At 61.8% G+C, this 55,787-nt stretch carries 52 protein-coding genes and 1 riboswitch (2 of these 53 running past the window's edge); of the genes, 36 read left to right on the forward strand and 16 right to left on the reverse strand.

Annotated features, from left to right (window positions below; all coding sequences use genetic code 11):
- The 3 genes from recO to acpS all read left to right on the forward strand — a co-directional run.
- Positions 1 to 384 carry the 3' portion of a DNA repair protein RecO gene (gene recO / locus C1N62_RS03790; RefSeq protein WP_137762372.1) on the forward strand. Its footprint begins 366 nt before the window's first position, so only the last 384 of its 750 coding nucleotides appear in the window; its start codon lies off the left edge, out of view; its stop codon occupies positions 382 to 384.
- 70 nt (positions 385 to 454) lie between these two features.
- On the forward strand, positions 455 to 1,186 hold the full coding sequence (pdxJ, locus tag C1N62_RS03795; protein WP_137762373.1) for a pyridoxine 5'-phosphate synthase: 732 nt from the start codon (positions 455 to 457) through the stop codon (positions 1,184 to 1,186).
- Positions 1,186 to 1,566, forward strand: a complete 381-nt coding sequence (gene acpS / locus C1N62_RS03800) for a holo-ACP synthase (protein ID WP_137762374.1) — start codon at positions 1,186 to 1,188, stop codon at positions 1,564 to 1,566. Before pdxJ ends, acpS begins: the two co-directional genes overlap by 1 nt.
- Positions 1,567 to 1,578: 12 nt before the next feature.
- On the opposite strand, the gene C1N62_RS03805 is transcribed toward acpS, so the two are convergent.
- Both C1N62_RS03805 and C1N62_RS03810 read right to left on the reverse strand, forming a co-directional pair.
- Positions 1,579 to 1,833 (reverse strand): YfhL family 4Fe-4S dicluster ferredoxin, encoded by a 255-nt coding sequence (locus C1N62_RS03805; protein ID WP_137762375.1) that lies wholly within the window; start codon positions 1,831 to 1,833, stop codon positions 1,579 to 1,581.
- An 84-nt stretch (positions 1,834 to 1,917) separates the two neighbouring features.
- Positions 1,918 to 2,763 carry a MurR/RpiR family transcriptional regulator gene (locus C1N62_RS03810; protein WP_137762376.1) on the reverse strand — a complete coding sequence of 282 codons (846 nt, stop codon included), beginning with the start codon at positions 2,761 to 2,763 and terminating at the stop codon, positions 1,918 to 1,920.
- 162 nt (positions 2,764 to 2,925) lie between these two features.
- Between C1N62_RS03810 and murQ the strand changes: the two genes are divergently transcribed.
- From murQ to yfhb, 3 genes are read left to right on the forward strand one after another with little or no spacing between them, the layout of a single operon-like run.
- The gene (murQ, locus tag C1N62_RS03815) at positions 2,926 to 3,819 is read left to right on the forward strand and encodes an N-acetylmuramic acid 6-phosphate etherase (protein WP_137762377.1); all 894 of its coding nucleotides are present in this window, start codon (positions 2,926 to 2,928) and stop codon (positions 3,817 to 3,819) included.
- A 14-nt stretch (positions 3,820 to 3,833) separates the two neighbouring features.
- Complete coding sequence (locus C1N62_RS03820) at positions 3,834 to 5,189, forward strand: PTS transporter subunit EIIC (protein ID WP_137762378.1); 1,356 nt, start codon at positions 3,834 to 3,836, stop codon at positions 5,187 to 5,189.
- Positions 5,190 to 5,192: 3 nt separating this feature from the next.
- The gene (yfhb, locus tag C1N62_RS03825; RefSeq protein WP_137762379.1) at positions 5,193 to 5,831 is read left to right on the forward strand and encodes a phosphatidylglycerophosphatase C; all 639 of its coding nucleotides are present in this window, start codon (positions 5,193 to 5,195) and stop codon (positions 5,829 to 5,831) included.
- A 47-nt stretch (positions 5,832 to 5,878) separates the two neighbouring features.
- Here yfhb and yiaY read toward each other — a convergent pair whose 3' ends face one another.
- Positions 5,879 to 7,030: an L-threonine dehydrogenase gene (gene yiaY, locus C1N62_RS03830; RefSeq protein ID WP_137762380.1), complete on the reverse strand. Its 1,152-nt coding sequence runs from the start codon at positions 7,028 to 7,030 to the stop codon at positions 5,879 to 5,881.
- Between the two features lie 276 nt (positions 7,031 to 7,306).
- Between yiaY and tadA the strand changes: the two genes are divergently transcribed.
- Positions 7,307 to 7,780, forward strand: coding sequence for a tRNA adenosine(34) deaminase TadA (gene tadA, locus C1N62_RS03835; RefSeq protein ID WP_137764891.1), 474 nt, complete (start codon positions 7,307 to 7,309; stop codon positions 7,778 to 7,780).
- Between the two features lie 4 nt (positions 7,781 to 7,784).
- Here tadA and mltF read toward each other — a convergent pair whose 3' ends face one another.
- Positions 7,785 to 9,242 carry a membrane-bound lytic murein transglycosylase MltF gene (mltF, locus tag C1N62_RS03840; protein WP_137762381.1) on the reverse strand — a complete coding sequence of 486 codons (1,458 nt, stop codon included), beginning with the start codon at positions 9,240 to 9,242 and terminating at the stop codon, positions 7,785 to 7,787.
- A gap of 275 nt (positions 9,243 to 9,517) precedes the next feature.
- On the opposite strand from mltF, the gene purL reads away from it, so the two are divergent.
- The 5 genes from purL (at position 9,518) to glnB (ending at position 18,339) form a co-directional block, all read left to right on the forward strand.
- Positions 9,518 to 13,408 (forward strand): phosphoribosylformylglycinamidine synthase, encoded by a 3,891-nt coding sequence (gene purL, locus C1N62_RS03845; RefSeq protein WP_137764892.1) that lies wholly within the window; start codon positions 9,518 to 9,520, stop codon positions 13,406 to 13,408.
- Positions 13,409 to 14,195: 787 nt separating this feature from the next.
- On the forward strand, positions 14,196 to 15,671 hold the full coding sequence (locus C1N62_RS03850) for a HAMP domain-containing sensor histidine kinase (RefSeq protein WP_137762382.1): 1,476 nt from the start codon (positions 14,196 to 14,198) through the stop codon (positions 15,669 to 15,671).
- Positions 15,668 to 16,420, forward strand: coding sequence for a two-component system QseEF-associated lipoprotein QseG (gene qseG / locus C1N62_RS03855; RefSeq protein ID WP_137762383.1), 753 nt, complete (start codon positions 15,668 to 15,670; stop codon positions 16,418 to 16,420). Before C1N62_RS03850 ends, qseG begins: the two co-directional genes overlap by 4 nt.
- 11 nt (positions 16,421 to 16,431) lie before the next feature.
- A complete protein-coding gene (gene glrR, locus C1N62_RS03860; protein WP_137762384.1) occupies positions 16,432 to 17,772 on the forward strand; it encodes a two-component system response regulator GlrR in 1,341 nt (446 codons plus the stop codon).
- 228 nt (positions 17,773 to 18,000) lie between these two features.
- Entirely contained in the window at positions 18,001 to 18,339 is a 339-nt protein-coding gene (gene glnB, locus C1N62_RS03865; RefSeq protein ID WP_137762385.1) for a nitrogen regulatory protein P-II, read from the forward strand.
- 53 nt (positions 18,340 to 18,392) lie between these two features.
- Here the strand turns inward: glnB and hmpA are convergent, their stop codons facing one another.
- Positions 18,393 to 19,586, reverse strand: coding sequence for an NO-inducible flavohemoprotein (gene hmpA / locus C1N62_RS03870; protein ID WP_137762386.1), 1,194 nt, complete (start codon positions 19,584 to 19,586; stop codon positions 18,393 to 18,395).
- Positions 19,587 to 19,927: 341 nt separating this feature from the next.
- Here hmpA and glyA point away from each other — a divergent pair, with 341 nt between their 5' ends.
- Together glyA and C1N62_RS03880 are read left to right on the forward strand one after the other, a co-directional pair.
- Positions 19,928 to 21,181: a serine hydroxymethyltransferase gene (glyA, locus tag C1N62_RS03875; RefSeq protein WP_137762387.1), complete on the forward strand. Its 1,254-nt coding sequence runs from the start codon at positions 19,928 to 19,930 to the stop codon at positions 21,179 to 21,181.
- Between the two features lie 121 nt (positions 21,182 to 21,302).
- Positions 21,303 to 22,445, forward strand: coding sequence for a 3-phenylpropionate MFS transporter (locus C1N62_RS03880; RefSeq protein WP_137762388.1), 1,143 nt, complete (start codon positions 21,303 to 21,305; stop codon positions 22,443 to 22,445).
- A 1-nt stretch (position 22,446) separates the two neighbouring features.
- Here the strand turns inward: C1N62_RS03880 and csiE are convergent, their stop codons facing one another.
- A complete protein-coding gene (gene csiE / locus C1N62_RS03885; RefSeq protein WP_137762389.1) occupies positions 22,447 to 23,724 on the reverse strand; it encodes a stationary phase inducible protein CsiE in 1,278 nt (425 codons plus the stop codon).
- 190 nt (positions 23,725 to 23,914) lie between these two features.
- On the reverse strand, positions 23,915 to 24,718 hold the full coding sequence (suhB, locus tag C1N62_RS03890) for an inositol-1-monophosphatase (RefSeq protein ID WP_137762390.1): 804 nt from the start codon (positions 24,716 to 24,718) through the stop codon (positions 23,915 to 23,917).
- A 119-nt stretch (positions 24,719 to 24,837) separates the two neighbouring features.
- Here suhB and trmJ point away from each other — a divergent pair, with 119 nt between their 5' ends.
- The 5 genes from trmJ (at position 24,838) to sseB (ending at position 29,896) form a co-directional block, all read left to right on the forward strand.
- Entirely contained in the window at positions 24,838 to 25,560 is a 723-nt protein-coding gene (gene trmJ, locus C1N62_RS03895) for a tRNA (cytosine(32)/uridine(32)-2'-O)-methyltransferase TrmJ (protein WP_137762391.1), read from the forward strand.
- 166 nt (positions 25,561 to 25,726) lie between these two features.
- Complete coding sequence (gene iscR / locus C1N62_RS03900) at positions 25,727 to 26,224, forward strand: Fe-S cluster assembly transcriptional regulator IscR (protein WP_137762392.1); 498 nt, start codon at positions 25,727 to 25,729, stop codon at positions 26,222 to 26,224.
- A gap of 49 nt (positions 26,225 to 26,273) precedes the next feature.
- Entirely contained in the window at positions 26,274 to 27,488 is a 1,215-nt protein-coding gene (locus tag C1N62_RS03905) for an IscS subfamily cysteine desulfurase (RefSeq protein WP_137762393.1), read from the forward strand.
- A gap of 195 nt (positions 27,489 to 27,683) precedes the next feature.
- Positions 27,684 to 28,979 (forward strand): aminopeptidase PepB, encoded by a 1,296-nt coding sequence (gene pepB / locus C1N62_RS03910; protein WP_137762394.1) that lies wholly within the window; start codon positions 27,684 to 27,686, stop codon positions 28,977 to 28,979.
- Positions 28,980 to 29,071: 92 nt separating this feature from the next.
- On the forward strand, positions 29,072 to 29,896 hold the full coding sequence (gene sseB / locus C1N62_RS03915; RefSeq protein ID WP_137762395.1) for an enhanced serine sensitivity protein SseB: 825 nt from the start codon (positions 29,072 to 29,074) through the stop codon (positions 29,894 to 29,896).
- Here sseB and C1N62_RS03920 read toward each other — a convergent pair.
- The 3 genes from C1N62_RS03920 to C1N62_RS03930 all read right to left on the reverse strand — a co-directional run bounded on the left by C1N62_RS03920 (position 29,882) and on the right by C1N62_RS03930 (position 33,792).
- Positions 29,882 to 30,691: a MurR/RpiR family transcriptional regulator gene (locus C1N62_RS03920; protein ID WP_137762396.1), complete on the reverse strand. Its 810-nt coding sequence runs from the start codon at positions 30,689 to 30,691 to the stop codon at positions 29,882 to 29,884. The genes sseB and C1N62_RS03920 overlap by 15 nt on opposite strands.
- A 107-nt stretch (positions 30,692 to 30,798) precedes the next feature.
- Positions 30,799 to 32,184 carry a 6-phospho-alpha-glucosidase gene (locus C1N62_RS03925; protein WP_137762397.1) on the reverse strand — a complete coding sequence of 462 codons (1,386 nt, stop codon included), beginning with the start codon at positions 32,182 to 32,184 and terminating at the stop codon, positions 30,799 to 30,801.
- Between the two features lie 21 nt (positions 32,185 to 32,205).
- A complete protein-coding gene (locus C1N62_RS03930) occupies positions 32,206 to 33,792 on the reverse strand; it encodes a PTS transporter subunit EIIC (RefSeq protein WP_137762398.1) in 1,587 nt (528 codons plus the stop codon).
- Positions 33,793 to 34,185: 393 nt separating this feature from the next.
- Here C1N62_RS03930 and ndk point away from each other — a divergent pair, with 393 nt between their 5' ends.
- The 10 genes from ndk to C1N62_RS03980 all read left to right on the forward strand — a co-directional run bounded on the left by ndk (position 34,186) and on the right by C1N62_RS03980 (position 44,862).
- Positions 34,186 to 34,617 carry a nucleoside-diphosphate kinase gene (gene ndk / locus C1N62_RS03935; RefSeq protein WP_072930234.1) on the forward strand — a complete coding sequence of 144 codons (432 nt, stop codon included), beginning with the start codon at positions 34,186 to 34,188 and terminating at the stop codon, positions 34,615 to 34,617.
- Positions 34,618 to 34,951: 334 nt separating this feature from the next.
- Positions 34,952 to 36,025, forward strand: a complete 1,074-nt coding sequence (locus C1N62_RS03940; protein ID WP_240775759.1) for a bifunctional tRNA (adenosine(37)-C2)-methyltransferase TrmG/ribosomal RNA large subunit methyltransferase RlmN — start codon at positions 34,952 to 34,954, stop codon at positions 36,023 to 36,025.
- A gap of 93 nt (positions 36,026 to 36,118) precedes the next feature.
- Positions 36,119 to 36,892, forward strand: coding sequence for a type IV pilus biogenesis/stability protein PilW (gene pilW / locus C1N62_RS03945; RefSeq protein ID WP_137762400.1), 774 nt, complete (start codon positions 36,119 to 36,121; stop codon positions 36,890 to 36,892).
- A complete protein-coding gene (gene rodZ / locus C1N62_RS03950; RefSeq protein WP_137762401.1) occupies positions 36,882 to 37,826 on the forward strand; it encodes a cytoskeleton protein RodZ in 945 nt (314 codons plus the stop codon). The genes pilW and rodZ overlap by 11 nt, the downstream gene beginning before the upstream one ends.
- 43 nt (positions 37,827 to 37,869) lie before the next feature.
- Positions 37,870 to 38,988 carry a flavodoxin-dependent (E)-4-hydroxy-3-methylbut-2-enyl-diphosphate synthase gene (ispG, locus tag C1N62_RS03955; RefSeq protein ID WP_137762402.1) on the forward strand — a complete coding sequence of 373 codons (1,119 nt, stop codon included), beginning with the start codon at positions 37,870 to 37,872 and terminating at the stop codon, positions 38,986 to 38,988.
- A gap of 127 nt (positions 38,989 to 39,115) precedes the next feature.
- Positions 39,116 to 40,390 (forward strand): histidine--tRNA ligase, encoded by a 1,275-nt coding sequence (gene hisS, locus C1N62_RS03960; protein ID WP_137762403.1) that lies wholly within the window; start codon positions 39,116 to 39,118, stop codon positions 40,388 to 40,390.
- A 13-nt stretch (positions 40,391 to 40,403) separates the two neighbouring features.
- On the forward strand, positions 40,404 to 41,024 hold the full coding sequence (locus C1N62_RS03965; protein ID WP_137762404.1) for a YfgM family protein: 621 nt from the start codon (positions 40,404 to 40,406) through the stop codon (positions 41,022 to 41,024).
- Between the two features lie 10 nt (positions 41,025 to 41,034).
- Positions 41,035 to 42,216: an outer membrane protein assembly factor BamB gene (bamB, locus tag C1N62_RS03970; protein WP_137762405.1), complete on the forward strand. Its 1,182-nt coding sequence runs from the start codon at positions 41,035 to 41,037 to the stop codon at positions 42,214 to 42,216.
- 144 nt (positions 42,217 to 42,360) lie between these two features.
- The gene (gene der, locus C1N62_RS03975) at positions 42,361 to 43,851 is read left to right on the forward strand and encodes a ribosome biogenesis GTPase Der (protein ID WP_137762406.1); all 1,491 of its coding nucleotides are present in this window, start codon (positions 42,361 to 42,363) and stop codon (positions 43,849 to 43,851) included.
- A 54-nt stretch (positions 43,852 to 43,905) separates the two neighbouring features.
- Positions 43,906 to 44,862, forward strand: coding sequence for an AEC family transporter (locus tag C1N62_RS03980; RefSeq protein ID WP_137762407.1), 957 nt, complete (start codon positions 43,906 to 43,908; stop codon positions 44,860 to 44,862).
- A gap of 2 nt (positions 44,863 to 44,864) precedes the next feature.
- Here C1N62_RS03980 and C1N62_RS03985 read toward each other — a convergent pair whose 3' ends face one another.
- Positions 44,865 to 45,698, reverse strand: coding sequence for an MBL fold metallo-hydrolase (locus C1N62_RS03985; protein ID WP_137762408.1), 834 nt, complete (start codon positions 45,696 to 45,698; stop codon positions 44,865 to 44,867).
- A gap of 126 nt (positions 45,699 to 45,824) precedes the next feature.
- On the opposite strand from C1N62_RS03985, the gene C1N62_RS03990 reads away from it, so the two are divergent.
- A complete protein-coding gene (locus C1N62_RS03990) occupies positions 45,825 to 46,052 on the forward strand; it encodes a zinc ribbon domain-containing protein (RefSeq protein WP_137764893.1) in 228 nt (75 codons plus the stop codon).
- On the opposite strand, the gene C1N62_RS03995 is transcribed toward C1N62_RS03990, so the two are convergent.
- The 3 genes from C1N62_RS03995 to xseA all read right to left on the reverse strand — a co-directional run bounded on the left by C1N62_RS03995 (position 46,049) and on the right by xseA (position 48,946).
- Entirely contained in the window at positions 46,049 to 46,408 is a 360-nt protein-coding gene (locus C1N62_RS03995; RefSeq protein ID WP_137762409.1) for a protealysin inhibitor emfourin, read from the reverse strand. The two genes, C1N62_RS03990 and C1N62_RS03995, sit on opposite strands and share 4 nt — an antisense overlap.
- The gene (locus C1N62_RS04000; RefSeq protein ID WP_137762410.1) at positions 46,408 to 47,442 is read right to left on the reverse strand and encodes a M4 family metallopeptidase; all 1,035 of its coding nucleotides are present in this window, start codon (positions 47,440 to 47,442) and stop codon (positions 46,408 to 46,410) included. Before C1N62_RS04000 ends, C1N62_RS03995 begins: the two co-directional genes overlap by 1 nt.
- Positions 47,443 to 47,569: 127 nt before the next feature.
- A complete protein-coding gene (gene xseA / locus C1N62_RS04005) occupies positions 47,570 to 48,946 on the reverse strand; it encodes an exodeoxyribonuclease VII large subunit (protein ID WP_137762411.1) in 1,377 nt (458 codons plus the stop codon).
- A 170-nt stretch (positions 48,947 to 49,116) separates the two neighbouring features.
- Between xseA and guaB the strand changes: the two genes are divergently transcribed.
- The 4 genes from guaB (at position 49,117) to C1N62_RS04030 (ending at position 53,069) form a co-directional block, all read left to right on the forward strand.
- Entirely contained in the window at positions 49,117 to 50,580 is a 1,464-nt protein-coding gene (gene guaB / locus C1N62_RS04015) for an IMP dehydrogenase (protein WP_137762413.1), read from the forward strand.
- Between the two features lie 66 nt (positions 50,581 to 50,646).
- Positions 50,647 to 52,224 (forward strand): glutamine-hydrolyzing GMP synthase, encoded by a 1,578-nt coding sequence (gene guaA, locus C1N62_RS04020; RefSeq protein ID WP_137762414.1) that lies wholly within the window; start codon positions 50,647 to 50,649, stop codon positions 52,222 to 52,224.
- A 195-nt stretch (positions 52,225 to 52,419) separates the two neighbouring features.
- Entirely contained in the window at positions 52,420 to 52,701 is a 282-nt protein-coding gene (gene iraP / locus C1N62_RS04025) for an anti-adapter protein IraP (protein ID WP_137762415.1), read from the forward strand.
- A 137-nt stretch (positions 52,702 to 52,838) separates the two neighbouring features.
- Positions 52,839 to 53,069, forward strand: a complete 231-nt coding sequence (locus C1N62_RS04030; RefSeq protein WP_137762416.1) for a hypothetical protein — start codon at positions 52,839 to 52,841, stop codon at positions 53,067 to 53,069.
- Between the two features lie 257 nt (positions 53,070 to 53,326).
- Here C1N62_RS04030 and C1N62_RS04035 read toward each other — a convergent pair whose 3' ends face one another.
- Positions 53,327 to 53,755: a GNAT family N-acetyltransferase gene (locus tag C1N62_RS04035; protein WP_137762417.1), complete on the reverse strand. Its 429-nt coding sequence runs from the start codon at positions 53,753 to 53,755 to the stop codon at positions 53,327 to 53,329.
- A gap of 219 nt (positions 53,756 to 53,974) precedes the next feature.
- Between C1N62_RS04035 and C1N62_RS23125 the strand changes: the two genes are divergently transcribed.
- Positions 53,975 to 54,115, forward strand: a complete 141-nt coding sequence (locus tag C1N62_RS23125; RefSeq protein WP_168195802.1) for a hypothetical protein — start codon at positions 53,975 to 53,977, stop codon at positions 54,113 to 54,115.
- An 81-nt stretch (positions 54,116 to 54,196) separates the two neighbouring features.
- Here the strand turns inward: C1N62_RS23125 and C1N62_RS04040 are convergent, their stop codons facing one another.
- Complete coding sequence (locus C1N62_RS04040; RefSeq protein ID WP_137762418.1) at positions 54,197 to 55,123, reverse strand: hypothetical protein; 927 nt, start codon at positions 55,121 to 55,123, stop codon at positions 54,197 to 54,199.
- Positions 55,124 to 55,246: 123 nt separating this feature from the next.
- Positions 55,247 to 55,343: riboswitch (TPP riboswitch) on the forward strand.
- Positions 55,344 to 55,380: 37 nt separating this feature from the next.
- Between C1N62_RS04040 and thiM the strand changes: the two genes are divergently transcribed.
- On the forward strand, positions 55,381 to 55,787 hold the 5' portion of the coding sequence (gene thiM, locus C1N62_RS04045; RefSeq protein WP_137762419.1) for a hydroxyethylthiazole kinase. 400 nt of this gene lie beyond the right edge of the window; 407 of the gene's 807 nt are visible here — the first part of the coding sequence; its start codon is at positions 55,381 to 55,383; the stop codon falls past the right edge of the window.

A 55,787-nucleotide genomic window follows, 5' to 3' on the forward strand; every position in this document is an offset into this window, starting at 1 on the left:
GGGCAAGGCTCGCCCGAACTGGCTCTGCGCCGTTTCGAGCTGGCATTGTTGGCGCACCTTGGCTATGGCGTCGATTTCCTGCACTGCGCCGGCAGCGGTGAGCCAGTCAGTGATGAGATGACCTACCGCTACCGCGAAGAGAAGGGCTTTATCGCCAGTCTGGTGGTGGACAACCGCAGCTTTACCGGCCGCCAGTTGCGCGCGCTGGCTGAGCGCGACTTCCCCGATGCCGACACCCTGCGCGCCGCTAAACGCTTTACCCGCATGGCGCTGAAACCCTATCTGGGCGGCAAACCGCTCAAGAGCCGTGAGCTGTTCCGCCAGTTCAGCGTGAAAGCCGCGCCTGATGCGCCCACCAACGCGCCAGACGAACCGGCCAGCTAGTCCTCCGATTCCTTCCATCCCCGCTCTCGGTGTACACTGCCGTCACTTCCCCCTATTTCGAGGATTTGTCATGGCTGACCTACTGCTTGGTGTGAATATCGACCACGTCGCCACGGTGCGTAACGCCCGCGGCACCCAGTACCCCGATCCCGTCCAGGCGGCGTTTGTCTCCGAACAGGCCGGTGCGGATGGCATCACCGTCCACCTGCGTGAGGATCGCCGCCACATCACCGACCGCGATGTGCGCATCCTGCGCCAGACCATCCAGACGCGCATGAATCTGGAGATGGCGGTGACCGACGAGATGCTGGATATCGCCTGCGAGCTGAAGCCGCACTTCTGCTGTCTGGTGCCGGAGAAGCGTGAGGAGGTGACCACCGAGGGCGGGCTGGACGTGGCTGGCCAACTGGACAAAATGACGGTGGCGGTAGAGCGCCTGACGCAGGCTGGCATTCTGGTGTCGCTGTTCATTGACGCCGATCCGCGCCAGATTGACGCAGCGGTGGCGGTGGGTGCGCCCTACATTGAGATCCACACCGGTGCCTATGCCGATGCGCCGTCGCCACTGGCCCAGCAGGCCGAGCTGGCGCGCATCCAAACCGCTGCGGCCTACGCCGCTGGCAAGGGGCTGAAGGTCAACGCTGGCCACGGCCTGACCTACCACAATGTGCTGCCCATCGCCGCCATTGCCGAGATGCATGAGCTGAACATTGGCCATGCGATCATTGGCCGTGCGGTGATGAGCGGGCTGGCGGACGCGGTGCGCGAAATGAAAACCCTGATGCAGGAAGCGCGCCGCTAATGGCTATTCTGGGACTGGGCACCGACATCGTCGAGATCACGCGCATTGAGGCGGTGGTGGCCCGCAGCGGCGACCGGCTGGCGGAACGTATCCTGAGCGCCAATGAGTGGGCGCTCTACCAGCGGCACCAGCAGCCGATCCGCTTTTTGGCGAAGCGTTTCGCCGTCAAGGAGGCGGCCGCCAAGGCGCTGGGCACCGGCATCCGCAATGGGCTGGCGTTTGAGCAGTTCGAAGTGGTGAACAATGCGCTCGGGCGGCCGGGTCTGGTTCTGCATGGGCGGGCGGCGGAGATGGCGGCTGAGCTTGGGGTGACTTCCACCCACGTCACCCTGGCGGATGAGCGGCGTTACGCCTGCGCTACGGTAATTTTTGAGGGCTGACGGCGGGGCGGTTCACTCCACCAGATAGAGTTCGACATACTTGTCCCAGAGCTGCTCGCGGCTTTCGGTGTGCTGCGGATCGATGATGATGGTTTTATCGATCGGGCACACCTGCTGGCAGGTCGGGGCGTCATAGTGGCCGACGCACTCGGTGCAGCGCGTGGCATCAATCTCATAGATCTCACTGCCCATGGCGATCGCCTGATTGGGGCACTCCGGTTCGCACATGTCGCAGTTGATGCATTTCTTGGTGATCAGCAGGGCCATGATGGTCTCTATCGAATACGGGGGGCGGAGTATAGCAGAACGCGCGGCCCCTGCCGCGGTTAAGGCTGGCTCGCCTGATCCCGGTCAAACCAGTTTCTTCATCAGCGCCTCGCTGTGGCGGATGCGATCCGGCGCGTGCTGGGCGTCATGCTGGATCAGCGCCATAAACAGCAGATCCGTCAGCGCATACTGCGCAGTGCTGGCGGAGATGGCCGCGCCGCGCGTCGCCGGGCGCTCCGCCACCGTATAGAGGCTGTGGTCGGCACGCTGTTGCAGCGGGTTGGGCGAAAAACAGGTGATGGCCAGCACCCGCGCGCCAGATTGCTGCGCCACCTCCGCCGCCAGATTGACCTCCTTGCGCTCGCCACTGAAGGAGATCGCCAGCAGCAGATCCTCCGCCGTCAGCGCCTGCGCGGTGGCAAGCTGGACGTGGGTATCCGCCTCCGCGCTCGCCATCACGCCGATTTTCAGCAGCTTATAGGCCAGATCCTTCGCCGCCAGCCCGGAGGTGCCGATGCCCACCAGCAGCACCCGCCGCGCGCTGGCCAGCATCTCCAGCGCCAGCCGCAGCCGCTCCTCGCTGTTGATGTCGAGGGTAGCACGCAGCGCGGCCTGCTTCTCGGCCAGTAATTTCTCGCCCACGATCTTCAGGCTGTCGGTGCTTAGGATCTGGTTATGCACCGTCACCACCGGCTGATCGCTGCCAGCCAGGCTCTCACTCAACGCCAGCTTCAGGGCGGGAAACCCCTTGTACCCCAGTTTCTGGGCGAACTTCACCACGCTGGACTGGCTGACGCCCGCGCGTGCCGCCACCTGCTGCGAGCTGAGGTGGCGGGCATCCTCGCTATGCGACAGTAAAAAGTCGGCCAGCTTGCGATCATTTTGCGCCAGCGAGTGATAAATCTGGCGAATACGTAAAAGACTGCTCATACCTTCATTCCTGAACTGACGATGTGTCACGCGCAATGCGTGCGCGTTACCGATCACGGTTTCGCGACCCTGCTAAATAAAATAGCAAATTTTGCTCGTCTAAAAGAATAAACTATTCAATCATCATTTTTTTATTGGAATTAAAAATTCAAAGGTAACGCCATGAATCTAGGAGCACTGGTTTCAGAAACCCGCAACCCAAACACGTTGACGCTGGATGAGATGTCCACGCTGGAGATGGTCACCGCCTTCAATCAGGAGGATCGCAAGGTGCCGGAAGCGATCGCCGCCGTGCTGCCGCAGGTGGCGCAAGCGGTCGATCTGGCCGCGGCGGCGCTGGCGGCAGGCGGGCGCATCATCTATCTCGGGGCCGGTACCAGCGGCCGGCTGGGGGTGCTGGACGCCTCCGAGTGCCCGCCGACCTTCGGCGTGGATCACGGTGTGGTGGTCGGGCTGATTGCCGGTGGGCCGGGCGCGCTGCTGAAAGCGGTGGAGGGCGCGGAGGATAACCCGGCGCTCGGCGCGGCGGATCTGGCGGCCATCAACCTGGAGGCGCGCGATCTGGTGATCGGGCTGGCAGCGTCGGGGCGCACCCCCTATGTCATTGGCGCGCTGCGCCATGCGCGCCAGCTGGGCTGCGCCACGGTGGCCATCTCCTGCAACCCGGACTCGCCGATCGCTCAGGAGGCGCAGGTCGCCATCAGCCCGGTGGTGGGGCCAGAGGCGCTGACCGGCTCCACCCGCCTGAAATCGGGCACCGCGCAGAAGCTGGTGCTGAACATGATCTCCACCGGCGCGATGGTGAAGAGCGGCAAGGTCTACCAGAACCTGATGGTGGATGTGAAAGCCACCAATGAGAAGCTGGTGGATCGCGCCTGCCGCATCGTGGTGGAGGCCACCGGCGCGCCGCGTGCTGAGGCGGAGCAGGCGTTGCAACAGACCGGTTTTGAGGTGAAACCGGCCATCTTGATGATTCTGGCGCAGGTGGGGGCGGACGAGGCGCGGCAGCGTCTGGCGGATCACCGGGGCTATCTGCGGGCAGCGATTCAGGGCTGACAGGGAGGTGCGGCATGGACAAGACCACAACACTGGCGGCCAGCCTGTTACAGGGCATCGGCGGGGAAGCCAACATTCAGAAGCTGGAGAATTGCATGACGCGGGTGCGCGTCGAGGTGCGGGATGAGCAGCAACTGGCGCTGGCGGCACTGCGCCAGCTGGAGGGGGTGAAGGGGTACGTCAAGCAGGGCAACCAGCACCAGTTTATCGTCGGGCCGGGCGCGGCCGCCAAGGTGACGGACGCCATGCGCGGCCTGCTGTCAGCACCGCCAGCGGATCAGGAGATCGCCCGCAACAAGGCGCAGGCCAAAGAGAAGTATGCCGCGCCGATGAGCGAGGCGCTGCGTAAGCTGGCGAATGTCTTTATCCCGCTGATCCCGGCGTTTATCGCCTCCGGCCTGATCACCGGCATCGTGAACATCCTGAAACGCCCGGACATCGCTGACGATTTCGCCATCCACTACCCCAATGTGCTGGCGCTGCTGGGGCTGTTCGGCAGTGCGGTGTTTGCCATCATGAACATTTTGGTCGGGGTGAATGCCGCCAGGGTGTTTGGTGGCTCACTGGCGCTCGGCGGGGTGATGGCCGGTATTTTGAGCAGCCCGGTGCTGGCGCAGATCACCCTGTTCGGCGAGGCGTTGCAGCCGGGGCGGGGTGGGGTGATCGCCGTGCTGCTGGTGGTGGCGCTGATGTGCATGGTGGAGCGGCAACTACGCCGCTGGCTGCCGGAATCGCTCGAGCTGATCGTCAATCCGCTGCTGACCACCGTAGTTACCGCCAGCTTGGCTATTATTATAGTGCAGCCGCTGGGTGGGGCGATCTCTGACGCCATCATCCACGGGGTAAACCTGGCGCTGGAAGCTGGCGGTATGCTGGTGGGCGCGCTGATGGCGGGCTTCTTCCTGCCGCTGGTGCTCTCCGGGTTACATCAGGGGCTGGTACCGATCCATGTGGAGCTGGTGCAGGCGCACGGCGCCAACCCGCTGCTGCCGATTCTGGCGATGGCCGGTGTCGGGCAGATTGGGGCGGCGGTGGCGGTGCTGCTGAAGACCCGCAACCCGCGGCTGAAAAAAGTGATCAAGGGCGCGCTGCCGGTCGGCCTGTTGGGCATCGGCGAGCCATTGATCTTCGGCGTGACCCTGCCACTCGGCAAGCCGTTCATCGGTGCCTGTCTCGGCGGGGCAGTAGGCGGCGCCTTGATAAGTGTCTGGAAAGTGGCTACGGTCATTACTTTTGGTATTTCCGGTTTACCGCTGGCGCTGACCATGGTGCCGGGCAAGGTAGTGCTCTACCTGGCTGGCTATCTGGCCGCTGTAGTGGCAGGGTTTATATTTACCTGGATATTGGGTTTCCACGATCCTGAGGAGTAGAGATTGAGTGAGGCACAGGCCCGACGGGTAGTGTTTTTTGACCTGGATGGCACACTGCACCAGCAGGACATGTTCGGCAGCTTTTTGCGCTTCATGCTCTGGCGGATGCCGCAAAACCTGATTCTGGTGGTGCCGCTGTTGCCGGTCATCGGGCTGGGGCTGCTGGTGGGGGGCCGCGCGGCGCGCTGGCCGATGAGCCTGCTGCTATGGGCCATCACGTTTGGCCATAGCGAGGCGCGGCTCAAGGATCTGGAGCTGCGTTTCGTCACCTGGTTCCGTAGCGTGGTAACCGCCTTCCCGGTGGTGCAGATGCGCCTGAATGAGTACCTCGACAAGCATAACGCCGAGGTGTGGCTGATTACCGGCTCGCCGCAGCGGCTGGTGGAGCAGGTCTACCACGGCTCCGATTTCCTGCACCGGGTGAAGCTGGTTGGCAGCCGCATGGCGCGGCGTAACGGCGGCTGGGTGTTGCCGCTGCGCTGCCTCGGCATCCAGAAGGTGGTGCAGCTGGAGCAGCGCCTTGGCACACCGCTGAAACTCTACAGCGGCTACAGCGACAGCAAGCAGGATAACCCGCTGCTGTTCTTCTGTGAGCACCGTTTTCGGGTGAGCAAAGAGGGCGAGTTGCAACAGCTGGAGTGAAACAGGGCAGGGTGAAAAAAAGGGCGGATTTCCGCCCTTTTTGCTGGCTACATGGCAGCGGCGAAGATCGCCATAATCTCTGCGTGGCTGGCCTGTACCGGGTTGGTGAAGCCGCAGGCATCTTTCAGCGCGTTGGTCGCCAGCGTCGGGAAGTCCTCCTCGCGCACCTGCAACGCACGCAGCCCCTCCGGGATGCCGACCGCCTTCGCCAGCGCGCGGATCGCCGCGATGCACGCCTCTGCCCCTTGTGTGTCATCCATCCCCTCGACCGCTATCCCCATGGCCGCTGCCACCTCTTTCAGCCGTCCGGCCGCTGCCTGGGCGTTGAATGCCTGCACATGGGGCAGCAGCACCGCGTTGCAGACGCCGTGCGGCAGGTTGTAGAAGCCGCCAAGCTGGTGCGCCATCGCATGGACATAGCCGAGCGAGGCATTGTTGAAGGCCATCCCGGCGAGGAACTGGGCATAGGCCATCGCCTCACGCGCCTGCGGGTTCGCGCCATCCTCCACCGCGGTACGCAGGTTGTCGGCGATCATGGTGATGGCCTTCAGCGCGCAGGCGTCGGTGATCGGGTCAGCGGCGGTGGAGACATAGGCTTCCACCGCGTGGGTCAGGGCATCCATGCCGGTGGCGGCGGTCAGCCCCTTCGGCATCCCGGCCATCAGCTGCGGATCGTTGACCGACAGCAGCGGCGTCACGTTCTTATCGACAATCGCCATTTTGATGTGGCGCGCCTCATCGGTGATGATGCAGAAACGCGTCATCTCCGAGGCGGTGCCAGCGGTGGTGTTGATGGCAATCAGCGGCAATTGCGGTTTGGCGGAGCGGTCAACGCCCTCGTAATCCTTGATCTCGCCGCCGTTGGCCGCCACCAGCGCAATGCCCTTGGCGCAGTCATGCGGGGAGCCGCCGCCCAGCGACACCACGCAGTCGCACGCCCTGGCGCGCAGGATCGCCAGCCCATCCGCCACGTTCTGGCAGGTGGGATTGGGGTGGGTGCCGTCAAATACGCTGCTCTCGATGCCTCCCGCCGCCAGCAGCGCCTGCACCTGCGCAACCACGCCCAGCTGGCTGAGCACGCTGTCGGTGACAATCAGCGCGTGGCGGAAGTGGTGATCCTGCATCACGCTGACCGCCTGCGTCAGGCAGCCCGCGCCAATGACATTGATGGAGGGAATATAAAAGGTGGAAATGGCCATGGTAACTCTCCTGTCCGGGTAGGGTAGGCCCTCACCATAGTCCTGTTATTGATGCGGCAAATTGATTTCCCGCAAAGAGACGGCACTTTCCAGTGCAGCATGAAAAAATTAACTCCCTGATTTGTTAGGTGATTCACTTAGCGTTTTGCCGCGTGGCGGCCGGCGGCGGCGGGTTGGGCGGCGAGAGGCTAGAATGGGGGGAGCAGCCGTGTATAATGCGCGCGGCAAATAGATGATGAGGTCAATGTGACGCAGGAAAATAACCACGAATTCTGGATGCGGCACGCATTGACGCTGGCGCAACGCGCGCAGGATGAGGGCGAGGTGCCGGTCGGCGCGGTGCTGGTGCTGGACAACCAGCCGATTGGCGAAGGGTGGAACCGGCCGATTGGCCGCCACGACCCAACCGCCCACGCCGAGATCATGGCGCTGCGGCAGGGCGGCCAGGTGCTGCAAAACTACCGGCTGCTGAACGCCACCCTCTACGTGACCCTGGAGCCGTGCGTGATGTGCGCCGGGGCGATGGTGCACAGCCGCATTGGGCGGCTGGTGTATGGCGCGGAGGATCTGAAGACCGGCGCGGTCGGCTCGCTGCTCGACGTGCTGCGTCACCCCGGCATGAACCACCAGATTGAGGTGGAGTCGGGCGTGCTGGCGGAGGCGTGCTCCACCCAGCTGAGCGACTTCTTCCGCCTGCGCCGCGCCCAGCAGAAGGCGCTGAAACAGGCGGCGCGCGCCGCCGGCCAGTAAGGCGCTACAGCCCGGCCGCCTCGGCGGAGACCGCCGGGTAACCGCGCGCATACTGCGCATCGAGGGCCGCCTGCTGGGCGGCCTTCTTCTCCCGCTCCTCCAGATAGCCCACCAGACTCGCCTGATAGCGGCGGATATTCTCCACGTAGTTATACGCCTCCTGCCCGCGCGCATAGCCGTAGGTGGTCTGGCTGTAGTAACGGCGCTGGCTGAGCATCGGCAGCCGCTGCTTCACGTCCACCCAGCTGTCCGGGTTGCCCTGCTGCGCTTTGGTCAGCTTGCGCGCGTCCAGCATGTGGCCGTAGCCCATGTTATAGGCCGCCAGCGCAAACCAGATGCGCTCATCCACCGGCACGCTCTGCGGCACCTTCTCCATCAGCCGCTCCAGATAGAGCGTACCGCCCTGGATGCTCTGCTCCGAGTCCAGCCGGTCATCGATGCCGAGGCCAGCGGCGGTGGCGCGCGTCAGCATCATCAGACCGCGCACGCCGGTGGGGGAGGTGGCGGTCGGGTCCCAATGCGACTCCTGATAGGAGATGGCCGCCAGCAATTTCCAGTCAAACTGGCGCGCATACTTCTCAAACAGCGGTTGCAGCGCTGGCAGGATATTGTCGATCGCCGCCAGGAAGGTGCGGGTGTCCACGTAGTCAAAGCTGCCGACGTGGCCCAGATACTTCTCCTCCAGCCGCGCCAGGGTGCCGTCCTCCATCATCTGGCTGAAGAAGTCGAGCAGCGCCGCGTGCAGGCTGTCATTGCCGCTGCGCGGGAAGAACCAGGTGACCGGCTCCTCATCAGTGATGTCAAAGGCCACCGCCAGCTGCGGATGGATGCGCTGCAACAGCCCGATGGTCACGGAGTCGCCGATGCTGTACTCCAGCTTGCCGTCCGCCACCTGCTCCAGCAGCTCGCGCGTCGAGAGATCGCCCACCGACTCCCAGCTCAGGTCGGGGTGCTTGCCCGCTTTCAGTTGCTTCAGGGTGCTGACGTAGGCCGAGCCAGAGGCGACCGCCAGCCGGCCCTTCAGGGCGTCGAGGTTTTTGGGCCGGGCGTTGCCCTGCCGATAGACCAGCTGTTGCGACACGGAGTAGTAGGCGGGGCTGGCGCGGAAACGGGCCAGCCGGTCAGTGTTGTAGATCAGCCCGGCGGCGGCCAGATCGGCGCGCTGGTCATCCAAATCATCAAACAGGTCATCAATGCTGCGCTGCGGCCGCACCACCAGCTTGACCCCCAGATACTCGGCAAAGTGTTGGGCCAGCTCATAATCCAGCCCGCCCGCGCCCTCCTGGCTGGTGTAGTAGGTCAGCGGGGAGTTAAGGGTGCTGATGCGCAGCTCGCCGCGTGACAGGATACGCTCAAGCTGGTCGCCCTGGTTGCTGTGCCAGGGAATGGCGGGCCAAAGGGCCAGCGCCAGGAGCAGCGTTACCGCCCCGACAAAAAGGTAATTTAATTGTATGCGCTTCAAATAGTTATCTCACTGCGGCGCGATGTCATTGCGTGTATTAGGTCATGCTAACGCATGTGTAAAATCCCAGTGCCGACGCATTTTGCTCAACAAAAAGCCAACACGCAACTTTATTGGCACCGGTTGCCAAAAGGCGGCAAAAGCGGACTAATCGTAATTATCCCTGCGCAAACGGTTTCGTCTGGCAGTGGGATTCTCTATAATGGCCCGCGTTTTCCCCCTGTTGCGCCCAATGAAGCCCTGCCTGCGGCTTCGAAGACGAGAGAACTGAAATGATGGAAATACTGCGTGGTTCGCCCGCTTTGTCGGCTTTTCGTATTAACAAACTGCTGTCCCGTTGCCAGGAAGCCCGCCTGCCGGTCGACGCTGTCTACGCCGAATATGTACACTTTGCCGACGTCAGTGCGCCACTGAGCGCCGACGAACAGACCAAATTGCAGCGTTTGCTGAAATATGGCCCCTCTCTCGCCGAACACGCCCCGCAAGGCCGCCTGCTGCTGGTGACGCCACGCCCCGGCACCATCTCCCCGTGGTCTTCCAAGGCAACGGACATCGCCCATAACTGTGGCCTGACGCAGGTCACGCGCCTCGAGCGCGGCCTGGCCTTCTATATTGAGGCGCCGACCCTGACGGACGCGCAGTGGCAGGCATTGGCCGCCCTGCTGCATGACCGCATGATGGAGTGCGTCTTTAGCGAGCTGGAGCAGGCACAGCAGCTCTTTGCGCACCACCAGCCGGCCCCGGTCGGGCATGTGGATGTGCTGGGCGAAGGGCGCGGCGCGCTGGAGCAGGCGAACGTCAAGCTGGGCCTGGCACTGGCGCAGGATGAGATTGACTACCTGCAACAGGCCTTCACCACGCTGGGGCGCAACCCGACCGACATCGAGCTGTATATGTTCGCGCAGGCGAACTCCGAGCACTGCCGCCACAAGATCTTCAACGCCGATTGGGTGATCGATGGCGAGGCGCAGCCGAAGTCGCTGTTCAAAATGATCAAGAACACCTTTGAGAAGACCCCCGACCACGTGCTCTCCGCTTACAAGGACAACGCCGCGGTAATGGAAGGCTCGACGGTGGGCCGCTTCTTCGCCGACGCGAAAGAGGGGCGCTATGACTACCATCAGGAAGAGGCGCATATCCTGATGAAGGTAGAGACCCACAACCACCCGACCGCCATCTCCCCGTGGCCGGGCGCGGCCACCGGCTCCGGCGGCGAGATCCGCGATGAGGGCGCAACCGGGCGTGGCGCGAAACCGAAAGCAGGGCTGGTGGGTTTCTCCGTCTCCAACCTGCGCATCCCTGGCTTTGAGCAGCCGTGGGAAGAGGATTTCGGCAAGCCAGAGCGCATTGTCACCGCGCTCGACATCATGACCGAAGGCCCGCTGGGCGGCGCGGCCTTCAACAACGAATTTGGCCGGCCAGCGCTGCTGGGCTACTTCCGTACCTATGAGGAAGAGGTCAGCAGCCACAATGGCGTGGAGCTGCGTGGCTACCACAAGCCGATCATGCTGGCGGGCGGCATTGGCAACATCCGTGCCGACCATGTGCAGAAGGGTGAGATCACCGTAGGCGCCAAGCTGATTGTGCTGGGCGGGCCAGCGATGAACATCGGCCTCGGCGGCGGCGCGGCCTCCTCGATGGCCTCAGGCCAGTCGGACGCCGACCTCGATTTCGCCTCCGTGCAGCGTGACAACCCAGAGATGGAGCGCCGTTGCCAGGAGGTGATTGACCGCTGCTGGCAGCTGGGCGAAGAGAACCCGATCCTGTTTATCCATGACGTCGGCGCGGGCGGCCTCTCCAACGCCATGCCGGAGCTGGTGAGCGACGGCGGCCGCGGCGGCCGGTTCGAGCTGCGCGACATCCTGAATGATGAGCCGGGCATGAGCCCGCTGGAAGTGTGGTGCAACGAATCCCAGGAGCGTTACGTGCTGGCGGTGGCACCGGCGCAACTGGCGCAGTTCGATGAGATCTGCCGCCGTGAGCGCGCGCCGTATGCGGTGATTGGCGAGGCGACCGAAGAGCGCCACCTGACGCTGAACGATAGCCACTTCGACAACCAGCCGATCGACATGCCGCTGGATGTGCTGCTGGGCAAGACGCCGAAAATGCTGCGTGACGTGACGCGCCAACAGGCGGCTGGCCATGCGCTGCAACGCGAGGGCATCACCCTGGCAGACGCCGTTAACCGTGTGCTGCACCTGCCGGCAGTGGCGGAGAAGACCTTCCTGATCACCATCGGCGACCGTACCGTGACCGGCATGGTGGCACGCGACCAGATGGTCGGCCCGTGGCAGATCCCGGTGGCGGACTGTGCGGTCACCACCGCCAGCCTCGACAGCTACCACGGCGAGGCGATGTCGCTGGGCGAGCGCGCCCCGGTGGCGCTGCTCAACTTTGCCGCCTCCGCCCGTCTGGCGGTCGGCGAGGCGCTGACCAACCTGGCGGCGACCGACATTGGCAGCCTGAAGCGGGTGAAACTCTCCGCCAACTGGATGTCAGCGGCGGGCCACCCCGGCGAGGACGCGGGCCTGTATGACGCGGTACGCGCGGTGGGCGAGGAGCTTTGCCCGGCGCTCGGCCTGACCATTCCGGTCGGCAAGGACTCCATGTCAATGAAGACCCGCTGGCAGGAGGGCAACGAGACGCGTGAGATGACCTCGCCGCTCTCGCTGGTGATCACCGCCTTCGCCCGCGTGGAGGATGTGCGCCGTACCGTGACCCCACAACTGCGCACCGACAAGGGCGACAATGCGCTGCTGCTGATCGATCTGGGCAACGGCCGCAACGCGCTGGGTGCCACCGCGCTGGCGCAGGTCTATCGCCAGTTGGGCGACACCACCGCCGATGTGCATGACGCCGAACAGCTGGCGGGCTTCTTCAACGCCATGCAGGCGCTGGTGGCAGAGGGCAAGCTGCTGGCCTACCACGACCGCGGCGACGGCGGCCTGCTGGTGACGCTGGCAGAGATGGCGTTTGCTGGCCACTGCGGTCTTGACGTGGACATCCATGCGCTGGGCAATGACGCGCTGGCGGCACTGTTCAACGAGGAGCTGGGTGCGGTCATCCAGGTGAAAGAGGAGCAGCGTGCGGAAGTTGAGGCGCTGCTGGCGAAGCATGGCCTGCAAGCGTGCACCCACTATCTGGGACGCGCCACCGAGGGCGACCGCTTCGTGATCCAGAGCAACGGCCACGCGGTCTACAGCGAGAGCCGCAGCACCCTGCGCACCTGGTGGGCTGAAACCACCTGGCAGATGCAGCGCCTGCGCGACAACCCAGAGTGCGCCGATCAGGAGCACCACGCCAAACAGCAGGCCAGCGATCCGGGCCTGAACGCCAAGCTGACCTTTGCGCCGGACGAAGATGTGGCCGCGCCGTACATCGCCAAACAGGCTCGGCCGAAAGTGGCGGTGCTGCGCGAGCAGGGCGTTAACTCCCACGTGGAGATGGCGGCCGCCTTCCATCGCGCCGGTTTCGATGCGGTGGACGTGCACATGAGCGACCTGATCGAGGGGCGTCGTGATCTGCAAGATTTCCACACGCTGGTGGCGTGCGGCGGCTTCTCCTACGGCGACGTACTGGGCGCGGGCGAAGGCTGGGCGAAATCCGTGCTGTTCAACAGCCGCGTGCGCGACGAGTTTGAAGACTTCTTCAACCGTCCGCAGACGCTGGCGCTGGGCGTGTGCAACGGCTGCCAGATGATGTCCAACCTCAAGGAGCTGATCCCAGGGGCCGAGAGCTGGCCGCGCTTCGTGCGCAACCTGTCGGATCGCTTCGAGGCGCGCTTCAGTCTGGTGGAAGTGGCCGCCAGCCCGTCGCTGCTGATGGAGGGGATGGCTGGCTCCCGGATGCCGATCGCCGTCTCCCACGGGGAAGGGCGAGTGGAGGTGCGTGACAACGCCCACCTGGCGACGCTGGAGCATCAGGGTCTGGTGGCGCTGCGCTATGTCGATAACCTGGGTAACGTCACCGAGAACTACCCGGCCAACCCGAACGGCTCGCCGAACGGCATTACGGCGGTCACCAACGCCAGCGGCCGCGTGACGGTAATGATGCCGCACCCGGAGCGCGTGTTCCGTACCGTCAGCAACTCCTGGCACCCGGAAAACTGGGGCGAGGACAGCCCGTGGATGCGGATGTTCCGCAACGCGCGCCGTCAGCTCGGCTGATAGCCCATGCATTAACAGGCGGCCTGCGGGCCGCCTTTTTTATGGCTGTCGGGAAATGGCGACGTCAGCCATTTTCGATGTCGCCAAAAAGCGACACTTAATCCTTTGAATTATATGAATTAAAATTGATAGTGAGAAAAGTGTCGGTTTTTGGCGACAGCGCGGCGCAAAAATGCGCAAGTAATCCCTTGTTAGTTAACTGAATTTTTAGCACGTCACATAAAATTATTCTTAAAACTAACCACTTAATGCATTATCCAAAAAGTTGGCATACAATGTGCATTCTATTGCGCAGTTGCTCATTCACCTTACTTATGACGGCCCCGCCCCGGCGGAATATGCGCCCCATAAGATCCGAATGACGCCAAAGCAAGGTGCCTATCGTCCACCGCATCGATTATCGCCAGCTGGCTTTATCACCCGCAGGACGACACGTTGAGTGAGGCGCCAACCTTAACTCCCCCCGCCGGTAAGCGTCTTACCCAAGGGGCAAGACGGATGCCGACCGTTCCACCTTTGATGAGTGTTCATCAGCCTGGGAACGTTATCACGCATCCACCCATTCCGCCGCAGGGTCATACCGTGCGGCTGGCCCCCGCGGGGGCCAGGCCCTGACCGCCTCCACCGACACCCACGAGTGTCAGGGTCTCTACCTTGGGCAAACGGCCCACACATCAGGCACCGCATTGGCGGTGCTTTTTTTTGCCGGTTTTCTGCCCGGCCCGGCGCTGGGGTATACTGCGGCGGCGGGTTGCCCGCATTTCCCTGTGCAAGGAGCCGGTCACACATGCGATTCAACACCCGCCTCGCCACCCTGCAACGGCTGACGCTGAAAAGCTGGCGTTTCTTCCCCCGTTCCCTGCGCCAGCTGGTGCTGATGGCCTTTTTGCTGGTGCTGCTGCCCCTGCTGGTGCTGGCCTATCAGGCCTATGAGAGCCTCGATAACCTCAGCGCCCAGGCGGCTGACATCAACCGCACCACCCTAAGCGACGCGCGGCGCAGCGAGGCGATGACCAGCGTGGCGCTGGAGATGGAGCGCAGCTACCGCCAGTACTGCGTGCTGGATGACGCCACGCTGGCGCGGCTCTATCAGGATCAGCGCCAGCGCTATGCGCAGATGCTGGATACCCACGCCACCATCCTGCCCGATCCGCGTTACTACCAGACGCTGCATACGCTGCTCGACCAGCTGTCAACGATGGCCTGCCAGCAGAGCGGCCCCAGCCCACAGGCCTCGGCCGGGCTGGAGCTCTTCTCCCGATCCAACGCCGAAATGGTGCAGGCCACCCGCAATATCATTTTCTCGCGCGGCCAGCAGCTGCAACAGGCGATTGCCGAGCGCGGCCACTACTTCGGCTGGCAGGCGCTGATGCTGTTCCTGCTCAGCGTGATGCTGGTGGCCCTCTTCACCCGCATGATCATCGGCCCGGTGAAGGGGGTGGAGCGGATGATCAACCGGCTGGGGGAGGGGCGGGCGCTCGGCAACAGCGTGATGTTCCACGGCCCGCGTGAGTTGCAGTCGCTGGCCCAGCGCATCATCTGGCTCAGTGAGCGGCTCGCCTGGCTGGAGTCGCAGCGCCATGAGTTTTTGCGCCACATCTCCCACGAGCTGAAAACGCCCCTCGCCAGTATGCGTGAGGGCACGGAGCTGCTGGCGGATGAGGTGGCCGGGCCGCTGACCCGCGACCAGCAGGAGGTGGTGGCCATCCTCGACAAGAGCAGCCGCCACCTGCAAACCCTGATTGAGCAGCTGCTCGACTACAACCGCAAGCTGTCAGATGGCCCGGCGGAGAAGGCGCAGGTGGCGCTGCCGGAGATGGTGGCGCGGGTGGTCTCCGCCCATAGCCTGCCAGCGCGCGCCAAGCAGATCCGCACCCACCTGGATCTGGCGGCGACCCACTGCCGCGCCGAACCGACGCTGCTGATGCGCGCGCTCGACAACCTCTACTCCAATGCGGTGCACTACGGGGCTGAATCCGGTAACATCTGGATCCGCAGCCGTCAGGCTGGCAACCGGCTACACATTGAGGTCGCCAACAGCGGCACGCCGATTGCCGAAAGTGAGAAAGCGATGATTTTTGAGCCATTTTTTCAGGGCAGCCAGCAACGCAAGGGCGCGGTCAAGGGCAGTGGCCTCGGGCTGAGCATTGCCCATGACTGCATCAGCCGGATGCAAGGCGATCTGCAGCTGATCAAGGTGGCCTATGCTGATGTCTGTTTCCGAATTGAACTGCCGTTACCAGCCGGGAATCACGAACAATGACAATGCGCATATTTGGCTCCCTGCTACAGCGGGGAGCGGGAGTGGCCCGGGCGGTGCGCGGCGGGCGGCTACTGGCCTCGCTGGGCCTGCTGCCGATGCTGGCCAGCTGTATGCAGGGTGGCGGCCAGGGTGCCGCCCATACCCCGTTGCAGGCGCTGCCCGACCAGCAGGTGATCGACTTCCGCGTCGCCGCCTGTGAAACCCTGTGGGATCTGGAGGGCAAAGAGAGCACCGAGAATGCCCTCTACTGGCTACGGGCGATTGACTGCGCCGACCGGCTCGGCCCCGCCGAGGCCCAGCGGCTCGGCCAGTCGATGGTGGTGGACTCCTGGGAGAGTGCCTTCCGCCAGAGCATCCTGCTCTCCAGCGCCGACCCGACGCCAGCGGGCCGCCGCCAGCTGCTCACGCGGGTCAACCAGTACCGCGCCGAGATGCCCGGTTCACTGCGGCCGCTGGTGCAGCTCTGGCGGGAGCGCCAGAACCTGGAGATTGTGCTGAACGAGGAGCGGGCAAAGGCCCAGCGCGCCCAGGAGGCGAACGCCAGCCAGATCGCGGCGCTGCATCAGGCGCAGGCGCTGCTTCAGGATAAGCTCAGCGACACCCAGCAGAAGCTGGAGAACCTGACCGACATCGAGCGCCGGCTCTCCTCGCGCAAGCAGTTGCAGGGCGAGTTGCCGGAGGGCGGCGAGGGCCATCGCCGCGTCGATCCCGATGAGACCTACACCCCGCCGGCTGCCGGCGACCACTAAGGAGGGCCAGGATGACCCAACGTAAACCCGCCAACCTGCTGCTGGTGGATGACGATCCCAGCCTGCTGAAGCTGCTCGGGATGCGCCTGAGCAGCGAGGGGTTCAGCGTCACCACCGCCGAGAGCGGGCAAGAGGCGTTGCGGCTGCTGGCACGCGAAAAGATTGATCTGGTGATCAGCGACTTGCGGATGGATGAGATGGATGGCATGGCGCTGTTCAGCGAGATCCAGAAGCACCAGCCGGGGATGCCGGTGATCATCCTGACCGCCCACGGCTCCATCCCGGACGCGGTGGCGGCCACCCAGCAGGGCGTGTTCAGCTTCCTCACCAAGCCGGTGGATCGTGACGCGCTCTACAAGGCGATCGACGAGGCGCTGGCGCTGACCACCGCCCCGGCGGCGGATGAGCGCTGGCGTGAGGCGATTGTCACCCGTAGCCCACTGATGCTGCGTCTGCTGGAGCAGGCGCGGATGGTGGCGCAGTCGGACGTCAGCGTGCTGATCAACGGCCAGAGCGGCACCGGCAAGGAGGTGCTGGCGCAGGCGATCCACGCCGCCAGCCCGCGCGCGCAGCGGCCGTTCATCGCCATCAACTGCGGCGCGCTGCCGGAGCAGTTGCTGGAGTCAGAGCTGTTCGGCCATGCCAAGGGCGCGTTTACCGGCGCGGTCAGCCAGCGTGAGGGGCTGTTTCAGGCGGCGGAGGGGGGCACGCTGTTCCTCGATGAGATTGGCGACATGCCGCTCTCGTTGCAGGTCAAGCTGCTGCGGGTGCTCCAGGAGCGCAAGGTGCGGCCGCTCGGCAGCAACCGCGATCTGGAGGTCAATGTGCGCATCCTCTCCGCCACCCACCGCGACCTGCCAAAGGTGATGGCGCGCGGCGAATTCCGTGAGGATCTCTTCTACCGCCTGAATGTGGTCAACCTCAAGCTGCCAGCGCTGAATGAGCGGCCAGAGGATATTCCGCTGCTCGCCAACCATCTGCTGCGCGCCGCGGCGCAGCGCCACAAACCGTTTGTGCGCAGCTTCTCCTCCGATGCGATGAAACGGCTGATGGCGGCGAGCTGGCCGGGCAACGTGCGCCAACTGGTCAATGTGATTGAGCAGTGCGTGGCGCTCACCTCCGCGCCAGTGATCAGTGACGCGTTGGTGGAGCAGGCGCTGGAGGGGGAGAACCGGGTACTGCCGACCTTCGCCGAGGCGCGCAACCAGTTTGAGCTGCACTATCTGCGCAAGCTGTTGCAGATCGCCAAGGGCAACGTGACGCAGGCGGCGCGCATGGCCGGGCGCAACCGCACCGAGTTCTATAAGCTGCTGTCGCGCCACGAGCTGGATGCCAACGACTTTAAGGATTAGCCGCCGCAGGTGGCTAAACAAACCGGCCAGAATGCTTTACACTCGCAGGCTTATTGTCGCGCCGGGCAGGGCAGGATAGTGGGCAACTGCCATACTTAACGGGCCACCGTGGCCAGCGCCGGGCAGGCAATCGTTGTCGGACAGTGGGCGTGCGCCGCCGCCCGGCACGTGATGTCAGACGAAAACCTCCGGCCTTGGCCGCATATTATGTAAAAGAAAGGGTTCGCCATGAAAAAGATTGACGCGATTATTAAGCCGTTCAAACTGGATGATGTCCGTGAAGCACTGGCCGAAGTCGGGATTACCGGCATGACGGTCACCGAAGTAAAAGGCTTTGGCCGCCAGAAGGGCCACACTGAACTCTACCGCGGCGCGGAGTATATGGTCGATTTTCTGCCGAAAGTGAAAATCGAGATTGTGGTGGCAGATGACATCGTGGACACCTGCGTGGAGACCATCATGCGCACCGCGCAGACCGGTAAAATCGGCGACGGCAAGATCTTTGTCTTTGACGTCTCCCGCGTGGTGCGTATCCGTACCGGCGAAGAGGATGAAGAGGCGATCTAAGCCCGCTCTCCGCCATAAAAAAGGGCGCCTTCGGGCGCCCTTTTTGCGTTGGCTTACAGCACTTTGTGCGGGCCAAACACTTCGTAGTGCAGGTTTTCCGCTGGGATACCGGCATCCAGCAGCTGGCGGGCAACAAACTGCATGAAACCGACCGGGCCGCAGAGGTAGAAGTGCATTCCCGGCGCCGTCAGTTGCGGTGCGACTGCCCCCAGATCCATCCAGCCGATGCTGTGGTAGTCCACGCCCACGATATCTGCCGCTTCCGGCTGGCGATACCAGACATGGCGGGAGAGGTTCGGCAGCGCGGCGGCAAGTTCGGCCACTTCACCGGCAAAGGCGTGCAGGCGGCCATTCTCGGCGGCATGTAGCCAGTTGATCGGCGCGGCGTGCCCCTTCGCCTTCAGGGTGTGGAGCATGGAGAGCAGCGGGGTCTGGCCAACGCCAGCGGAGATCAGCGTCACGGGCGTTTCCGGTTGCACATCCATGAAGAAATCACCGCGCGGCGCGGCGAGTTGCACCACGCTGCCCTCTTGCGCCACCTGATGCAGGTAGCGGGAGACCGCGCCCTCATCCTCACGTTTCACTGCGATGCGGTAGCTGTGGCCATTCGGCGCGGCGGTCAGGGAGTACTGGCGGATCTGGCGGTGGGTGTGCCAGGCGGCATCCTGCACATAGACCGACACATACTGGCCCGGCTGGAAATCAACGACCGGGCCGCCATCCACCGGTGCCAGCTCAAAGCTGGTGATGATCTCGCTCTGCGGCTGCTTGCGCACGATGCGGAAATCGCGGGTGCCTTCCCAGCCGCCGTTCTGCGCTGCGGTCTCCTGGTAGATCTGCCCCTCACGCTGGATAAAGACCCCAGCCAGCACCCCATACGCTTTGCCCCAGGCATCCAGCACCTCTTGACCGGGGCTGAGCAGCTCATCCAGCGTCGCCAGCAGGTTCTCACCAACAATCGCGTACTGCTCCGGGCGGATGTTCAGGCTGGCGTGCTTCTGCGCAATCTTCTCTACGGCTGGCAGGATGGCGGGCAGGTTTTCAATATTGGCGGCATAGGCGCAGATGGCATTGAACAGCGCCTCGCGCTGGTCGCCATTGCTCTGGTGGCGCATATTGAAGACATTTTGTAACTCTGGATGGCGACCCAGCATCCGCTCATAAAAGTGGGCGGTCAGTTTTGGGCCGGTGGCAACCAGCACGGGAATGGTCGATTTAATGATGGCAACAGTTTGTGAGTCCAACATTGGGTGCTCCTGGGGACGCGACGCGTCAGAAAGGTAAAGGACTAAATGATGTATTTGATATGCATCTTATAGCAGCCGTAGGTGGTTGTAAATAGACCTATTTTTGTTAAGGATTTGTGATTTAGGGAGCGATTGTGTAAAGGTGTAATCTTTATCACGGTAGCGGAGGAAAAGCCGGTTGCACCTTGGGTTAAGGAGAGTGAAGGGAGCCTTGTGCCACCTGAAGCCAAACGTTTGCGTAAAAACCTGGCATCAGCCCTATGGCGGCAGGCAAAAACAGTTTACACTGTGGCCCATCACCCGCAGGGGTTGTTTAATTGAGTGTGAGTCAGGAGAAGCAGATGTTAAAGCGTGAAATGAACATTGCCGATTATGATGCCGAACTGTGGCAAGCAATGGAGAAGGAAGTTGTTCGTCAGGAAGAGCATATTGAGCTGATTGCCTCAGAAAACTACACCAGCCCGCGCGTTATGCAGGCTCAGGGCTCTCAGCTGACCAACAAATATGCGGAAGGCTATCCGGGTAAGCGTTACTACGGTGGCTGCGAGTATGTTGACATTGTCGAACAACTGGCCATCGACCGCGCAAAAGCGCTGTTTGGCGCTGACTATGCCAACGTCCAGCCGCACTCCGGTTCCCAGGCTAACTTCGCCGTCTACACCGCACTGTTGCAACCGGGTGACACCATCCTCGGGATGAACCTGGCGCACGGTGGCCACCTGACTCACGGCTCCCCGGTTAACCTCTCCGGCAAACTCTACAACGTCGTGCCTTACGGCATCGATGAGAGCGGCAAAATTGACTACGCTGATCTGGCGCAGCAGGCCGAGACTCACAAGCCGAAAATGATCATCGGTGGCTTCTCCGCCTACTCTGGTACCGTTGACTGGGCAAAAATGCGCGAAATCGCAGACAGCATCGGCGCTTACCTGTTCGTTGACATGGCGCACGTCGCCGGTCTGGTGGCGGCGGGCGTCTATCCGAACCCGGTTCCTCACGCACACATCGTCACCACCACCACCCACAAAACCCTGGCTGGCCCGCGCGGCGGCCTGATCCTGGCGAAGGGCGGCAACGAAGATTTCTATAAGAAGCTGAACTCCGCTGTCTTCCCAGGCGGCCAGGGTGGCCCGCTGATGCACGTCATTGCTGGCAAGGCTGTGGCGCTGAAAGAGGCGATGGAGCCAGAGTTCAAAACCTACCAGCAGCAAGTGGCCAAAAACGCCAAGGCAATGGTGGAAGTGGTACTGGCGCGCGGCTACAAAGTGGTCTCCGGCGGCACCGAGAACCACCTGTTCCTGATGGATCTGGTGGACAAAGAGCTGACCGGTAAAGATGCTGACGCCGCACTGGGCCGCGCCAACATCACCGTCAACAAAAACAGCGTGCCGAACGATCCGAAAAGCCCGTTCGTCACCTCCGGTATCCGTATCGGTACTCCGGCGGTTACCCGTCGCGGCTTCAAAGAAGATGACGTGCGCGCGCTGGCTGGCTGGATCTGCGACGTGCTGGACAACATCCATGACGAAGCGACCATCGAGCGTGTGAAACAGCAAGTGCTGGAGATCTGCGCCCGCCTGCCGGTTTACGCATAATTGCCGGCGCGCCAGACGCGCCCCGCAACAGAAGGCACTGCTTCGGCAGTGCTTTTTTTGCCTGTGGCCGCCGGAAATTTGCGCTACAGTAGCGGCCCGATAACCTGTAAATGGAGAGACAATGGTTCTGCCTTCCCCCGTCTGGCTGGCGCTCAGCTACTTCACCTACTTTTTCTGTTACGGCATCTTCCTGCCCTTTTTCGCCACCTGGCTGAAAGGGGAGGGGCTGGACGCCGAAAGCATCGGCCTGCTGCTTGGCGCGGGCATGGTGGCACGCTTCAGCGGCACCCTGCTGCTGGCCCCGGCGGTAAAAGATCCGTCGCGGCTGGTGGCGGCGCTGCGGCTGATGGCCTTTCTGGCGCTGGTGGGCTGCACGGCCTTCTGGTTCGGCAACCACTGGGCCTGGCTGCTGATGGTGATGGCCGGCTTCAACCTGTTCTTTGGCCCGCTGGTGCCAATGAGCGATGCGCTGGCCGCCACCTGGCAGCGGCAGATTGGCCTCGACTATGGCCGGGTGCGGGTGTGGGGCTCATTGGCGTTCGTGATTGGCTCCGCCTTTATCGGCAAGATGATCGCGGTCTACGGTCACCCGGCCATCTTGGTCGCCCTGACGGCCGGGCTGGCGGCAATGCTGGTCGGCATGTTGCTGCGGCCAGCGGTGATGCCGCATGGCGCGACGCGCGGGGAGAGCGGGGCGATCCCGTGGCGTGAGCTGTTGGGCCAGCCAGCGGTGCGACGCTTCTTGTTATGCGTGACGCTGATGCAGGGGGCGCACGCCGCCTACTACAGCTTCAGCGCGCTCTACTGGCAGGAGGCGGGCTACTCGGCGGCAGTGGTGGGCTACCTCTGGTCGCTGGGGGTGGTGGCGGAGGTGGTGATCTTCACCTTCAGCCAGAAGCTGTTCAAGCGCTGGAGCGCTCGCCAGTTGCTGCTGCTCTCCGCCTGCTGCGGGGTGGTGCGCTGGTTGCTGATGGGGGCGTTCATTGACCTGCCGTGGCTGCTGGTGATGCAGATTCTGCACTGCGGCAGCTTCACTGTCTGCCACCTGGCGGCGATGCGCTTTATCTCCGCGCGCGGCGAGCGGGAAGTGATCCGGTTGCAGGCGGCCTACTCGGCGCTGGCGATGGGCGGCGGCATTGCGGTGATGACCATGATCTCTGGCTTCCTGTTCCAACACCTGCACCAGCACCTGTTCTGGGTGATGGCGCTGGTGGCGCTGCCAGCCATCTTCCTGCGGCCGCAGGTGGCACCGACGGCCCGCTAGTTCAGGGGCTTTCCAGCAGGGCGCGGATTTGCAGCCGTTGCGCCTTCTCCAGCGGCAACGCGATATACAGCGTCGGCAGCACGCTGTCCGGCGCGCAGGCGTAGGGCGAGACCACCAGCGTCACGCCGCGCGGCGCGCCCTCACGCAGGAACTGCTCCAGCGGTCGGTAGCGCAGGGTGAGCGGCAGCAGCGTCGCCTCGCGGATATGCTGCTCAACCGCGGTCTCCAGCGCCGGATTGCCGTTGGTCAGCAGCAGCACCTGCTTCTCCTGCAAGGCATTGTCCTGCATCAGCCAGGCGCCAAAGCTGATGGCGATCAGCCCAATCTCCTCCGGCGACAGGCTAATGCCATAGGCCGCCTCAAACCCCGCCAGCGCCTCCCGCGTGGTGCGCATCAGGCGCGGGTACAGCCGCACCACCTCCGCTAGCAGGGTGTGATCGATGCCGATGTCGAACTGGCAGCGCTCCAGCGCCGCGCCCATGTGGGCGAACAACTGGCCGGCCAGCCCCTGCTGGCTACTGAAACTCATGCCTGACAACTGCTGGAAGCGGCCAATCAGCTGGTGGATCTCCTCCATCAGTCGCTGGTCTTCCGGCGTGTCGTTGCTGTCATAGCTGTGGGTCTTTAGCAGGGTGAGCAGCAGGATCAGGAAATCTTCCTCCGCTTCGCGCCACGGCAGGGAGAAGTGGTGGCATAGCTCACCGGCCAGCCAGGCCGCGGCGGCGGCCTCACTCTTCTGCCGCAGCCAGCGACGCTGCTGTGGACTGAAATCGGGATGGCAAAGCTGGTGGTGGCGGTTCAGGCAGTACTTGATAAACAGGCAGAGGAAGTGGCGGTCGCGGGCGTTAAACGGGCGCCGCAGCCGCACCTCCGCCTGCTCCACCAGCGCCTGCAACAGGCCATCGGTCTCGCTGGCCTCCAGCCGGTGGAATGCCGCCAGCCCCTCATGCAGCAGCTGCGCCCCCTGTTGCCGGGTGAAGTCAGGGGAGGCGCGCAGCGCCCGTCGTAGCACATGGAAGAAACATAAACGCTGGTTAAGGATGGAACCCTCAATGCGGCATACCGCCGCCCCATCGGCCGTCAGGGCCAGATGGTGGAAACGCTGGATTTCACTCGCCACGTCGGCCAGATCCTGCCGGGTGGTGGGGAGGTCAACGCCATTGATTTGGCTGATCTTCTCCAGGCATGTCACAGGGGAGGGCGCGCATAACAGCAAAATAATATGGCAGCGCCGTTGTTGACCGGAGAGCTCAGGCGCAGGTGGAGTGGCCGGGCTCATGAACACCTTCTGACTGTCGCACGTGGGTGGGGAGGTGTAAGCATAGCAAAGGCGCGTGGCGCCTGCGCCGGATGCAGGGCAGTTTCATCCGGCCTTTGAAGCGGCATCACACTTCTGTCGTGCCGTCAGCGGGGTTTGGGCAAAAAAAATGCCGCCCATTGGGCGGCATCAAGAAATTTATACAGCAAAATTAACGTTTCAGGGCTTCGCTCAGCTCTTCACGCATGGCACCCAGCAGGGATTTCACCACGCGCGGGTTACCCGCCACCAGGTTACCGGAGTGCAGGTGGTTGTGGCCGCCAACGAAGTCAGTCACGATACCGCCCGCTTCACGCACCAGCAGTTCGCCGCCAGCGAAGTCCCACGGCTTCAGGCCAATCTCGAAGTAACCGTCCACGCGGCCAGCAGCCACGTAGGCCAGATCCAGCGCAGCGGAGCCAGAGCGGCGGAAGTCAGCGCACTGGGTAAACAGCTTGGTGACGATATTCATGTACGGGGTAGCGTGCTGCTTCAGCTTGAACGGGAAGCCGGTCGCCAGAATGGTGCCATCCAGGTCGCGGGCATTGCTGCCGCGCAGGCGGTAGCCGTTCAGCTGTGTGCCCTGACCGCGGGTCGCAGTGAACAGTTCGTTGCGCATTGGATCGTAAACCACGGCCACTTCCGTACGGCCTTTGATGCGTACGGCAATGGAGACCGCGAAGTGCGGCAGACGTTTGATGAAGTTGGAGGTGCCATCCAGTGGGTCGATAATCCATTGTACATCAGCATCTTCGCCCGGCAGTTCGCCGCACTCTTCAGAGATGATGGTGTGCTTCGGGTAAGACTTGCGGATCACGTCGATAATCAGGTGCTCAGCGTCACGGTCGACGTTGGTGACGAAGTCATTGGTGCCTTTCTGGCTCGCTTCTACAGCGTCCGGAGTTTCATAGTGTTTGGCAATCAGGTTACCGGCCTTGCGCGCAGCGCGCACGGCGATGGTCAGCATCGGATGCATGGATATCTTCCAACTGGGATGTTAAAGAACGGGAAACGGCGCGCAGTATAGCAGGGGTTCTGAAAAATACCTACGGTTGTGTTAGCATGTCACGATTTTCCGCAACCCTCAGAGTTCCTATGCTGCACAATATCCGCATTGTTCTGGTTGAAACCTCCCACACCGGCAATATGGGCTCCACCGCCCGTGCCATGAAAACCATGGGCCTCACCAACCTTTATCTGGTCAACCCGCTGGTTAAGCCTGACTCGCAGGCCATCTCTCTGGCGGCCGGTGCCAGCGACGTCATTGGCAATGCCACCATCGTTGACACGCTGGATGAGGCGATTGCCGGATGCAGTCTGGTGGTCGGTACCAGCGCCCGTTCGCGCACCCTGCCGTGGCCGATGCTGGAACCGCGTGAGTGCGGCGTAAAGAGCGCCATGACCGCCGAAAGCGCCCCGGTAGCGCTGGTATTTGGCCGTGAGCGCGTCGGGCTGACCAACGACGAGCTGCAAAAGTGCCACTACCACGTCTGCATCCCGGCCAACCCGGAGTACAGTTCGCTGAATCTGGCGATGGCAGTGCAGCTGATCGCCTACGAGGTGCGCGTTGCCTGGCTGGCGCGTCAGGAGGCGGGCGAGGCGACACCGGAAGAGGTGGAGTACCCGCTGGTGGACGATCTGGAGCGCTTCTATGAGCACCTGGAGCAGGTGCTGTTGCAGACCGGTTTTATCCGCCCGCAGCACCCTGGGCAGATCATGAGCCGCCTGCGCCGCCTGTTCACCCGCGCCCGCCCGGAGAGCCAGGAGCTGAACATCCTGCGTGGCATCCTCAGTTCCATCGAGAAGCAGCGCCCTTAACCATCTGATTTTCAGCGGCTTATTATTAAGCGATAGGCCGCTGAATGCCCGGCCTCAGGCCGGGCGGCTAATACTTGACTGTTTTACTCGGTTAAATAGTTGACTGAAATAGTCGGGAATGGCAGACTCAAGGCCATATTCAATCCCCCAACAGGTAAGATTAGCCATGAGACTGACATCAAAGGGTCGTTATGCGGTAACCGCAATGCTGGACGTGGCGTTGCACTCCCAGGAAGGGCCGGTGCCTTTAGCGGATATCTCTGAACGCCAAGGAATTTCCCTCTCCTATCTGGAGCAGCTGTTTTCACGCCTGCGTAAAAACGGTCTGGTTGCCAGCGTGCGCGGCCCCGGTGGCGGCTACCTGCTGGGCAAAGATGCCGGTGACATTGCGGTTGGTGCGGTGATTACCGCGGTTGATGAGTCCGTGGACGCCACCCGTTGCCAGGGGAAAGAGGGCTGCCAGGGCGGTGACCGTTGCCTGACCCATACCCTGTGGCGCGACCTGAGCGAGCGCATCAGCGGATTCCTGAATAATATTACGTTGGCAGAGTTGGTGAACAACCAGGAAGTACTGGATGTGGCCGATCGCCAGAACAATGAGACTCGCCGCCTCGGTGCCAATGGCCGTCCGCAGGAGACAATTAACGTCAACCTGCGCCCGTAAACCGGCGGTGGTGCGTTAACCTGCATGTGATGTACGGAGCAGAAGAGCAATGAAATTACCGATTTACCTGGACTACTCAGCCACGACGCCAGCGGACCCGCGTGTCGCCGGGAAGATGATGCAGTGCCTGACCCTGGATGGCACCTTCGGCAACCCGGCTTCCCGCTCGCACCGTTACGGGTGGCAGGCTGAAGAGGCGGTGGATGTGGCGCGTAATGACATTGCCGAACTGATTGGCGCAGACCCGCGCGAAATCGTCTTTACCTCCGGGGCAACCGAGTCCGACAACCTCGCGATCAAGGGCGCGGCCCATGCGCATCGCGAGAAGGGTCGGCACATCATCACCAGCCAGACCGAGCACAAGGCGGTGCTGGACACCTGCCGCCAGCTGGAGCTGGAGGGGTTTGACGTCACCTATCTGGCGCCGCAGCCCGATGGCCTGATTGATCTGGCCGCGCTGGAAGCCGCGATGCGTGATGACACCCTGCTGGTCTCGATCATGCACGTCAACAACGAGATTGGCGTGATTCAGGACATCGCCGCCATCGGTGCGCTCTGCCGCAGCCGTGGCATCCTGTTCCACGTTGACGCGACCCAAAGCGTCGGCAAGCTGCCGATTAATCTGGCGGAACTGCCGGTGGATCTGATGTCCTTCTCCGGCCACAAACTTTATGGCCCGAAAGGCATCGGCGGCCTTTACGTGCGCCGCCAGCCCCGCATCCAGATTGAGGCGCAGATCCACGGCGGCGGCCATGAGCGCGGTATGCGCTCCGGCACCCTGCCGGTGCACCAGATTGTCGGCATGGGCGAGGCCTACCGCATCGCCCGGCTGGAGATGGCCGAAGAGAGCGAACGCCTGCGTGCGTTGCGCGATCGCCTGTGGAACGGCATCAAAGAGATTGAGGCGATCAAGCTCAATGGCTCGCTGGAGCAGGGGGTTTCCTCGGTGCTGAACGTCAGCTTTGGCTATGTGGAAGGGGAGTCGCTGATCATGGCACTCAAGGATCTGGCCGTCTCCTCCGGCTCGGCCTGCACCTCCGCCAGCCTTGAACCCTCCTATGTGCTGCGTGCGCTGGGGCTGGATGAGGAGCTGGCACACAGTGCCATCCGCTTCTCGGTCGGCCGCTTCACCACGGAGGAGGAGATCGACTACGCCATCGCCGTGGTCTGCAAGGCGCTGGATCGCCTGCGCCAAACTTCACCGGCCTGGCAGCAGTACCAGCAGGGGCTGGCCGCTGGCCAGACCACCTGGACGCAACGCTGATTTCCTTGGGCCGTCTCTACGCAGGCGGCCGTCGCACTCCCTCCTAAAAAAACTCTGGCAGCCGCCCAGAGGGTCTGGTTAGATAACAGAAGTCATGAATACGGGCTACCACTGGGTGGCCCGCTTTGTTTCCGTTCGCCTGTGGCGTGGCCGCAGACCTGCCCTGACAAAGAGAACAACAATCAGGAGTTTGTTATGACATCAGAAGTAATGCACATCGCCCTTTCACAGCAACCCGCTGACGCCCGCTGGGGCGAGAAGGCGCTGCTGAGTACCAACAACGATGGCATCACGATCCATCTGAACGGCAACGACACCTTGCCAGCGATCCAGCGCGCCGCGCGCCGCATTGATGGACAGGGGATCCGCAAGGTCGCCCTGACCGGCGAGGGCTGGGGGCTGGAGCAGTGCTGGGCCTTCTGGCAGGGTTTCCGCAGCCCGAAAGGGGCGCGCCAGGTCGCCTGGCCGACGCTGGAGGAGGCGGCACGCCAGGAGCTGGATCGCCGGCTGGCCATCGTGGACTGGGTGCGTAACACCATCAACACGCCAGCCGAGGAGCTGGGGCCGGAGCAGCTGGCGCAGCGCGCCGTCGATCTGCTGTGCGAGTATGGTGGCGGCCATGTCAGCTACCGCATCACCAAGGGCGAGGATCTGCGCGAGCAGAATTACAGCGGCCTCCACACCGTGGGTCGCGGCTCCGAGCGCCCGCCGGTGCTGCTGGCGCTGGACTACAACCCAACCGGCGACGCCGATGCGCCGGTCTACGCCTGTCTGGTGGGCAAGGGCATCACCTTTGATACCGGTGGCTACAGCCTGAAGCCGAGCGCGTCGATGGACTCCATGAAAGCCGACATGGGCGGCGCGGCCACCGTGACCGGCGCACTGGCGCTGGCAGCGGCGCGTGGCCTGCAACAGCGCGTCAAACTCTACCTCTGCTGCGCCGACAACATGGTCAGCGGCAACGCCTTCAAGCTGGGCGACATCATCCGTTACCGCAATGGCAAAACCGTTGAGGTGATGAACACCGATGCCGAGGGGCGTCTGGTGCTGGCGGATGGCTTGATTGACGCCGCCGAGCAGCAGCCGCAACTGCTGATTGACTGCGCTACCCTGACCGGCGCAGCAAAAACGGCGCTGGGCGGCGACTACCATGCGCTGTTCAGCTTTGATGACGCACTGGCTGGCGAGCTGTTGGCGAGCGCGCAGCAGGAGCAGGAGCCGTTCTGGCGCTTGCCGCTGGCGGAGTTCCATCGTAGCCAGTTGCCCTCCAACTTTGCCGATCTGAACAACATCGCTGGCCCGAGCCACACCGCTGGTGCCAGCACTGCCGCGGCATTCCTGTCGCACTTTGTGAAGCACTACCAGCAGGGCTGGCTGCACATCGACTGCTCCGCCACCTACCGCAAAGGGGCGGTGGATCAGTGGTCAGCTGGCGCCACCGGTCTGGGGGTTCGCACCCTGGCGAACCTGCTGCTCAATAAGGCACAATAAGCGGCGCGGCCGCCCATAACCCAATTAGCGGGGCGGCGTGGCTGCCCCGTTTTTTTATCTGAAGCCATTCCGGCTTGTTGATGGAGTAACAGATGACGACACCCAATTTTGCTGATGATACGCAGGGACGCGAACTGGAAAACCTGCTGATGCTGGCGATGAACGAGCCGGCACAGCGACCGGCTTTCTACCGCACCCTGCTGGAGTCCACGGTACTGGTACTGACCGACAACACCGCCCCCCAGGGGGAGGTGGTACTGGAGGCGGGCAGCCCGCTTAGCCTCCAAGTCTGGGAGAAGCAGGATGGCACGCGCGCGTTGCCGTTCTTCACCTCGCTGGCGGCACTGCAACGCGCCATTGAGGGGGAGCACCCCTTCCTGGCACTGCCAGCGCGGGTACTGTTTGAGATGACCCAAGGCACTGAGCTGTTCCTGAACCCGAAAAACGAGTACGGCAAGGAGTTCACCGCGCAGGAGGTGGCGTTGCTGTTGCAGGATGGCGGCGTAAATAAGCCGCAGGAGCGGGTGGTGGAGGCCGGTCATGAGTACCTGATTGGCCAGCCAGAGCACTACCCGGCCGCAATGGTGGATGCATTGACCACCCTGTTCAGCCAGCGCAAGCCGGTGCGCCGCGCCTTTCTGGCGCTGATCCATGACAAGGCCCACGATGAGCAGCCCAACCTGCTGGTGGGGCTGGAAGTGGAAGGGGCCACCGAGCAGGAGATCGAGGATCTGATTCAGGAGGCGGGCAGCGTGGCCAGCGAGGCACTGGGGGACAACGAGGCGGTCGACTTCTGTCTGGTCTCTGAGAAGGAGCGCGGCATCAGCCACTACCTGATCCAGCACACCCAACCCTTCTACCAGCGCCGCTGGGGCAGCTGGCTGCGCAACATTATCCCTTCGTCAGGCATCGCCTGACGAAGGCGGGGCCGAGGCCGCCAGCAGCAACAGGTCGATCAGCAAGATCAGGTTGGACTCAAACGAGCTGCTCTCCCCGGCCTCGGCGGCCGCGCTGCTGGCATCATCATAGAGCGGCAGATGAAGGTCACAGAGCTGCGCCAGCGAGTTCGCTGACGCGCGGGTGAAGGCCACCACCGTCATGCCAATGTTGCGGGCGATGCGCGCCTTCTCCAGCACCGCGGCGGTCTCGCCACTGCGTGAGATGGCAATAAAGACGCGATATTTGGCGGCGTTGTGCAGGAAAATGCCACGGCTGTCACCCAGTCCGGAGACCAGTGCGTTCTTCCCCAGCAGTTGCAGTTTCTTGGTCAGGTACTCGGCAAACAGCTGGGAAAAGCCGGTGCCGTAGAGGAAAAACGTCTCCTCCTCGCGCAGCAACTGGCTGAACGCCTGCTGTTTGGCGGCGGTAATAAAGCGGAAACTCCGCCGATAGTTCTCAATAAAGTGCTCAAAGGCGGCAGGCAGATCCGCTGCTTTCGCTACCTCAGGCAGGGCTGGCGTGGCTGGCTGGCCGTTCAGGAGTTGCTTGATGTGGAACAGCAGTTCGCTATAACCGCTGAACCCCAGTTTATGGCACAGGCGCAGGATAGTGGCGGTGGAGACATAGGTCTCCTGCGCCAGCGTCCTGACCGTCAGGCGGCTGAGCTGATCGTCAGTGGGGTGCCGATCATCAACCAGATAGGCCAGAACACGATACTCCGCACGGGTCAGGGTATCGCCCCGTTGCAGCAGCGAAGCAAGACGATTATCCAAACACAGGCCCTCCGGCAATAGCGATGCGGCTATCCTACGGGTGGCCTGCGTCTGGGTTCAATCAAATCATCGGCTCTCTGTCAGGTTCTGCGCGGCGTGCCGCAAAGTCAGCGTGCAACACCCTGTTCATAGGCGCGTTTCAGCGCTGGCCAGTAGTCGCGGTTGGCCTCAATCATCTCATCGAGAATGGCCTTCGCATGTTGCATGGTTGGGATGGTGCGGTTCAGGGTAAAGGCCTGCAACGCCTTCTCATAACTGCCCTCCATCGTCGCCTCTACCAGCAGTTGCTCACTGGCCAGTTGCTGCTCCATCAGCCCCTTGTAGAACAGGGGGATTGCGCCTACCACCACTGGCTCCGGCCCTTGGGCGGTGATGTAGGCGGGCACCTCCACCATGGCGTCATAGGGCAGGTTGGCAATCGCGCCGCGGTTCTCCACAATCACCAGATGGCGCTGGCGCAGGTCAAAGGCCAGTGAACGGGCAACATCGACAATAAATGCCCCATGCACCCCGACGTGGAAAGCATCAGGCAGGATGCCGGTCTGCTTATACTCCGCCGCGGCGGCAAACAGCTTTTTCTCCCGGCCATTCATCACCTCATTGGCGCGGGTATAGTCCGGGTCCTGATGCTCCACGATCTGGTTGGGCATCAGGTAGTACTGGAGATAGGGGTTGGGCAGGTACTCCGGGAAATGCTCCATCAGGGGCTGGATGTTGCGCCAGGTCTTCACCCAGGAGGGATCGGCGTGCTGGGGATCGGTGGCGGCAGCATCCTCCGTGAGCAGGCCGAAGCGCGCCACGTGCGCCCGCAGATCCGCCATCCGATCCACGCCATCGACAAACACTTGGGTAAACCAGCCGAAGTGGTTCAGGCCAAAGTAGTTCACCGTCACCTCCTCGCGTGGCACCCCAAGGATGGCGGCGATATTACGCATGGCGGCCACCGGCATGTCGCAGATATTCAGCACCCGCGCATTGGGGCGCAGGCGGCGTACCCCCTCTGCGACAATTGCCGCCGGGTTGGAGTAGTTGACGATCCAGGCGCGCGCATCGGCGTAGCGCTCTACCAAATCAATCAGCTCCACCATTGGCAGAATGGTGCGCAGGCCATAGGCCAGCCCGCCCGGCCCGCAGGTCTCCTGGCCGACCACCCCATGCCGCAGCGGGATCTTCTCATCCTGCTCACGCATTTTGTACTGGCCGACGCGCATCTGCGCAAACACGAAGTGCGCGCCACTGAAGGCCACCTCCGGGTCGGTGGTGACGGTAAAAGTAATGGTGTCACTGTGGTCGCGGATCACCTTTTCCACCACCGGCGCGATGGTGTTCTGGCGTTCGCTGTCAATGTCATACAGGCGGATCTCCGCCAGCGGGAACGCCTCCAGTTTCAGCATCAGGCTCTTGACGATGCCGGGGGTGTAGGTGCTGCCGCCGCCAGCAATCGACAGGATAAAGGGGGCCTTGTTGCCGGGTGTCTGGGTCACAGTAGTCATCAGGTGCTCCTCGTCGGTCGGTTACAGCGCGATCTCTACCGCCTCACGCATTTTCTTCACATGCAGCCCATACACCACCTGGACATTGTTGCCCTGGAGGATGACGCCACGCGCGCCGGTCTGTTTGAGCTGCTGCTCATTGATGGTGCTGGTATCCCGCACCGTCACCCGCAGCCGGGTGTAACAGTTGTCAATCACGTCAATGTTCTGCTTGCCGCCCAGCCCGGCGATGATGCGCTGGCCCAGCCCCAAGGCTTCGTTCTCCGCCGTGGTCGGCTCAGCGCCCGCTACGCCACGTTGGCCGCGCTGCTGGTAATCCTGCTTGCTGTAGAGGCGCGTCTCCTGATCCTCCTCCTCGCGCCCCGGCGTTTTCATGTCAAAGCGCAGGATCAGGAAACGGAAGACCGTGAAATAGACCACCGCCATGATTGCGCCCACCAGCAGGTACATCGGCCAGTTGGACTTCTCAGTGCCCAGCGGCAGGTTGTAGAGCACGAAATCAATCACGCCATTGGCACCAATGGCGTGGACGCCCAGCAGCGCGAACAGCATCATGCCAAGGCCAGCCAGCACCGCATGGGTCACGAACAGCAGCGGGGCAACAAACAGAAAGGAGAACTCCAGTGGCTCGGTCACGCCAATCAGCAGCGAGGTGAGGGCGGCGGGCAGCAGGATGGCCTTCGCCGCCGCCCGGCGCTCGGGTTTGGCGGTGCTGATCATCGCCAACGCCGCCGCCGTCAGGCCGAACATTTTGCTGATGCCGCGCGCATCCCACATCACGGTGGGGCTAAGTTGCTTCACGGTAGGGCAGGCCATCTCCGCAAAGTAGATGTTGCGCGCGCCACGGTAGAGGGTGCCGCACACCTCCTGGCTGCCGCCCAGTTCGGTATAGAGGAAGGGCGTATAGACCAGATGGTGCAGGCCGGTGGGGATCAGGATGCGCTCCAGAAAGCCGTAGATCGCCACGCCAACCGGGCCAGCACCGCGGATGCCGTAGGCAAGGGCGCTGATACCCTGCTGCGCGAAGGGCCACAGCTCGCTCATCACCACGCCGAGCGTAATTGCCAGCGGGATGCCAAGCATCGCCACGAAGCAGTGGCCGGAGTAGATGGCCATCACGCCAGTGAACTGGGTTGGCGAGTAGCGGTTATAGAGGATGCCAGAGATGGCGCCCGTCAGGATACCGGCGAACACCCCCATCTCCAGCACCTGCACGCCCAGCACCATACCCTGCCCAGCGGCGCGCATCGACTCCGCGGGCGCCAGCCGCCCCTGTAGTTGCAGGGTGATGCTCATGGCGTTAATAAAGATGATGAACACCACTAACCCAATCAGGGCGGCATAGCCCTTGTCACGCTTCGCCAGCCCAATCGGGATGCCGACGGCGAACACCAGCGCCAAGTTAGCCAGAATCGAGACCGAGGATTTAGCCACCAGCTGCCCAATCTCCTGCACCAGCGGATGGTTAAGGAAGGGCACCCAGGCCGCCAGGTTGCCGTTGCCAAACAGGTTGCCGAGGGCGATAAACATCCCGACGATGGGAAGGATCAGCACCGGACCATAGAGCGATTTGCCAAAAGCTTGCAGTGCATTGACGGCACGATTCATGGTGACCTCGATATAGGATGCGTGGCGGCCGGTCGGTCAAAAGGCTGTAAATAAAACCAGCAGCGGTCAGGGAGAGGCTAACAGCAGAGTCGGTGGCTCGCCAGCTATCTGGCTGTTTTAGAAACAATTTACGGCAAAGGTTACATGTAACGGTTGGGAACGTGATCGACTTGGCATTTTTTAGCGAGGGTTTGCACAACAGTAGCATCCATTAGGCTGGCTGATATGAACGCGATCGCATATGTACACAAATGGTAGGGTTTTAGCTAAAGTTATTTTAACTAAATGTTGTGTTACCGGTAGGCAAGCGCGGCATCGCCCCCTATAATCGGCGCCATTTCACGGCGGGCTAACTTTTATGCCTGCCCCCCAGGACGTCAGACAGAGGTTGACATGACTATCGAACGTACTTTTTCCATGATCAAACCGAACGCAGTGGCTAAGAACGCCATTGGTTCTATCTACGCACGTTTCGAAGCCGCTGGTTTCAAAATCGTTGCTGCCAAAATGGTTCACCTGACCCGTGAGCAGGCTGAAGGCTTCTACGCTGAGCACAAAGGCCGCCCGTTCTTCGACGGTCTGGTTGAGTTCATGACCTCTGGCCCGATCATGATGCAGGTTCTGGAAGGCGAGAACGCCGTTCAGCGCAACCGCGACATCATGGGTGCAACCAACCCGGACAACGCTCTGGCTGGCACCCTGCGTGCTGACTACGCGGACAGCTTCACCGAGAACGCCGTTCACGGTTCTGACGCGGTAGAGTCTGCCCAGCGCGAAATCGCGTACTTCTTCACCGAAAACGAGCTGTGCCCGCGCACTCGTTAATTGGTGAATGATAGCGAACTGAAAGATTCACCTGCTGAAACAATTATTGGTTAAGCATGGGCTTTCCGCGATAGCGTCGCTATCTTAAAATTTGTACAATACTGCGCCCCGACAGAGCCTGCTCTTTCGGGGCGCATGTTTTCGCATCACGCCGTGACGGCGGGGTGCACTTCCTTTGAGCCAAAAGTGTAACAACGAGGCCGCGACATCCATGTTAGAATCAACAGCTTCTGGGCAAACCGTGTCTGAAACTTCCCACTCTCCTGCGTCCGCCGTGCAAACGGTCAAACCGGCTGCGGAAAAAATTAACCTCCTCAACCTCAACCGCCAGCAGATGCGCGAATTTTTCGCCGAGCTGGGTGAGAAACCCTTCCGCGCCGATCAGGTCATGAAGTGGATGTACCACTACTGCTGCGACGATTTCGAGCAGATGACCGACATCAACAAGGTACTGCGCAACAAGTTGCAGCAGATTGCCGAGATCCGCGCGCCGGAAGTGGTGGAGGAGCAGCGCTCCGCAGATGGCACCATCAAGTGGGTCATTCTGGTCGGCGACCAGCGTGTAGAGACGGTTTACATCCCGGAAGATGACCGCGCGACCCTGTGCGTCTCCTCCCAGGTCGGTTGCGCGCTGGAGTGCAAATTCTGTTCGACCGCGCAGCAGGGCTTCAACCGCAACCTGCGCGTCTCCGAGATTATCGGCCAGGTGTGGCGCGCCGCCAAAATCATTGGCGCGGCCAAAGTCACCGGCCAACGCCCCATCACCAACGTGGTGATGATGGGCATGGGTGAGCCGCTGCTCAACCTGAACAACGTGGTGCCGGCCATGGAGATCATGCTGGATGACTTCGGTTTTGGCCTCTCCAAACGCCGCGTGACCCTCTCCACCTCTGGTGTGGTGCCGGCGCTGGACAAGCTGGGCGACATGATCGACGTGGCGCTGGCCATCTCGCTGCACGCGCCGAACGACACCATCCGTGATGAGATCGTGCCGATCAATAAGAAGTACAACATTGAGACCTTCCTGGCCGCGGTACGCCGCTACCTGGAGAAGTCCAATGCCAACCAAGGCCGCGTGACCATTGAGTACGTGATGCTCGACCACGTCAACGACGGCACCGAGCACGCCCATGAGCTGGCAGCCCTGCTGAAAGAGACCCCCTGCAAGATCAACCTGATTCCGTGGAACCCCTTCCCGGGCGCACCTTATGGACGCAGCTCGAATAGTCGCGTTGATCGCTTTGCCAAAGTGTTGATGGAATATGGTTTTACGACTATTGTCCGTAAGACCCGCGGTGACGACATTGACGCCGCCTGCGGACAGTTGGCGGGCGAGGTGATCGACCGGACCAAGCGTACCCTGAAGAAGAAGATGGCAGGGGAGCCGATTTCGGTAAAAGCACTCTGAGCCTGGCCTGAGGGCGTGGCGGGTTAAGCCGCCGCGCCTCCCTCTCGCAGATTCGGAACGGCACGGGCTGCCGCGTTCCAGGGAATGAAACGCATGTTGCTGAAAATGTTGTGGAAGAGGCCACTGCTGGCTTCGGGACTGCTGGCGGCAGGGCTGCTGGCAGGGTGCGCCAGCTCCGGGCCAAGTGAGCCGGAAACGGACGCTGGCGCGCCAGCGGATGCCCGCCTGCAGTTGGGGCTGAGCTATCTGTCGCAGGGCAATTTGCCCGCCGCGCGGCAGAACCTGGAGAAGGCGGTGAAGGCCGCCCCACAGGATTACCGCACCCAGCTTGGCATGGCGCTCTACGCGCAGCGTGTCGGGGAAAATGAGGACGCGCAACAGCGCTACCAGCGCGCCCTGCAACTGGCCCCGCGAAATGGCACCGTCATGAATAATTACGGTGCGTTTTTGTGTAGTTTAGGGCAGTATGTACCGGCACAACAGCAGTTTAGCGCCGCCGCCACTGCACCCGATACGGGCCAGGTGGCTGACAGCCTGGAGAACGCCGGCTACTGCTTTTTGCAGGCCAATCAACAGGATGATGCGCGGGTATTGCTGGGCCGGGCATTGAAGGTCGACCCTGACAAAGGGACGCACCTGCTGGCAGAGGCTGAACGCCGTTTCAGCGAAGGGCGACGCGATCAGGCGCGGCTGTTGCTGGAGGTTTACCAACATATTCTGCCGGCCAGTGCCGACAGCTTATGGTTACAGATTCGTTTCGCCGCGCTGGATGGCCGCCAGGACAAGCTCGAACGTTATGGCAGGCAGTTGGCGCGAAGTTTTCCACAATCCAAACAGTACCAGCAGTTTCTAGCTAATGAATACTGAAGCCTCTCAAGATCACATCTCCAAAACGACGGGCGAGCGCCTGCGTCAGGCCCGCGAACAGCTTGGGTTGAGCCAGCAGGCAGTGGCCGAGCGCCTGTGCCTGAAAGTCTCCACGGTACGTGACATCGAAGATGACAACGCGCCGCCAGACCTGGCTTCTACCTTCCTGCGCGGCTATATCCGCTCTTATGCGCGGCTGGTGCACATCCCGGAAGAGGAGCTGCTGCCGCTGATGGCCAAGCAGACGCCGGTTCGTGCGGCAAAAGTCGCGCCCATGCAGAGCTTCTCCCTCGGCAAGTCACGCAAGAAGCGCGACGGCTGGCTGATGGGGTTCACCTGGTTAATCGTGTTTGTGGTGCTCGGGCTGACCGGCGCATGGTGGTGGCAGAACCATCAGGCCCAGCAGCAGGAGATCGCCACCATGGCTGACCAAAGCTCCGCACAGCTTTCACAGGGCGATGCCCAGCCTATTCCATTGGGCAACGGCGATGACAGCAGCGACGCGACCGGCACGCCGCCGGACAGCGCCGCCACGCCTGCCCAGCCGGTTGCCATCGCGCCGCAGACCCCGGCTGCCACCGCGCAGACCCCTGCGCCGGTTGATCAGGCTCCGGCCGCGGTCTCCCCGGCTCAGGCCCCGGTTGCCGCGCCGGTGACCACCCCGGCAGAAGCGGCTCCGGCCGCTGACGCCGGGACGATTGTCATGAATTTCAACGCCGACTGCTGGCTGCAAGTGAATGACGCGACAGGCAAAACCCTGTTCAGCGGCATCCAGAAAAGCGGCGGCAAGCTGAACCTGAACGGCACGGCGCCGTTTAAACTGAAAATCGGCGCGCCGCGTGCGGTCGAGATCCAGTATCAGGGTAAGCCGGTTGATCTCAGTCAATTCATCAAGACAAACCGTGTTGCGCGCCTGACACTGACTGCCGAATAATAGGGCACCCGCGTCATGCGCCCGCAGCAATGGAGAGCAAGAAATGCATAACCAAGCACCCATTACCCGCCGCAAATCAAAACGGATTTACGTCGGACAGGTGCCTATTGGTGATGGTGCACCGATTGCCGTGCAATCGATGACCAACACCCGTACCACCGATGTCGAAGCGACCGTTAAACAGATTAAGTCCCTGGAACGCGTGGGCGTGGACATCGTTCGCGTCTCTATCCCGACCATGGATGCCGCTGAGGCGTTCAAACTGATCAAGCAACAGGTCAACGTGCCGCTGGTGGCGGATATTCACTTTGACTACCGTATCGCGCTGAAAGTGGCGGAGTACGGCGTAGACTGCCTGCGCATCAACCCCGGCAACATCGGCAACGAATCACGCATCCGCACCGTGGTGGATTGCGCCCGCGACAACAACATTCCGATTCGCATCGGCGTCAACGGCGGCTCCCTGGAGCGCGACCTGCAAGAGAAATATGGCGAACCGACCCCGCAGGCCCTGCTGGAGTCCGCCATGCGCCACGTTGACATCCTCGACCGCCTGAACTTTGACCAGTTCAAGGTGAGCGTCAAGGCCTCCGACGTCTTCCTGGCGGTGGAAGCCTACCGCCTGCTGGCCAAGCAGATTGACCAGCCGCTGCACCTCGGCATCACCGAGGCGGGCGGCGCGCGTGCTGGCGCGGTGAAGTCGGCGATTGGCCTTGGCCTGCTACTCTCTGAGGGCATCGGCGACACGCTGCGCATCTCCCTCGCCGCTGACCCGGTGGAGGAGGTGAAGGTGGGCTTCGACATCCTTAAATCCCTGCGCATCCGCTCGCGCGGCATCAACTTCATCGCCTGCCCGACCTGCTCCCGCCAGGAGTTTGACGTCATCGGCACCGTGAACGCGCTGGAGCAGCGGCTTGAGGACATCATCACACCGATGGATGTCTCCATCATCGGCTGCGTGGTCAACGGGCCGGGCGAGGCGCTGGTCTCCACCCTCGGCGTCACCGGCGGCCACAACAAGAGTGGCTTCTATGAGGATGGCGTCCGCCAGCGTGACCGCTTCGACAACGAGCAGATGATCGACCAGCTGGAAGCCAAGATTCGCGCCAAGGCAGCGATGATGGATGAAAGCAAGCGCATCGTGATCAACACGCAAGAGTGACATCGGTAGCGGGCTGCAGTGGCGGCCCGTTTTCTATTGAACCCGCCGGGGCGCCCGCATTGAACCGCGGCAGGCAAAGCCCCTATAATCGGGTTCATTTTTTGTATTAAGACAATAGAGAACTGACGTGGCAAAGAACATTCAAGCCATTCGCGGCATGAACGACTACCTGCCGGAAGAGACGGCATTATGGCAGCGTATTGAGGGCACCCTGAAGCAGGTGCTGAGCGGCTACGGCTACAGTGAAATCCGCCTGCCGATTGTAGAGCAGACCCCGTTGTTCAAGCGCGCCATCGGCGAAGTGACCGATGTGGTTGAGAAAGAGATGTACACCTTTGACGACCGCAACGGCGAGAGCCTGACCCTGCGCCCGGAAGGGACGGCAGGCTGCGTGCGCGCCGGCATTGAGCATGGTCTGCTGTACAATCAGGAACAGCGCCTGTGGTACATCGGCCCGATGTTCCGCTACGAGCGCCCACAGAAGGGGCGCTACCGCCAGTTCCACCAACTCGGCGCGGAAGTGTTCGGCCTGCAAGGCCCGGACATTGATGCCGAGCTGATCCTGCTGACCGCCCGCTGGTGGAAGGCGCTGGGCATCGCGGAGCACGTGGCGCTGGAGCTGAACTCCATCGGTTCGCTGGAGGCGCGCGCCAACTACCGTGACGCGCTGGTGGCCTTCCTGGAGCAGCATGAGTCCGTGCTGGACGAAGATTGCAAACGCCGCATGTACAGCAACCCGCTGCGCGTGCTCGACTCGAAAAATCCGGACGTGCAGCGCCTGCTGAACGACGCGCCGGTGCTGGGTGACTACCTGGATGACGAGTCAAAACAACACTTTTCCGGCCTGTGTGAACTTTTGGAGCAGGCAGGCATCCCATATACGGTCAATCAGCGGCTGGTTCGCGGCCTCGACTACTACAACCGCACCGTGTTTGAGTGGGTCACCACCAGCCTCGGCGCGCAGGGCACGGTCTGTGCCGGCGGTCGTTACGACGGTCTGGTTGAGCAGCTCGGCGGGCGCGCCACCCCGGCGGTCGGTTTCGCCATGGGCCTGGAGCGCTTGGTGCTGCTGGTGCAGGCAGTCAACCCAGAGTTCAAGGCGCCTGCCACGGTGGATATCTATGTCATCTCCTCCGGCGCGGGCACCCAAAGCGCGGCGATGGCGCTGGCAGAGCGCGTGCGTGATGAGGCGCCGCACCTGCGGCTGATGACCAACTACGGCGGCGGCAACTTCAAGAAGCAGTTCGCCCGGGCAGACAAATGGGGCGCACGCGTGGCCCTGGTGCTCGGCGAAAATGAGGTGGCGGCCCAGCAGGTGGTGGTGAAAAACCTGCAAAGTGGTGAACAAGAGACGCTGGCGCAAAGCGAGATCGCGGCGCGTCTGGCAACGATGTTAGGTTAAGGAGAGGGTCACCGTGGAAGTCTATACCACTGAAAACGAACAGGTCGATGTGATTCGCCGCTTCTTCTCGGAGAACGGCAAGGCATTGGCGGTTGGCGTGGTGCTGGGCATTGGTGCCCTGTTGGGGTGGCGCTACTGGCAGAGCCACCAGTCAACAGCGCTGGCCGGGGCGTCGGTTGCCTATCAGAAAGCGACAGAGGCTCTGGCGGCGAATAAGCCGGAAGGGGTGAAGGCCACCGAGCAGTTCGTGCAGGCCAACGACAACAACTATGGCGCGTTTGCCGCCCTGCAACTGGCGCAGCACTACGTTGACCAGAAAGATTACGCGGCGGCGGAGAAGCAACTGGCGCAGGCCAGCACCCTGACCAAGGATGAGAACCTGCTGCCGCTGATCGCGCTGCGTCAGGCTCGCCTCCAACTGCAACAGAACAAGCTGGATGACGCACTCAAGACGCTGGATGGCGTCAAGGGCGCGAGCTGGTCAGCGATGGTGCAGGACATCCGTGGTGATGTTCTGGTGCGCAAGGGCGACCTGAAGGGCGCGCGTGACGCATACAGTAAAGGCATCGATGCGAAGGCTTCGCAGGCGCAAGAGGCGCTGCTGCGCATGAAGTTAAATAATTTGGCCAGCTAAGGGGATGCCAATGCAATTGCGGAAAACACTCTTGGTAGGATTGGTTTCAACGGCCCTGCTGAGTGGGTGCTCACTGTTCAGCGGTGAAGAGGACGTGGTCACCATGTCCCCACTGCCGAAAGTGGAAAATCAATTTACGCCGACCAAGGTCTGGGACGTCTCCGTGGGCGACGGCACCGGTGAGTTCTACTCCAACCTGCGCCCGGCCTGGCAGGGCAGTAGCGTATTCGCCGCTGACCGCGACGGTCTGGTGAAGGCGCTGGATGCCGACAGCGGCAAAGAGATCTGGAAGGTAGACCTGTCTGAGAAGACTGGTTTCTTCTCCAGCAACCGTCCGGCGCTGCTCTCCGGCGGCCTGACGGCCTCTGGTAGCCACGTCTATGTCGGCAGCGAGCGCGCCGAGGTCTATGCACTGAACAGCAGTGACGGCCAGGTTGCCTGGAAAACCCGCGTAGCGGGCGAAGCGGTCTCCCGCCCGGTGGTCAGCGATGGTCTGGTGCTGGTGCACACCAGCAACGGCATGTTGCAGGGGCTGAGCGAGAAGGATGGCACCGTGCAGTGGACGGTGAACCTGGATATGCCTTCCCTGAGCCTGCGTGGCGAATCTGCCCCTACTACCGCCTTCGGTGCAGCGATTGTCGGTGGCGACAATGGCCGCGTCAGCGCGGTGCTGATGAAAGAGGGCCAGTTGATCTGGCAACAGCGCATCTCCCAGCCAAGCGGCGCCACGGAGATTGACCGCCTGAATGACGTGGACACCACGCCGGTCGTGGTAGAGGGCGTGGTCTACGCACTCGGCTACAACGGCAACCTGGTGGCACTGGATCTGCGCTCCGGCCAGATCGTCTGGCGACGTGAAGTGGGATCGGTCAGCGACTTTATCGTCGATGCCGGTCGCATCTTTATTGTCGATCAGGATGACCGCGTCGTGGCGCTCAACACCCAGGGCGGCGTCAGCCTGTGGCGGCAGAGCGATCTGCTGCACCGCAACCTGACTGCGCCGGTGTTGTATAATGGTTATCTGGTGGTCGGTGATGCCGAAGGCTATCTGCACTGGATCAATACGGATGATGGCCGTTTCGTGGCCCAGCACAAAGTGGACGGCTCCGGCCTGCTCAGCGCGCCGGTCGTGGCGAGCGATAAATTGCTGGTACAAGCGAAAAGCGGTGACGTTTACGCGTTCACCCGCTAACATTCGGTAACATACCTTGGGCTGCGTTGGCGGCTCCCCAACGGCTCCTGTTGATCAGGGGCCGTTTCGTCTTTTTGAAACGCATCACCCGCCCTACATGGGTTTTGCGTAACATGTTGATTTATAAGTAATGAGGCTGCAACAATGATACCTGTCGTCGCGCTGGTCGGGCGCCCGAATGTGGGTAAATCCACCCTGTTTAACCGTTTGACCAAAACGCGTGATGCGTTAGTGGCGGATTTCCCCGGGCTGACGCGTGACCGCAAGTATGGTCGTGCAGAAGTGGAAGGCAACGAGTTCATCATCGTCGATACCGGCGGGATTGATGGCACTGAAGATGGCGTGGAAACGCACATGGCTGGCCAGTCGCTGAAGGCGATTGAAGAGGCGGACATCGTGCTGTTCATGGTCGATGCGCGCGCGGGCCTGATGCCAGCGGATGAGGGCATCGCCAAGCACCTACGCAGCCGCGAGAAGGCCACTTTCCTGGTCGCCAACAAGGTGGACGGCCTTGACGCTGACGCCGCCGCCGCGGACTTCTACTCCCTTGGCATGGGCGAAGTGCACGCCATCGCGGCCTCGCACGGCCGTGGCATCACCCAGCTGATTGAGCACGTGCTGCTGCCGTTCGTCGATCACGAAGAGCCAGCTGAGCTGACGGAAGAGGAGGCGAACGCCGCCTACTGGGCCGAGCAGCTGGGCGAGGAGGCGGAAGCCGCCGCTGCCGCAGAAGCGGAAGAGGAGGATTTCGATCCGGAGAGCCTGCCGATCAAACTGGCCATCGTGGGCCGTCCGAACGTCGGCAAATCCACCCTGACCAACCGCATCCTCGGCGAAGAGCGCGTGGTGGTCTATGACATGCCCGGCACCACCCGTGACAGCATCTACATCCCGATGGTGCGTGACGAGCGCGAATACGTGCTGATCGACACCGCTGGCGTGCGCAAGCGCGGCAAAGTGACCGACACCGTAGAGAAGTTCTCTGTCATCAAAACCCTGCAGGCGATTGAAGACGCCAACGTGGTGCTGCTGGTGATTGACGCGCGCGAAGGCATCTCCGATCAGGATCTGTCGCTGCTCGGCTTCGTGCTTAACAGCGGTCGCTCGCTGGTGATCGTGGTCAACAAGTGGGATGGCCTGTCGCAGGAGATCCGCGACCAGGTGAAAGAGACGCTGGATCTGCGTCTGGGCTTCATTGACTTCGCCCGCATCCACTTCATCTCCGCCCTGCACGGCAGCGGCGTCGGCAACCTGTTTGAGTCGGTCAACGAAGCCTACCGCTGCGCCACCCGCCGCGTTGGTACTTCGCTGCTGACCCGCATCATGCAGATGGCCGCCGATGACCACCAGCCGCCGCTGGTGCGTGGCCGTCGCGTGAAGCTGAAATATGCCCACGCCGGTGGCTACAATCCGCCGATCGTGGTGATCCACGGTAACCAGGTGCAGGATCTGCCGGACTCCTACAAGCGTTACCTGATGAACTACTACCGCCGCTCGCTGGAGGTGATGGGGACGCCAATCCGCATCCAGTTCAAAGAGGGTGAGAACCCGTTTGCTGGCAAGCGTAACACCTTGACGCCAAACCAGATGCGCAAGCGCAAGCGCCTGATGAGCCACCTGAAAAAGAGCAAATAACCGACGCGGGATGCACCATTAAGTGCATCCCGTTTTTTTTGAGAAGGAAAAGGGATGATGTGGCAGACCTGGAGTTTTGCACTGGGCGTGACCGTGCCCAACCTGTTGTTGCTGGTGTTAGGGATCTTTTTAAAGCGCGTTAACATCATGGATGACCACTTCTGCGACAAGGCCAGCCGGGTCGTCTTCAACGTCGCGCTACCCTGCCTGCTGTTTTTCAGCGTCTCCACCCACAATAGCGAAGCTGGCCACAACCTGCCGCTGGCCGTGTATGGCGGTCTGGCGACCCTCGTCAGTTTCCTGCTGCTGGAGTTGGCGGCGCTGAAGCTGGTCAAAGACCCACGTGAGCGCGGCATTTTTGTGCAGGGTGCTTTTCGTGCCAACACTGGCATTGCCGGGCTGGCCTACGCCTCGCTGGCGTTTGGCAAAGAGGGGGTGGCGCTTGGCTCGATGTATATTGCCGTCACCGTCATCCTGTTCAACGTGCTGTCGGTGATTACCCTGAGCCGTAGCTTGCAGACCGGGGCAGGGAAGGGGCCAAGCCTCGCCTCCATCCTGCGCGGGATTGTCACCAACCCCCTGATCATCGGCTTGGTGCTGGGCCTGCTGTTCAAGCAGACCCACTGGACGATGCCGGACGCCATCTACTCCACCGGGGAGTTTATCTCTGGCATGGCGCTGCCGCTGGCGATGCTCTGCGCCGGGGCCAGCCTTGACTGGCGCGCGATGTTTCGCAGCTCCAATGTCGCGGCCTTCTCCTCCATCGCGCGGGTGCTGGTGGTGCCGGGGCTGATGACCCTCGGCGCGGCGCTGTTCGGCTTTACCGGCGCGGCGCTGGGCGTGATTTTCCTCTTCTCCTGCACCCCCACCGCCGCTGGCAGTTATGTCATGACGCGGGCGATGGGCGGCAACGCCACGCTGGCGGCGAACATCATCGCCCTCACTACCCTCGGCTCCTTCTTCACCACCGCGCTGGGGCTGGCGCTGCTGCGTAGCCTCAATCTGGTGTAACCTCAGGGCGCCCGCTGGGCCAGACGCTCAAACTCCTTGGCGTCATGGCTACAGAACATCTGTACACCGGCCTGTGGGTCGCAGGAGAGCGCCCGCAGCCGCTGCTGGTTGTGGCGGCGCGCGGTGCGATCCTGCTCCATCATCCATTGGTAGAAGCGCAGGCCGGGCGTGCAGTGGCGCTCCGGCTGGCCCACCTCATCCCGGTAGAAGTAGGCGTCACCAGCGTGCAGCAACCAGCCGTCGCCCTGACGGATTGCCACCCCGGCGTGGCCGGTGGTGTGGCCCGCCAGCGGGATCAGCAGCACCTCCGGCGGCAGGCCGGTCAGGCCGCGCACCGCGTCAAAGCCGTTCCACCCCTCGCCACCCGGCTGGTAGAAGTGCCACTGGCGCACCTGCTCCCACTGGCTGTCGCGGTAACGCGCATGGCGCAGCCAGTTGCGGCGGTTGCGGGCGGCGTCCGCCTCCTGTTGCAGCACATGCACTTGGGCGTGCGGGAAGTCGCTCAGCCCGCCAGCGTGGTCAAAATCGAGATGGGTCAGCACGATGTGGCGCACATCCTGGGGTGAGAAGCCGCGCTGCGTGATTTGCGCCAGCGCGGTGTCCTGCTGGCGGTAGCGAATGTTGTTCAGCAGGCGGAAGAAGGGGGAGAGGCGCTGCTGCGGATGGGCCATGTCGGCGCGGCCAAAGCCGGTATCCACCAGCACCAGCCCGTGCTGCGCCGTCTCCAGCAGCAGGCAGTGGCAGGTAAGTTGCGCGGTCAACCCCTTGCTGAACCCGTCAAAAAAGGCGCCGCCCAGCGGGCACATGCAGCCGCAGTTGAGGTGATGGATATGCATAGCGCTCCTTATCATGGGGGTAAGTGGTTAAGTGTATGCCAAGCCGGGAAAGTTGCCCGCCGCCGCAGAGGCGCTACACTGGAGGGTGCCGGCGCCTGCCGGCGGGAGAGCCAAAAGGAGAGCATGATGATGGCAACCTGTCCTGTCTGCGCACAGGCGATGAGCGAGCAAAACGGCCACTACCTCTGCCCGAAGGGGCACGGGGAGTTTCGTCAGGAGGCGGCCTGCCCGGAGTGCGGCCTGCCGCTGGAGGTGTTGAAGGCCTGTGGCGCGGTGGACTACTTCTGTCCCAACGGCCACGGCCTGATCTCCAAGATGCGGGTAAAGTTCTGCTATATCAAAGAGAAGGGCTAGCGCGACGGCTCATCCGGCACGCCGTCGCCATCCAGGTCGCCTGACTTCCACAGCTGGATCAGCTCCTGCGGCGTGCGCGTCTCCGGGATCTCCAGCACCCAGTCCTGATAGTTGGCCGAGGTAAAGTGGATCTCCAGCCGAAAGTAGCGCTGGTCGCCACTGCCGGCGCGGCCGGGTTGCTGCTCCGCGTAGGGCAGCAGTTGGTTGATCAGCTGGCACAGGCGCGCACGCGTCTCGTCACTGACCTCTGACAGGCAGATGCGGCGCGGCCCGCTCAGTTTGGGGATGAAGGCGAAGCCCCCCTCCCGTACCAAGATAATCACCGCGTCTGGCCGCAGCTCTGAAAGCTGTTTCATCACAGCACCCCCACTTGCTCCCATGCCGCCTGTACCGCTTGGGCGGTGGCATCATCAAAGCGCTGCCCGGCATGGCGTACGGTAAACTGGGCGAAGGTGGCGAAGTCAGCATCCTGCGGCAGGGTTTTGTCGCACACCGTGTCATACCAGGCATAGCCAGCGCGCTCCCAGGCGAAGCCGCCGAGGGCGGTCGCCGCCAGGTAGAAGGCACGGTTCGGGATGCCGGAGTTGAGGTGGACGCCACCGTTGTCATCACGCGTCTGGATATACTCCTTCATGTGCGCGGGCTGCGGATCCTTGCCGAGCAGCGGATCGTCATAGGCGGTGCCCGGCGCCGACATCGATCGCAGCCCCTTGCCATTGATCCCCTTCGCCAGCAGCCCCTCGCCGATGATCCAGTCCGCCTGTTCCGCGCTCTGCTGGCGCTGGAACTGCTTCACCAGCGAGCCGAACACATCGGAGAGCGACTCATTCAGCGCACCGGCCTGCTGGAAGTAGATCAACCCCGCCTCACTCTCGGTGACGCCGTGCGCCAGCTCGTGGCCGACCACGTCGATGGCGATGGTGAAGCGGTTGAAGATCTCCCCGTCGCCGTCGCCAAACACCATCTGCGCGCCGTTCCAGAAGGCGTTCTGGTAATTCTTGTCATAGTGGACGGTGCCAGCCAGCACCAGCCCCTTGCCATCCAGCGAGTTGCGCCGGTACGCCTGCCAGAAGAAGTCATAGGTGACGCCAAGGTAGTCATAGGCCTCTGTCACGGCGATATCGTCGGTGGCGGGCTGCCCCTCGCTGCGCACCACTTGCCCCGGCAGGTCGGTATCATGTTGCGCGTCATAGATCGTGCGCTGCACTTCGCCCGGCGTGGCGACATCCGCCACCTCCTGACGAGGGAATGGCTCTGCCATCAGGGTGCGGACGTGGGTCAGGGTCTGCTGGGCGCGGGTGCGCTGCGGCTCGGTGCCGTGCTCGACAATGCGTCGCAGGATGTAGGGGGGAATTACGCTGTATCGTACGGTGGAATGACCGTCGCTCATGCCAATCTCCTTGTCAAAGATGCCTGGACAGGCGGAATACTGCGGGGCGGCCAGTGATAACCGCCTGATTAACAGTATAGTCCTTGCACAAGGGGCGGCGAGGATTTACCCAATCCTGACACGAGGGTCAGGATTTTGGCGTGCGCTTGCGGGCGGGCTTGAGGGGCGTGACCTGGGTGATTTCACTCTCCACCCAGCCATCGGCCAGCCGCGTGGTGAGCCGTTCGCCCGGCGTGGCCTGCGCCACCTGCTTCAGCACCTCGCCGCTGGGGGCGGTGGTAACGCTGTAGCCGCGCGCCAGCGTCGCCAGCGGGCTGACCGCCTCCAGCTGGGTGCAGGCGGTGGCGAAGCGCTGGCGCTGCTCGGCCAGTTGCTGCGCCAGTGCCTGATTCAGCCGGTAGCGCAGCGCCTGCACCCGCTGCTGGGTGCGGTGGATGCGGGTCTGCGGCGGGTGCTGCATCAGCCGCTGTTGCAGGCGATCCGCCCGGCGCAGCAGTTGGCGCAGATGCTGCTGCATCGCCTCGTCCAGCCGGCGGCGCAGGCGGAACAGCGCAGTCTGCTGGCGCGACAGCCGCAGTTGCGGGTGCTGCTGTTGCAGGCGGTGGTGCAGGCGGGTGAAGCGGCGCGACTGCTGGGCGAGGAAGTAGTCCATCGCCATCTCCAGCCGCTGCTGCTGGGACTGGAGCTGGCGCAGCAGCTCCAGCTGGTTGCGGCTGATCAGCTCGGCGGCGGCGGAGGGGGTCGGCGCGCGCAGGTCAGCGACAAAATCAGCGATGGTGACGTCCGTCTCGTGGCCGACGGCGCTCACCACCGGGATGCGGCTGGCAAAAATGGCGCGCGCCACCCGCTCATCGTTGAAGCTCCAGAGATCCTCCAGCGAGCCGCCGCCGCGCCCAACAATCAGCACGTCACACTCGTTGCGGCGGTTGGCCGTCTTAATGGCGCGCACGATCATCGCTGGCGCGTCGGCACCTTGCACCAGCGTCGGGTAGATGATGACCGGCAGCGACGGATCGCGCCGTTTCAGCACCTGCAACACATCGTGCAGCGCCGCGCCGCTGGCGGAGGTGATCACCCCGACGCAGCGCGCCGGTGAGGGCAGGGGCTGCTTGAACTGGGCATCGAACAGCCCCTCGTCCGCCAGCGCCTGTTTCAGCTGCTCATAGCGCTGCTGCAACAGCCCCTCGCCAGCGGGCTGCATACTCTCGGCAATCAGCTGGTAGTCGCCACGCGGCTCGTAGAGGGTGATGGTGGCGCGCATCAGCACCTGTTGGCCGTTCTGCGGGCGGAAGGTGGTGCGGCGGTTGGCATTGCGGAACATGGCGCAGCGCACTTGGGCACGGTCATCCTTCAGCGTGAAGTACCAGTGGCCGGAAGCGGGCTGTGACAGGTTGGAGATTTCGCCGGAGAGCCAGATCTGACCCATCTCTCCCTCCAGCAGTTGTCGCACCGTCTGGTTGAGGCGGCTAACCGTGAAAATTCCTGATGAAGTAGAGTTCGGCATGTGATCTTGATCAAGTTTTATAACAGACACTTAATTGGTCGATACTACATGGCTGAAGGGGGTAATCAAGGTTTTTCCGAAAAAAGTGCTGGAGGCAATCGATTACGCTCTGTATAATGCCGCGGCAATATTTTATCCCTTTCGCAGCCCACCCTGGTGAGATATTGCCCATGCTACGTATCGTAAAAGAAGCCCTGACGTTTGATGACGTTCTGCTCGTTCCCGCTCACTCCACCGTTCTGCCGAACACGGCCGATCTCAGCACCCAACTGACGGCGAAAATCCGCCTGAACATCCCCATGCTCTCTGCCGCTATGGACACCGTGACCGAGTCCGGTCTGGCCATCGCCCTTGCGCAGGAAGGCGGTCTGGGGTTCATCCACAAGAACATGCCGATCGAGCGCCAGGCTGAAGAAGTCCGCCGGGTGAAGAAGCACGAGAGCGGCGTGGTTGCTGATCCGCAGACCGTGACCCCGTCCACCACCCTGCGTCAGGTGAAAGAGCTGACCGCGCGCAACGGTTTCGCTGGCTACCCGGTAGTGACCGAAGAGAACGAGCTAGTGGGCATTATCACTGGCCGTGACGTGCGCTTCGTGACCGACCTTGACCAGCCGGTGACCGCCGTGATGACGCCGAAAGCGCGTCTGGTGACGGTGCAAGAGGGCGAGGCCCGCGAGGTGGTACTGCAAAAGATGCACGAGAAGCGCGTTGAGAAAGCGCTGGTGGTGGATGACAGCTTCCACCTGCTCGGCATGATCACCGTAAAAGATTTCCAGAAAGCGGAGCGCAAACCCAACGCCTGTAAAGACGAGCATGGGCGTCTGCGCGTGGGCGCTGCCGTCGGCGCAGGCCCGGGCAACGAAGCGCGCGTTGACGCGCTGGTCGCCGCAGGCGTTGACGTGCTGCTGATTGACTCCTCCCACGGCCACTCCGAAGGCGTGCTGCAACGCATCCGTGACACCCGCGCCAAATACCCTGACCTGCAGATCGTGGGCGGCAACGTCGCCACCGCCGCGGGCGCGAAAGCGCTGGTGGAAGCGGGCGTCAGCGCCGTGAAAGTGGGCATCGGCCCCGGCTCCATCTGCACCACCCGCATCGTGACCGGCGTGGGCGTGCCGCAGATCACCGCCATCGCGGACGCAGTGGAAGCGCTGGAAGGCACCGGCATCCCGGTAATCGCTGACGGCGGCATCCGCTTCTCCGGCGACATCGCGAAAGCATTGGCCGCGGGCGCCTCCTGCGTGATGGTCGGCTCGATGCTGGCTGGTACCGAAGAGTCTCCGGGCGAGATCGAACTCTATCAGGGCCGCTCCTTCAAATCCTATCGCGGCATGGGCTCACTGGGCGCGATGTCCAAAGGCTCCTCTGACCGCTACTTCCAGACCGACAACGCCGCTGACAAGCTGGTGCCGGAAGGGATCGAGGGTCGCGTGGCCTACAAAGGCATGCTGAAGGCGATTGTCCACCAGCAGATGGGCGGCCTGCGCTCCTGCATGGGCCTGACCGGTTGCCCGACCATTGAGGCGCTGCGCACCAAGGCCGAGTTTGTCCGCATCAGCGGCGCCGGCATCCAGGAGAGCCACGTGCACGATGTGACCATCACCAAAGAGTCACCGAACTACCGCATGGGCTGATGATCACGGCGGCGGCCAGGGGCCGCCGCCTGCTATTTTCTTTTTCTTGTTTGGAACTCGTCTCACATGTCAAAAAATATCCATAAGCATCGTATCCTGATCCTGGATTTTGGTTCTCAGTACACCCAGTTGGTTGCGCGCCGCGTCCGTGAGATCGGCGTCTATTGTGAACTGTGGGCATGGGACGTCACTGAAGCGCAGATCCGCGACTTCAACCCAAGCGGCATTATCCTCTCCGGCAGCCCGGAGAGCACCACGGCAGAGAACAGCCCGCGCGCGCCAGAGTACGTCTTCAACGCTGGCGTGCCGGTGTTCGGCATTTGCTATGGCATGCAGACCATGGCGATGCAGCTGGGCGGCCACGTGGAAGGCTCCAACGAGCGCGAGTTCGGCTACGCGCAGGTGGAGATTCAGGCACAGAGCGCGCTAATCCGTGACATCCAGGACTCCCTTAGCCCGACCGGCCAGCCGCTGCTGGACGTCTGGATGAGCCACGGCGACAAAGTCACCGCCATCCCGTCCGACTTCGTTACCGTTGCCAGCACCGACACCTGCCCGTTTGCCATCATGGCGAACGATGAGAAGCGTTTCTACGGCGTACAGTTCCACCCGGAAGTGACCCACACCCGTCAGGGCCAGCGTATGCTGGAGCGTTTCGTGCTGGACATTTGCGGCTGTGAGGCCCTCTGGACGCCAGCCTCGATCATCGAGGATACGGTGGAACGCCTGAAGCAGCAGATCGGCAACGATCAGGTGATTCTGGGCCTCTCCGGCGGCGTGGACTCCTCCGTGACCGCGCTGCTGCTGCACCGCGCCATCGGTGACCGCCTGACCTGCGTCTTCGTTGACAACGGCCTGCTGCGCCTGAACGAGGCAGATCAGGTGCTGGAGATGTTCGGCGACCACTTCGGCCTGAACATCGTGCACGTACCGGCGGAAGATCGCTTCCTGTCGGCGCTGGCGGGCATTGACGACCCAGAGGCCAAGCGCAAGACCATCGGCCGCGTGTTCGTTGAGGTGTTCGACGAAGAGGCGAGCAAGCACGAAGAGTTCAAGTGGCTGGCGCAGGGCACCATCTACCCGGATGTGATTGAGTCCGCCGCCTCCGCCACCGGCAAGGCGCACGTCATCAAGTCGCACCACAACGTCGGCGGCCTGCCGAAAGAGATGAAGCTGGGTCTGGTTGAACCGCTGAAAGAGCTGTTCAAGGACGAAGTGCGCAAAATCGGCCTGGAGCTGGGCCTGCCGTACGACATGCTCTACCGTCACCCGTTCCCAGGCCCAGGCCTCGGCGTGCGCGTGCTGGGTGAAGTGAAGAAGGAGTACTGCGACCTGCTGCGCCGCGCGGACGCCATCTTCATCGAAGAGCTGCACAAAGCCGACCTCTACAACAAGGTCAGCCAGGCCTTCACGGTGTTCCTGCCGGTGCGCTCCGTCGGCGTAATGGGCGACGGCCGCAAATATGACTGGGTTGTCTCCCTGCGTGCGGTCGAGACCATCGACTTCATGACCGCCCACTGGGCGCACCTGCCATACGACTTCCTTGGCCGCGTCTCCAACCGCATCATCAACGAAGTCAACGGCATCTCCCGCGTGGTCTACGACATCTCCGGCAAACCACCGGCAACGATTGAGTGGGAATAACCCCCGCCTGACCCCCTCCAAAACCCCTGCTCAGGCAGGGGTTTTTTATGCCCACTGCTCACAACTTCTCACACCTCTCATCTGTACCCTCACCAAACACATAAAATCTCAAACTATGCCTCATGGATGGACAGGGCGCGTCCGGCCGGACGGGGAGGGTGCTAGGGTCAATTAATAAGCCATTGTGAGGTGACGATGAAAAATCTGGTTGCAGATGTCCTGATCAAAATGTCAAAAATCGAGGTGGAAACCAAAGATTTGACGGCGCAGGTCGAGGCACAATCGCTGGTGTTGGCTGCCCTGATCCTGACAGTGGACCGGGCGCTGGCGGAAAATGTCTCGCAAACAATTAACCAAGCGATTGTTTCGGCAGAGACGGATTTTGAGGGAATCGTGTCATCGGATGTCGTTTTGTTGCGCTCTCACTTAAACCGCTTGCTCACTTTGCCCAAATTGGTGAAAGCAAAATCCGAATAATCTGAAGTCGGTAGGATAACCGGCTGAATCGCCTAAAAATCAGGCATGGCGGGGGTTGCAGCCCGGTTTGGGGGTTTCACATCATCTGTAATCGCTGCTAGGCTTGTTAGTATTTGCTAACAAAATGTGGAGGGAATGTGAAAGAAAATTCAAATGATGAAGACAGCAATGAAGTCTGTCCTGAGTGTCTGGCAAGTGGCGAGGATTATCAAACCCAGGTAAAAAGCATTAAGGATAGCCAGAGTGGCAACACCATCATTAAGGTTCAGTACTGTGTGCACTGTGGCAATATCATTAGCATCTCCAGCGAAGAGTCACACCCGGTACAGCGGGCGCCGGAGCCGATAATACGTCATATATCAGGTTGAGGATTGGATAGTTTTATTAACCCTAAAAAAGATAACGTATACCAGGAAAACGTTTTATTACATAGGGCAGGCCATCGCCTGACACTATGCCAGACACCGCAAGGGACCCTGCTTAGGGGGGAGTTTTTAGGCACCAGCCGTGACCGGCCAGCCGCTCCCCAGATGATTATTCAGCAACCCACGATGCGGCAGGTTTTTCGATTCAGGCCATCCTCCCGGAAAACCTGCCGTATCACGTCCTGACCCCGCCTGCGCCTTTAGCGCGTCACAGGGTAGTGCAGCAGAAAATACTCCCCATTCGGTGCCGTACCACGGCTCACCTTATGCCAGCCATGCCGACAGTAGAACGCCAACGCGTCAGTGTTGCGCACCAGACACTTCAACGCGCCCGTACTGGTAAAAGTCTCCTGCGCCGCCTGGAGCAGCGCCAGCCCGGCCCCTTGCCCCTGTGCCTCTGGGGCGACGAACAGGTTATGCAGGAAGTTCTCGGCCTCAAACAGTGAGGCAAACCCCACCGGACGCCCCTCGTGCTCCGCCACCAATACCGTCTCGCCCAGCACGGCCCGGTCAAAATCCTCCAGCCGCCAGTCGTGGCTCTCCAGCCAGGGCCAGGCCTGCTTGCGGGCCGCGAGATAGAGGGTGCGCAGGAAGGGGCGGTCTGCCTCCTGATAGGGGCGAATGATCATCAAAACTCCTTGTGTGACGTGAACCAGAAGCCCTTGGGCTATCTTCAGCGTAGTACACGCCGCCAGCGCCTTCATGCACCCGCCTGACACGCTGAGTGGATAAATGCAGATAATTTATTGATTATAAATAGATAAATCACACGTTGTGAGCCGCGCGGGCTTGCGGGGAAGGGGGCAGGGCAATAGCCTTAGCTTACCATCCTGCACAGTGAGGCCATTATGGACGAGCGTAAAGTAGTGCGTGACACCGAGACCGGCCAGTTCGTTGATCCGGAAGAGGCCAAGCGGCGGCCAAAAACCACCGTCACCGAGACCATCAAAACCCCTGACAAAGGGAAGAAGAAAAAAGCCAAACCCTAAGCGCCCGCCGGGCGCTTTTATAGGGGCAAAGAAAATAGGTAAAAAGGGAAATGCCTTCTCTCTTTAAGGAAGGTGATAGGCTCATTTGAACCGTTGGGCAGGCTCGCCCTTTTTATAGATCAGGTGTCGTAATTTAATATTCTTATTATTACCGGATCGGATTTTATTCCACGCCTTAGCCATAGTGTAGCGTATATGTGGTGTTGTATGTTTCTCTTCCTCTTTCATCATCATATCAAGCAGCCATGAATATATGACCTTCTCGATGGTCTCAGGCTGCAAATTGACGTCCCCGTAGATTTGAGAGCAGAAGCTGTCTGAGGCTGCGGGATCCACCCGTCGGGTTAATACTCGAATAAGCATCATCTCTGAACGGGAACGGAGTGATTTATGGGTAGGGAAACAGTGTTTATCCACCCACTCGTAGGCGGCCAACAACTCCTCTTTGTGCTTCTGTACATAATTGACCACCTCTGCTGAAGAGGCACCTTTCATGGCCAGTTGGCCGCTCTGGCACCACTGCACAATGGTGGGGCGTTCGTAAATGATGAGGGTAGGCACAATGACGCCAATCTCTTTCGCCGGCCCAGGTTTAATGCCCGGTACGCGGAAAAAGATGTGATCACCGTGCGTACGGCGCTTGCCATTATCAATGGTGTCAGCAGACTCTTCTGGCACATTGAATGCCAACGTCATATAGACGTCTACGCCAGCTTTGACAATTGCATGGAGACGATGCTGCCCATCAATACAGCGAATAGGGTTATCAGGTGTGCCAATAAATTGAACCGGTTGGGCGTTCCTTTTCCATAGCCCGCGCTTCATTAAATCTGCCAGTGTCTCAATATGCGATTCGGAGAGCATCCGGTTATGGGTATTATAAGATAGCAGCTGCTGCGCTAATTCAGGCCCGACTATTTCACCTTGATACGTTATTTCACCACGCATTAATTTATCCCTTAATATCAGAAAAGGTAAAAAATATTCCTTCCGTTTGGGATTTGTCATAATTTGAATCAACGTATTTCAGATTAAAAATAACGCAAAATATAATTATGCTAATCATAAGCCCCCGAAGTTATTTGCAACTTACCGGTGGGTTGCTTATGCTGGACGCGCTGTAATACAGCGACCAATGACTCGGGGTGCCCTTCCTGGTGAAGGCTGAGAAATACCCGTATTACCTGAACTGGATAATGCCAGCGTAGGGAAGTCAGGATGCCTTGCCGGCACCCCCTTCTTTCACGCCGGTAAGGAGAATGCCCATGCTGTCCCCTACCGATCCCACCCTGTTGGCGCTGCCCGCCGATCTTGCTGATGCCTCGTGGCGCGCGCTGTCGCGCCGTGCGCCGTTGGTGCACTGTCTGACCAATGAGGTGGTGCAGTCCGTTACCGCCAATCTGCTGCTGGCCGTCGGCGCATCGCCCGCGATGGTGGTGGAGCCACAGGAGGCGGCGCAGTTCAGCGCGCTGGCTGATGCGCTGCTAATCAACCTCGGTACGTTGAACCACGCCCGCGCGGAGAGCATGTTGGCGGCCATCGACAGCGCCAACGCTGCCGGTACGCCCTGGACGCTCGATCCGGTGGCGGTCGGCGCGCTCACCTACCGCACGGACTTTGCCCGCCGGCTGCTTGACCTGCGCCCGGCGGCGATCCGCGCCAATGCCTCGGA

Source organism: Nissabacter sp. SGAir0207 (genome assembly GCF_005491205.1).
In the GTDB taxonomy this organism is placed as follows: Bacteria; Pseudomonadota; Gammaproteobacteria; order Enterobacterales; family Enterobacteriaceae; genus Chimaeribacter.

What these genes read in the sequence shown, in the direction of transcription:
- pdxJ (WP_137762373.1), top strand. Translation starts at nt 455, where the DNA reads ATGGCTGACCTACTGCTTGGTGTGAATATCGACCACGTCGCCACGGTG.
- acpS (WP_137762374.1), top strand. Translation starts at nt 1,186, where the DNA reads ATGGCTATTCTGGGACTGGGCACCGACATCGTCGAGATCACGCGCATT.
- C1N62_RS03805 (WP_137762375.1), bottom strand. Translation starts at nt 1,833, where the DNA reads ATGGCCCTGCTGATCACCAAGAAATGCATCAACTGCGACATGTGCGAA.
- C1N62_RS03810 (WP_137762376.1), bottom strand. Translation starts at nt 2,763, where the DNA reads ATGAGCAGTCTTTTACGTATTCGCCAGATTTATCACTCGCTGGCGCAA.
- murQ (WP_137762377.1), top strand. Translation starts at nt 2,926, where the DNA reads ATGAATCTAGGAGCACTGGTTTCAGAAACCCGCAACCCAAACACGTTG.
- C1N62_RS03820 (WP_137762378.1), top strand. Translation starts at nt 3,834, where the DNA reads ATGGACAAGACCACAACACTGGCGGCCAGCCTGTTACAGGGCATCGGC.
- yiaY (WP_137762380.1), bottom strand. Translation starts at nt 7,030, where the DNA reads ATGGCCATTTCCACCTTTTATATTCCCTCCATCAATGTCATTGGCGCG.
- tadA (WP_137764891.1), top strand. Translation starts at nt 7,307, where the DNA reads ATGCGGCACGCATTGACGCTGGCGCAACGCGCGCAGGATGAGGGCGAG.
- purL (WP_137764892.1), top strand. Translation starts at nt 9,518, where the DNA reads ATGGAAATACTGCGTGGTTCGCCCGCTTTGTCGGCTTTTCGTATTAAC.
- C1N62_RS03850 (WP_137762382.1), top strand. Translation starts at nt 14,196, where the DNA reads ATGCGATTCAACACCCGCCTCGCCACCCTGCAACGGCTGACGCTGAAA.
- qseG (WP_137762383.1), top strand. Translation starts at nt 15,668, where the DNA reads ATGACAATGCGCATATTTGGCTCCCTGCTACAGCGGGGAGCGGGAGTG.
- glrR (WP_137762384.1), top strand. Translation starts at nt 16,432, where the DNA reads ATGACCCAACGTAAACCCGCCAACCTGCTGCTGGTGGATGACGATCCC.
- glnB (WP_137762385.1), top strand. Translation starts at nt 18,001, where the DNA reads ATGAAAAAGATTGACGCGATTATTAAGCCGTTCAAACTGGATGATGTC.
- hmpA (WP_137762386.1), bottom strand. Translation starts at nt 19,586, where the DNA reads ATGTTGGACTCACAAACTGTTGCCATCATTAAATCGACCATTCCCGTG.
- glyA (WP_137762387.1), top strand. Translation starts at nt 19,928, where the DNA reads ATGTTAAAGCGTGAAATGAACATTGCCGATTATGATGCCGAACTGTGG.
- C1N62_RS03880 (WP_137762388.1), top strand. Translation starts at nt 21,303, where the DNA reads ATGGTTCTGCCTTCCCCCGTCTGGCTGGCGCTCAGCTACTTCACCTAC.
- csiE (WP_137762389.1), bottom strand. Translation starts at nt 23,724, where the DNA reads ATGAGCCCGGCCACTCCACCTGCGCCTGAGCTCTCCGGTCAACAACGG.
- suhB (WP_137762390.1), bottom strand. Translation starts at nt 24,718, where the DNA reads ATGCATCCGATGCTGACCATCGCCGTGCGCGCTGCGCGCAAGGCCGGT.
- trmJ (WP_137762391.1), top strand. Translation starts at nt 24,838, where the DNA reads ATGCTGCACAATATCCGCATTGTTCTGGTTGAAACCTCCCACACCGGC.
- iscR (WP_137762392.1), top strand. Translation starts at nt 25,727, where the DNA reads ATGAGACTGACATCAAAGGGTCGTTATGCGGTAACCGCAATGCTGGAC.
- C1N62_RS03905 (WP_137762393.1), top strand. Translation starts at nt 26,274, where the DNA reads ATGAAATTACCGATTTACCTGGACTACTCAGCCACGACGCCAGCGGAC.
- pepB (WP_137762394.1), top strand. Translation starts at nt 27,684, where the DNA reads ATGACATCAGAAGTAATGCACATCGCCCTTTCACAGCAACCCGCTGAC.
- sseB (WP_137762395.1), top strand. Translation starts at nt 29,072, where the DNA reads ATGACGACACCCAATTTTGCTGATGATACGCAGGGACGCGAACTGGAA.
- C1N62_RS03925 (WP_137762397.1), bottom strand. Translation starts at nt 32,184, where the DNA reads ATGACTACTGTGACCCAGACACCCGGCAACAAGGCCCCCTTTATCCTG.
- C1N62_RS03930 (WP_137762398.1), bottom strand. Translation starts at nt 33,792, where the DNA reads ATGAATCGTGCCGTCAATGCACTGCAAGCTTTTGGCAAATCGCTCTAT.
- ndk (WP_072930234.1), top strand. Translation starts at nt 34,186, where the DNA reads ATGACTATCGAACGTACTTTTTCCATGATCAAACCGAACGCAGTGGCT.
- C1N62_RS03940 (WP_240775759.1), top strand. Translation starts at nt 34,952, where the DNA reads ATGCGCGAATTTTTCGCCGAGCTGGGTGAGAAACCCTTCCGCGCCGAT.
- pilW (WP_137762400.1), top strand. Translation starts at nt 36,119, where the DNA reads ATGTTGCTGAAAATGTTGTGGAAGAGGCCACTGCTGGCTTCGGGACTG.
- rodZ (WP_137762401.1), top strand. Translation starts at nt 36,882, where the DNA reads ATGAATACTGAAGCCTCTCAAGATCACATCTCCAAAACGACGGGCGAG.
- ispG (WP_137762402.1), top strand. Translation starts at nt 37,870, where the DNA reads ATGCATAACCAAGCACCCATTACCCGCCGCAAATCAAAACGGATTTAC.
- bamB (WP_137762405.1), top strand. Translation starts at nt 41,035, where the DNA reads ATGCAATTGCGGAAAACACTCTTGGTAGGATTGGTTTCAACGGCCCTG.
- der (WP_137762406.1), top strand. Translation starts at nt 42,361, where the DNA reads ATGATACCTGTCGTCGCGCTGGTCGGGCGCCCGAATGTGGGTAAATCC.
- C1N62_RS03980 (WP_137762407.1), top strand. Translation starts at nt 43,906, where the DNA reads ATGATGTGGCAGACCTGGAGTTTTGCACTGGGCGTGACCGTGCCCAAC.
- C1N62_RS03985 (WP_137762408.1), bottom strand. Translation starts at nt 45,698, where the DNA reads ATGCATATCCATCACCTCAACTGCGGCTGCATGTGCCCGCTGGGCGGC.
- C1N62_RS03990 (WP_137764893.1), top strand. Translation starts at nt 45,825, where the DNA reads ATGATGGCAACCTGTCCTGTCTGCGCACAGGCGATGAGCGAGCAAAAC.
- C1N62_RS03995 (WP_137762409.1), bottom strand. Translation starts at nt 46,408, where the DNA reads ATGAAACAGCTTTCAGAGCTGCGGCCAGACGCGGTGATTATCTTGGTA.
- C1N62_RS04000 (WP_137762410.1), bottom strand. Translation starts at nt 47,442, where the DNA reads ATGAGCGACGGTCATTCCACCGTACGATACAGCGTAATTCCCCCCTAC.
- xseA (WP_137762411.1), bottom strand. Translation starts at nt 48,946, where the DNA reads ATGCCGAACTCTACTTCATCAGGAATTTTCACGGTTAGCCGCCTCAAC.
- guaB (WP_137762413.1), top strand. Translation starts at nt 49,117, where the DNA reads ATGCTACGTATCGTAAAAGAAGCCCTGACGTTTGATGACGTTCTGCTC.
- guaA (WP_137762414.1), top strand. Translation starts at nt 50,647, where the DNA reads ATGTCAAAAAATATCCATAAGCATCGTATCCTGATCCTGGATTTTGGT.
- iraP (WP_137762415.1), top strand. Translation starts at nt 52,420, where the DNA reads ATGAAAAATCTGGTTGCAGATGTCCTGATCAAAATGTCAAAAATCGAG.
- C1N62_RS04035 (WP_137762417.1), bottom strand. Translation starts at nt 53,755, where the DNA reads ATGATCATTCGCCCCTATCAGGAGGCAGACCGCCCCTTCCTGCGCACC.
- C1N62_RS23125 (WP_168195802.1), top strand. Translation starts at nt 53,975, where the DNA reads ATGGACGAGCGTAAAGTAGTGCGTGACACCGAGACCGGCCAGTTCGTT.
- C1N62_RS04040 (WP_137762418.1), bottom strand. Translation starts at nt 55,123, where the DNA reads ATGACAAATCCCAAACGGAAGGAATATTTTTTACCTTTTCTGATATTA.